Source organism: Breznakia blatticola, from assembly GCF_004365815.1.
GTDB lineage: Bacteria > Bacillota_I > Bacilli_A > Erysipelotrichales > Erysipelotrichaceae > Breznakia > Breznakia blatticola.
Genome location: NZ_SODD01000013.1, coordinates 1 through 50977 on the forward strand (window position 1 = coordinate 1; position 50977 = coordinate 50977).

Consider the following 50977-nt stretch of genomic DNA (forward strand, 5'->3'; position numbering starts at 1 on the left):
TAAACTGTCGAAACATGTTGGAAAGCCGTATACGTTAGTAGCGTACGTACGGTTTGATAAGGGGCGATTGAAGTAATTCAGTCGCCTACTTTTTATTAGTTTCCTTTTACAATATATGGATCAATAATAGATGCTAATGCTTCGATATTACGTGTTTGAACAAGTACTTTTCCTACACCGCTAAACTCGTTGACAAGCCCTTCTCCACTTTTAAATCCAAATGTTCCAGAAGCAACTTTAATTTCATAATTTAATGATGTATTCCAAGCAACAACATGTGAGTTATCTACAACAAATGGTTGTGTTCCATCAAGTTCAAATTCTAGGATATCTCCATATGAAGAAATCAACATAGATCCTTCCCCTTTTGTAGTCATAACAAAGAATCCACCAGTACGACCAAAGACTGCCTTACCAAAGCTTTGACGTTCCATATCGTAAGAAACACCTTCATCACAAGCAAAGAATGCCGAGTCATTTAGTCTCCATTGATTTTGTCCACTTACTTGAATTTCACGAATCTCACCAGGTGCATTTGGTGCAATCCCAATTTTTGCATCATCAGCAAGTCCAGTGACCGTTGTAATAAACATACTTTCCCCACTTACAACGCTACGTCCAACGGCTTTTAATAAACCACCAATACCCGTTGAACCATTCGAATTCATCTTTCCTTCTAAATTCACTTTTCCATTATGATATGCCATCGCACCTCGCTCAATGCGAACCACTTCATTTGCTTGTAGTTGAATTTCAACTAAAGGAAAAGCTGTACTACTTGTTTTTGTATATTTCATTTTGCATGTCTCCTTATAGAAATAATCATAGCATACTCACTTAGCAATTCCTATAAAAATACCCCACAGCACATGTTGTAGGGTATTCATATTATAGAAGATTTGCTAGATCATTCACTAAGCGTGAAATATCTTCTTTTGTTAGTTTTTTTACACCGCAGGCGTTGGCATGTCCACCCCCACCATAGTCATTAGCAATTTCATTAATGGCAACATTTTTACTACGTAATGAACCATTGTAGTAACCTTCACCATAACTTTTATCTTCTGTAAATAAACAATAGATTTCAAATTCTTTTACATTTGCCATCGCAAATACTTTTTCTTTTGCTAGATTATAATCCAAGCCATATTTTTCATATGTACTTGCATCCATAATCGCATATGCAACATGTCTATCAACTGTGACACTGGAACGAATCTCATTGATGTAGAAGAAGTCATTTTCTGACATTCCCATACGTTCTTGACTAATTTTATTTACATCTAAACCACAAGACACTAAATATGCTGCTGCTTGTAAAGTTCTTGCTGTTGTAGAAGTTGTTGTAAAATTGATCGAATCAGCAAGTAGACCAATATATAAAGCTCTAGCACAAGCAGTTGATACTACTTTTTTACTGTTTTCAAACATAAGTGCAAGTATTTCACATGCTGCTGCTGCTTTCGTATCAACATATGAAACATCTCCATATGCATCAACTTCGATATGGTGATCAATTTTAATCACTTTCTTTGCCATTTTATAGCGTTGGTCATCAATACGTTCCGTATTTCCTGTATCAAGGATGATTGCACAAGACTTCGCAATAGATATATCATCTAATTGATCGCGTGTTGGAAACATATCTGCTGCACTTCCTACATCATCACCTAAAGCATAAATCTTTTTATCTGGGCAATTGGATTCTAAGAAATACTTCATCCCAAACTGGCTACCTAATGCATCTGCATCAGCACCTGTATGACGATAAATCGTGATGATTTCAAAATCTTTAACTTCGTTTAATATATCTAACATTATTTTTCAGTTAATGCGTAAGTATCACGAGCAATTACAACTTCTTCGTTTGTTGGAATTAAGTACACTTTTGTTTTTGCATCTGCAGTAGTTAATAATGTTTCTTTCGCACGAACATCATTTGCTGCATCATCACAAATTGTTCCTAATGTTGGTTCAAGTGCATTCATGATTGCTTGGCGTGTGTCTTTTGAGTTTTCTCCAACTCCAGCTGTAAAGACAATTGCATCACATCCACCCATTTGCATGTAGTATGAACCTACGGTTTCCACAATACGGTTTGTGAAGATTTTTTCCGTAATGATGGCTCTTTCATCACCTTTAGCAACTGCTGCTTCAATATCACGTGAATCACTAGAAATTCCTGAAACTCCTAACATTCCTGATTTTTTATTTAAAATTGTGTCCATTTCACCAGCACTTACACCAAGTTTTTCTTGCATGTATAAAGGAATTGCTGGGTCAATATCTCCACAACGAGTTCCCATCATAACTCCTGCAAGTGGTGTGAATCCCATAGATGTATTTACTGATTTACCACCATCAACTGCAGTGATTGAACATCCACCACCTAAGTGTAATGTAATAATTTTTGTATCTTCTGCTGGTTTTTCAAGCAATTCAATACAACGTTGACTTACATATAAGTGACTTGTTCCGTGCATTCCATATTTACGTACTTTATAGTCTGTGTACCATTCGTAAGGAAGCGCATAAATAAAGTGGTCTGGACTCATTGTTTGGTGGAATGCTGTATCAAATACAAACACGTGTTTTGCGTGATCTAAACTTTTCGCAAATGCACGGTATCCAACAAGTGCTCCAGGGTTATGTAGTGGTGCTAATTCTGATAATTGATCTACTTTTTCAACAACACTGTCATCAACTAACACAGATTTGTCAAAGTATTCCCCACCATGTACTACACGGTGTCCTGCTGCTACGATTTCTTCAAAACTTCCAATGATTTTGTGGTCAATCAAAGCCGCTAACAATAAGTTTACTGCAACCGTGTGATCCTTAACTGGTTGTACTGTACTTACTTTTTCTCCGTTTACTTTGATTGTAAAAATCGCATCATCAAATCCGATACGTTCTACAATTCCGCTTGTTAGTACCTCTTCACTTGGCATTTCATAAAGTTGAAATTTTAATGAAGAACTCCCTGCGTTTACTGCAATAATCTTACTCATAATTCTCAATCTCACTTTCTTTCAATTTCTTTTGTATTTCTTTTATATTCGCATGCTCGTCAGCCAACTTTTCGTATAAGGTTTGGCGAACCTGGAATTTCTTTAATAAATGAAGTTTCTTTTCATAATCCTCAAGAATCTTCGTAACCCGTTTGATATTATCGCTTACTGCACTACGAGAAATCCCCCGATTTTCAGCAATCTCAGCTAGTGAATAATCCTCACGATAATACTCATTCATAATCTCTCTTTGTTTATCCGTTAATAAATCTTCATAAAAATCCAAATAGGTATTTATGTCATCAAATGACTTACGCATCAATATCTCCCATAATACCGTATAAGAATGTATCGATATCAAATGGGCGAAGATCATCTACACCCTCTCCAAGTCCAACATATTTCACTGGTAGTCCAAGCATATTACGTATTGCAAGCACAATACCACCTTTCGCACTTCCATCTAACTTTGTTAGAATAACTCCGGTTACATTAGTTGCTCCCATAAACTCTTTTGCTTGGCTAATTCCATTTTGACCAGTAGTTGCATCAATAACTAACCAAACAGCTGCTGGTTGTCCTGGAATTTCTTTATCAATCACCTTATGAATTTTCTTCAATTCATTCATCAAGTTTACTTTGTTTTGAAGTCGACCTGCTGTATCTGCAATCATGATATCATTGTTGTGTTCTTTGGCAAAACGCGCTCCATCAACGATAACACTTGCTGGATCTGCTTGTGCTCTACCTTCTACACAATCCACACCAATACGGTCAGCCCAACGCTTTAACTGGTCAACAGCACCAGCACGGAAGGTATCAGCTGCTGTTACCATAACTGATTTACCATCTTCTTTAAACATATTTGCCAGTTTAGCTGTTGTTGTGGTTTTTCCACTTCCATTTACTCCAACCATCAAAATTACAGTTGGACCATCAGCATTCTCAATAAATGGTGCATCTTCAAATGAATTGTATAAAGTTTGCATTTCTTCAAACAATATATCATTCACTTCTTTCATTGTCGTTGCTTTTTCTTTATCAGAGCGTTTTTCTACTTGCTTAATCAGTTTTTCAGCAGTATCGATTCCTAAATCTGCTTCAAGTAGTACAATCATCAACTCTTCTAAGAAATCACTATCTACACCTTTAAATCCTCTTGCTAAGTTTTTAAGTTTTTGTGTAAAGGATACCTTTGTTTTACTTAACCCACTAAGATAACGATTGGCATCACTGCGATCACTTTGAACAATTTCAGGAACAACTGACTCTTGTTGTTCTTCACTTTGTGTTTGAACAACTTCTTGTTCAATTACTTCTTTATCAGCTGTAGTTGTATCTTCAACAGGTTCAACTTCATTTTCAACTGTTTCAGTGCTTTCTACATCTTGTTGTTCATTTGCGAATTTCTTTCTCAGTTTATCTAAAAATCCCATTAAGCAACAACTCCTTCTTGGTTCATACTATCTTCTTGAACATATCCCATCGCATCTTTTAAGCGAACTTTCAAGAATTTACTTACTCCATCTTTTTGCATGGTTACTCCATACAGTTGATCACATTGTGCCATCGTTCCCGGACGGTGTGTAACAATAATAAATTGTGAATCGCCACGATAATTTGAAACATATCGTGCAAATCTCTCTACATTTGCTTGGTCAAGTGCCGCTTCTACCTCATCAAAGATACATAATGGTATCGTTCTTGCACGTAGAATCGCAAATAATACAGACATGGCAAGTAATGCTTTTTCTCCCCCTGAAAGTGCACGCATGTTGTCAACTTTCTTTCCTGGAGGTTGGACTTCAATTTCAATTCCACTTTCTAAAACATTATCTGGGTCAGTTAAATACAATCTTGCTTTTCCACCACCAAACATTGCTCTAAATGTTTCATGTAATTCCGAATTGATTTTTTCAAACATTTCCATAAATTGTTTACTCATGACTTCATCCATCTCATCAATTGCTTCTAGAATTTTTGCTTTTGCAAGTTCTAGTTCTTCTTTTTGTGAGACAAGAAGTTCATAACGTTCACGTACTTCTTCATATTCAGCAGGTGCATCTAAGTTTACATTTCCAAGTTTTGCAATTTCTTGACGTAAACGTAATACATCTTCTCTTGCTTTGTTTAAGTCTTCTTGGTCTTGTTTAATTGTAACTGCATGCTCATATGTCATTTGGTAAATACTTGATAAACGTTGTAATACATTTTCTAAATGCGTTTCTGTTTTTACCATATCCATTTCTGCTTCATGGTTAACTTTTTCAAGTACAGATAAGTCACGACGAATGTCACGAATTCGCGCATCACGTTTCTCAACATTTTTACCTAATGTGTAACGACGTTCACGCTTGTTATTTAAGCTCGCTTCAATTTCATCTTTCTTCGAGTGTGCTTTTGACATTTGTACAACAATGTCATTGTCATTTGTACTATCTAATTCCACATCATCAAATTCAACATCAAGTTCTTTGAATTCATCAAGTAACTTTTCATATTTACTTTTCTTTACATCAAGAACAGGTTGCAATCTTGCTAGTGACATCTGTAATTCCACTTTTTTATCTTTTAATGCTTCTAAGTGATGCTGTAGTTCATTAAGTTTTACTTTCACATCCGCACTTTTATCACTATGTTCTTGTAGTTGGTGTTCTACAGTACTCAACTCTTTTTTGATGGTTAATGGTGAATAATCATTTTTTACCTTACCACCAGTCATCGAACCACCTTTGTGGACAACTTCTCCATCCATCGTCACAATTTTGTAGCGGAATTTTAATAAACGAGCAAGTTCATTTGCTTGAACCAACTTCTCAGTGACAAGTACATTTCCTAATAATGAAGATGCTAAGATTTCAAACTTATCATCATATGCAACCAAATCACTTGCAACACCTAAATATCCAGTTGCATGATCCGCAACAATTAAATCATCTGTGTTTACCCCACGAGGTTTTAATACGCTTGTAGGTAAGAACGTAGCACGACCACTACGATTTTTCTTCAAAAAGGAAATCGCATTACGAGCACTGTCTTCATCTTCACTCACAATATGGAATAATGCACCACCTAGAGCACTAGAAACAGCTTCTTCATAGCCTTCTTGTGGTTGCAACAATTGTGATACAACTCCATGAATTCCATAGAAACTATCTTTTTGATCAATGATCGTTTTTACCCCTTGTTGGTGGTTAAATGGAGATTTCAATAAGTTGGTCAATACATCTTTACGATTTGAAAGTCGGTTAATCATCTGTGTTAGATGACTATTTTCCTCAGCTAATTTAGAGAAATTTGATTCGACTTGATCGTAGTTCTTACTTGCAAGTTCAATATCTGTTTGTAAGGAAGAAACCCGTTGATCTCTATCTTCGTATTCGTATTTTGCTTCTTCAAGCATACTTTTCAATTCGATAGCACGTGCTTTTGCATCTTGTGAATCAAGTGCATATTTACGTTTTTCATCTAATTCTGTTTTTCTTGAATCAAGTGCTGAAATCTCGTTAACTACTTCCACAAACTCTGATTGTAGTTTATGTGTTTCTCTATCTAAACTTGAAATTTCTTCACGATCACTTTGATTTTTTTGATCTTCTACTTGAATCGTTGTTTCTGCAATCGCTTTTTGACTTTCATAATCAAAAGCTTTATTTTTTAAATCCTCAATTTTCTTTGTATATTGTTGTACCTCATCCACAATAACACTAACCTCGATAGTTTCGAGTTCTTGTTTCATTTGTAAATAACGTTCTGCTTTTTTTGCTTGGCGTTTTAATGGATTTACACGCGTTTCTAGTTCACCAACAATATCTTCTACACGTAATAAGTTTTCTTGCGTACGATTTAGTTTATTTAAACTCTCGTGTTTACGTTTCTTGTATTTAGCAACTCCTGCTGCTTCTTCAAATAACGGTCTTCTTTCTTCTGGTTTTACATCCACAATTTCATGAATGTTACCTTGTGAAATTACCGATAACGAATCGCGCCCAAGCCCACTATCCATAACCATGTTTGTTACATCTTTTAAACGACATGGTGTGTTGTTAATCATATATTCAGCTTCACCACTATTTCTAAATAAACGACGTGTGATGCTTACTTCATCAAATTCAATATCAAAATGCTTTTTGCTGTTGTCAAATACCAAGGTTACTTCCGCCATATTTACAGCTTTTCTACCTTCAGAACCACTAAAAATGACATCGCTCATGCTCTGCCCTCTTAATGATTTGGCACTTTGTTCCCCAAGTACCCAACGTATGGCATCATTTACATTACTCTTACCACAACCGTTAGGACCTACGATTCCGGTTACTTCATCTTCAAAGTCTATGATGGTTTTATCTGCAAATGACTTAAAGCCTTGTAACTCAATTCTTTTAAGAAACATAGAAATCCTCCCACTTCACTGTTTATTATTATAGCATAACCCATAGTATATCCGGATATAAAAAACGGCTTTTTTTCGTGATTTCTATTGGTTATTTTATGATTTATTGCATCTTCTTTATTTTGTGAATTTCTTCACTTGATTTTCCGCTCATTTGCATACAATTTTCACATTTACTTTGAATATCAAAGAAAAATCATTGACCTTTTAAATAAAACACCTTACAATAAAAAACTATACGAAGGAGGTTATCCACTATGGCAAAAAACGGATTAAAAGATATGCTAAAACTTAGTTTTGGTGAAGAAGTATTCAATGCAACTTCACACGGTATCATGGCATTTTTGATGCTTTGTTTTATCCCATTTGGGGCAATTCATTCTTATCAACTAGGTGGTTTAACACGCGCAGTTGGTGTTAGTGTATTTATGATATGTTTGTTTTTGATGTTTCTATCTTCGACCTTGTATCATACGATGGCATTTGATAGTCCACATAAAGTGGTATTTCGTGTATTAGATCATATTTGCATATATCTAGCAATCGCTGGAAGTTATACACCAGTAGCCTTATGTGTTATTCAAGGTTGGCAAGGAATTCTAATTCTCATCATTCAATGGACGATGGTCCTTATTGGAATCTTATATAAAAGTCTTTCCCCTAAAAGCTTACCTCGTTTATCTTTAGCTATTTATTTAGTGATGGGTTGGAGTGTGATTTTATTTCTTCCTGTTCTTTTGGAAGCAGCAAATACAACATTCCTATTATGGATTGTGATTGGCGGCGTTTTGTACTCTGTTGGTGCATACTTCTATTCAAGAAAATATGCATATGCACATGCGATATGGCATGTATTTATTGGACTTGCATCGATTGCACATATCATCGCTATCGTCTTTTATATGTAAAACTAAAAAAATAACGCACAGGTCATATCATTACTGACTTGTGCGTTTTTCTATCTTATAGATTTTTTAAGAAAACTTTGTATGCTTTATATGCTTCATATACATCAACTTTAGAAACAACTTCCCAAGGTGCATGCATATTTAATACAGGGACTCCACAGTCAATTACTTCCATGTTGTAGTTTCCAAGAATGTAGGCGATTGTTCCCCCACCACCTTGGTCAACTTTTCCAAGTTCAGCTGTTTGGAAGTTTATATCATTTGCATCCATTGCTTGACGTAATTCTGCCATATATTCTGCACTTGCATCATTACATCCACTTTTTCCGCGTGCTCCTGTGTATTTGTTGAATACCACACCGTTTCCAAGGTATGCAGCGTTTTTTGGTTCATTTACAGAAGCAAATAATGGATCAAAACCGGCACTTACATCACTAGATAACATTTTTGAGTTTGTGAATGCACGACGTGTACCTAAGTTTGTGTCAATTCCTTGAAGTGCACACATTTCTGCAACGATGTTTTCAAAGAATTTTGATTGTGCTCCTGTTGCTCCAATACTACCTACTTCCTCTTTATCAACAAGTGTACAACAAGCAGTATACGTGTTAACTTCACTATCTAAAATCGCTTTTAAAGAAGTATATGCACATACACGGTCATCATGTCCATATCCCATCACCATAGAACGATCAAGACCATAGTCTCTTGCTTTACCTGCAGGAACTACTTCAAGTTCAGCTGAGATGAAGTCTTCTTCTTCCATTGCATATTTTTCGTTAAGTAATGCTAAAATGTTTTTCTTTACAGCATCTTTTTCTTCCCCTTTTACAGGAATACTTCCCACTGTAACATCTAAGTTTTCACCTTCAATTACAACGCTTGCTTGTTTTTGCAATTGCTCACCAGCCAGGTGAACAAGTAAATCACCAATACCAACAATTGGATCGTTATCATCATCACCAATACTTACATCAATGCGTGTTCCATCTTTTTTCATTACAACACCATGGATTGCTAATGGTAAAGTTACCCATTGGTATTTTTTTACTCCACCATAGTAGTGTGTATCAAGTAAAGCAAAGTCATTTGCTTCATACAATGGATTTTGTTTTAAGTCTAAACGTGGTGAATCAATATGTGCTCCTAATATACGCATTCCTGCATCTAGTGGCTTTTCACCCATAACAAATAAATAAATATTTTTATCTTTATTTGTTGCAAAAACTTTATCACCAGCTTTTAATGGTGTTTGCTTTGCAATTAAAGTCTCTAAATCTTGGTATCCTGCAGCTTTTGCCATTGCAACAGCATCTGCTACACAAAGACGTTCTGTCTTATTGTTTGAGATGAATGTTTTATATCCATCATTGAAATCGAAAATCTCTTTGAAATTTCCATCATATTTTTCCCATGCATTTTTCTTGTACATAAATATCTCCTATATCTCTTTTGTATATTCTTTTAGCCATGCAACTTCTTCATCATTTAGATATGGATGAATTTTTGCATAAACTTCTTTATGGTATTCATTTAACCAAATTCGTGTTGCTTCATCAAGTGTTTCAAAATCAATAGCATCTAAATCAATTGGTACAAATGTAATAGTTTCAAATGCTAAAAATTGTCCATATTCATTTACAACATCTTTTTTTACAATCAACTCATTTTCAATACGAATTCCATGACTTCCTTCTTCATATACACCAGGTTCATCAGTAACAACCATGCCTTCCATCAATGGTGTATCTTCCTTACGATTCATCGCTTTACGCCAACGGATTCCGTGTGGACCTTCATGAACACCTAATAAAAACCCTACTCCATGTCCAGTTCCAGAACGATAATCAATATTGCTGTTCCACAAGTATTGACGTGCAAGAATATCTAAGTTGATTCCTGTACATCCACTTAAGAATTTTTGACGAGAAAGTTGTGCCATTCCCATCAGTGTTTGTGTAAAGTGTGTTTTCCAAACAGGATGTACTTCACCTAATGCAAATGTACGTGTAATATCTGTTGTCCCATTCATATATTGACCACCAGAATCAACGAGCAATAATCCTTCAGGCTGCAAAGTAGCACATGTCTCTTTTTGTGCGTGATAGTGCATCATCGCAGCATTTGCATTATATGCTGAAATGGTATCAAAACTAACTTCGATAAACTGTTCTTGTTGCTCTCTGAAAGTTAGTAACTTATCTGCAACAGAAACCTCATCCATCTCGATTTTTCCAATATTTGTTTTTAACCAATACATGAATTTCGTCATTGCAACACCATCTTTAATGTGTGCAATTCGTAAATTTTCTATTTCTGTTTCATTTTTTAATGCTTTCATCAAAATAGATGGATTTGCCATTTCAACTGTTGTCGTACTTTTCTTAATCGCATTATACAATGTATAATTCATAATTTCTGGATCCATCATAACTGTTTGTTTTACATATGTTACATCTTTGTAAATTGCATCATATGGATGTACAGTAATATTGTTTTTAATAAAGTATGCTTTCAATTCATCACTCAGTTTAGCTTCATCAACATAATAACGACATTCTGCTTGTTCAATCATTAAGTAACTTAAAACAACTGGTGTTGCTGGAATATCAGCTCCACGGATATTTAAAATCCATGCAATATCATCTAATGAATTGACAACATGTACATTTGCTTCATGTTGTTTCATCACCTTCCGAATTCTTTCTAACTTACTTTGTGTACTTTCACCACTATAGCTTTCATTCAAGATAAATGCTTTTGCTGTTGGTAGTGCAGGACGATCTTGCCAAATTTGACCAACTAAATCATATCCACTAACTAAACTACCACTCTTGTTGTTAACAATGCGTTCCATCATTAACCCTTCAAAAGCAGCAGCGGTTTTTCCATCAAAACCGATAACTCCCTTTTCAGGTGTGTTCATACTTAAAAATTGTAAGGGTGTTTCCACGCCATCACTTCCTAAGCGTTTGAAGATTATTTCACTTCCTTTAATTTCTTGTTCAGCTTGCACGTAGTAACGTCCATCTGCCCATAAATAACTCTTTTCTTTACCGACGATCATTGTTCCCATAGACCCACTAAAACCACTCATGTAGTAACGTTCTTGAAAATGTGCACCTACATATTCACTGTTGTGGTAATCATTGGTAGGAATGTAATAATAATCGATATTATGTTCCTTCATTTTTTCACGCAATGCGCGAATTCTTTCATTAATCATTAAATTCACCGCCTCTAACTCTACTATTGTACTCCTATTTTACCTTTATTTGTAGCCCTATGACTCAATTCAGTAAAAAAAGGAATGTGGTTACGCACTTCGAATATTATCAGGAAGATATAACAGAAAATCTATAAATAGCTTTTTGACACGTTTTTCCAAAATATTCTTTTATATTATACATTACCCTCTAATACAAATTGTAACTTGTTAAATAATTAACTTTTTATTTTTCTTCTTTAATTTGATAATTAGAATTGAAATAATATGTGTAATTAATAGCACCATAAAAATATTCAAATAAGGGTAATTGCCTATATCTTTGATTAATAAAGACATAATAAAAATTACCATTGGATGTAGTAAATAATAATACTTTGATAAATTACCAAATTGAAATTTTAATTTGATCTTATTTGTAATATAAATAACTGAAATAAATAAATAATAAGTTAAGGGTACACACGATAGTAAAATATTACTATTAAGCCTATTTGTGTCATGTAATAATATAGCTTCGAAAACTAATAAGAAAAATGAAATAATTAATTTAGTAAAACAATACTTTGAATATGCTTTTTCTTTTGTTCCTACAAAATAACCTAACACTACATAGAAAAGTCCGAAAAACAAAAAGTTTCTAGTAGTAAAGAAGATATTATAATAATAAGACAATACGTCTTTTATTGATACTGGTAAAACACCATAATAAGTTTCTGTAGCTCCAAACAATAGTAATATAAAAGAAATTGCTAACAAATATTTTATATTGAATTTTTTCGTCCATTTCTTTAATACCAATAATGAAAATATGATTGCAGGGAAATACCACAAATGATAATAAATCCCTGTATAACATAAAGCAATTAGTATTACAACTGGCAATAACAACATCGATAAAATAATTAACAAGGGTAAAGCAATGTTAATCTTTGATAAATATTCACTCATAATTGGTAAATTTTGAAGAATTGTACCTATTAATATTGGTAAATATAATAAACTCCAAACCAAATATAAAGGTATTGTTCTCTTTACATAATCAGTAATATAATTTTCATTGTTATTTTGTTTCTTCGCAACAAAATAACCAGTTACTATGAAAAAAATAGGAACGCATATTCTTGTAATAATATTATTAAACGTCAAATCTAATTGATCAGAAAAATTAAGGAATGGTCGTAAATGTAGTATCATTATTAGAATTGCAGATATATATTTTAATATATCTAAATTTTGATAATAAACTTTATTTTCCTTATAATTTCTATCAATATTTTTCTGAATAAATATTGTAACAAAACTGAAACATATTATCATTGAAATAATTAGAAAAGGATTTCCTAAACCATTTTCAATTTGGAATACATTTATAAATCTTAAAAATAATACTAACATAGTTATTATTAATGTAATTACGATTTCATTTTTAAATTTCATATCAAATCACTTCTTAACCTTTAAATTACTATTTGCATCACTAATTATAACATTTTCTAACGAAATAAAAATAGCCCTATGCTAGTGACTATTCACTATATTAGATAACTACATTACTGCTCTCCGATAAAAATATCGGAATTTATCATATTCCATAAACACTCTAGTTATACCTAATCTAACACAACTCATCTGTTTTTCATGGCTTGGAACGATTTAGAAACCGCAAGTTATATGTCATTACCAAAGATAGTACATTTCGTATATATTTCACGAAAATTAAAAAGACCAACACACAAGTCGGTCCTCTTAGGTAGTTTGATGTAGAAATTACCCCAATATATTGTAATTCAATTTTTCTTGTTACCCCAAGTTACCTTGGTGTAATCACACTCCTAGAACATTCGTAAGATATCGTTGTATGTTGCAAACAACATCAATCCAACTAAAACTGCAAATCCTCCAAGGATTAAACCGTTCATTACCTTCTCATTTAACTTACGACCAAATAGTCGTTCTGCAAGAACTATAATTACACGTCCTCCATCAAGCGCAGGAATTGGTAGTGCATTCATAATTCCGATATTCACTGAGAATAAAGCAAGTAAACGTAAGAATACTAGGATTCCTGATTGTGCCGCTTGTGCACTAATTTTAAAGATACCTACAGGTCCGCTTAATTGCGTAAGGTTTTTTCCATGCAATAAGTTTGCAAGCCCATCAAATACAGCTGTACTTGCTTCTTTTAGATCTTGTGTACCATAACCAATTGCATCCATTGGTGAATTTTTAATTACCTTTCCTGGCGCAAAAGCAACACCAATGCGTTTGGAATCACTTTCTGTATCAAGAATTGGTGTAGCTGACAATTGCAATGTTTTTCCATCGCGTTCTACTGTAAACGTTAATTCACCTTCAAATGTATTTACAACACTCACCATTTCACTGGCAGTAGTAATGTCATAAACATTATTTTCTGTATCTTCAATTCTTGTGACTTTATCACCAACTTCAAAGCCAGCTTCGCTAGCAATACTATCGCTGACAACTTCGTTGATAATGGCAGGTTGTGCTTCTACACGTTGTCCGACTGCCATATTAATACCAACAAATACGACCCAAGCTAAAATTACATTCATAATAATTCCAGCTAGCATAACAATTACTTGTTGGTAGGTTTTTATCCCATTAATCGTTCTTTCAAATGGAACGTTTTCATCCGCTTTTGTATCGTCAGCTTCTCCAGCCATTGACACAAATCCACCAATTGGTAGAGCACGAATGGAATATTGTGTTTCCCCTACTTGTTTTTTAAACAGAACAGGTCCCATCCCAATCGAGAATTCCCCACAGTATACACCAAACGCTTTGGCTGTAAGAAAATGTCCTAATTCGTGAACAAAAACAATCACACTTAATAAAATTACAAAACTTAAAATGGCAATAATCGTATCCATTTAATTCCCTCCAAGTTCACTTACAAAAGCACGTGTTTGTAAATCAGTCGCTAGTAAATCCTCATATGTAGGATTTTCAATAAACTGTATTTGTTCATAGGCTTTTGTAATACATTCTTCAATTTGTAAGAATGAGATTTTTTCTTCTAAAAATAACTGTACTGCAACTTCATCTGCAGCATTTAGGATTGCACCACTATTTCCACCACGTCGTCCTGCTTTATAGGCTAGTTCGAGTAATGGGAAGCGATGGAAATCCATCGCTTGAAAGTGTAACATTCCTACTTTCACTAAATCAAGCGGTTCGCTTTGTTTTAAAGATAAACGATCTGGATAACTAAGTGCATATTGAATTGGAATTCGCATATCCGCTGTTCCTAGTTGTGCAATCACGGAGTGATCTACATACTCAACAAGTGAGTGCACAATACTTTCCTTATTGATAATGACATCAATATGATCAAAATCAACATCGAACAGGTAATATGCTTCAATCACTTCAAACCCCTTATTCATCATTGTTGCACTATCAATTGTAATGCGTTTTCCCATCGACCAATTTGGATGATTTAAAGCATCTTTGACAGTTACATTAACAAGTTCCTCTCGTGTTTTATCACGAAAACTCCCACCACTTGCACTTACAATCAAGCGCTTAATTTCGCTATGTTTATTTCCTTGTAAACATTGAAAAATTGCAGAGTGTTCACTATCAATTGGCAACATTGTTCCATTGTATTTTTTTAGTGCTGCTTTAACTAGTGGCCCACCAGTTACTAGACTTTCTTTATTGGCTAGTGCTAAAACCATGCCTTTTTCAATCGTCTTTAAACTTGGTTTTAAACCAGCAAATCCAACAAGGGCATTTACGACCACATCTGCTTGTATATCAAGTAAAGATAGTAGTCCTTCATCTTCACAAGTAAATGATAGTTCCGGATAAATTTCTTGCATTACCTTTGCATCTTCTTGTTGAAGAACACTATAGTTTCGACATTTTGGATACAGTTGAATAATCTTTTCCAGTGCATCCATATTGCGTCCAATAGACATCGCGACAATTTCATATTCTTCAGGATGTCCAAGTACTACATCAATGGTTTGCATACCAATTGATCCACTTGCCCCAAGTAAGATGATTTTTTTCATAAAACAATCACCATTACTACTGCAAATGCCACTAATGTAAAGATTAATGAATCAATACGGTCCAAAAATCCACCATGTCCTGGAAAGATATTTGAAAAATCTTTTATATTGTAGTCACGTTTAATATTCGAAAATGATAAATCACCAAGTTGACTAACTATTGGCAACCATAAAGATCCAATAATTAATAAAATCAGTGGCATATCCTTAATCACAAAAACCGCAAACAAGGCAGATAGTAATGCTCCTGTTGCCCAACCACCAACAGCACCTTCCACCGTTTTCTTTGGTGAAATCTCTGGTAACAGTTTGGTTTTTCCAAAGATACTTCCAATAAAGTAAGCACCTGTATCACAACCATAGGTCGCTAGTAAAATATACCAAATGTATAAGTGACTTGCACTATAAATATAGAAGAATACTTTTCCTAGAATAAATGTAATTGTCGAAATGGCAATCAAGAAAAAGACATCTTCTGTAAGAACACGTTTACGAAATAACGGTGTTGATAGTAATGCAAAAATTAGCACAGCAAAAACAAAGAATGAGTATTTTTCTGGAATGATAACCAAACATCCATTCAATAAAAATAGAATAGTTAGTAGTGCTGTACTTAAGGATTTACGGTTTGGTAGTAATGATACAAGTTCAAAACTTGATACCAAAACAATCAATCCAACTAATATCTTAAGTAATATTCCACCATATAGTAACGGCGGGATGACACAAGCGATAATCACTAGTGCGGTAATGATACGTTTTACCATTCTTACACACCTCCAAAACGACGATTGCGTTGATTGAATTCTTCAATGATATTTGCAAAACGTGCCTCATCTAATTCAGGCCAAGCGTAATCAACAAAAACAAATTCTGCATACGCAAGTTGCCACATCAAGAAGTTAGATAAACGTTTTTCTCCACTTGTGCGCACAAGTAAATCAATTTCAGGAAGTCCATTTGTCATCATGTAAGAGCCAAATGTATCTTCATCAATTTCTAATGGTTGTTTTCCATCAATAACATCTTTTGCATACGCTTGTGCAGCAAGTGTGATTTCACGACGTGAACCATAATTAATCGCAATGACCAACTTCAGTCCCGTATTATCTTTTGTTTGCTTTTCAGCTTCTAAGATTACTTTTACTGTATCACTAGGAAATCGTTCCAGTTCTCCAATATGCATAACCTTAATATTCTTTTCATTTAACTCTCTAATATATTTATTAAAAAACATTTTCGGTAGTTTACATAAATATTCTACTTCTTTTGGTGGACGTTTCCAGTTTTCTGTACTAAACGCATATAATGTAAGTACCTCAATACCTAAACGATTTGCTTCTAAAGCTATGGTACGAATCGTTTCAGCACCAGCTTTATGTCCTTTTGTTCGTTCAAAACCTTTTGCTTTTGCCCATCGACCATTTCCATCCATGATCATTGCTACGTGTTTTACCATAGTTAGCCTCCATAAAGTAAAACCCACTTACGTGGGTTAATTAAATTGACATAATTTCATCGACTTTTGTTTTGACAGTTTCATCAATTTTTTTCACGTATTCATCCGTAAGTTTTTGAATACGATCTTGTGCATCCTTTTTCATATCTTCTGTAAGTTCAGAAGCTTTTTTTGCAGCATCGTTCGCATCACGACGAATGTTACGGATTACAATTTTGCTTTCTTCTCCAACTTTTGCAGCATCTTTTCCTAAAGCTTTACGAGTATCTTCAGTTAATGGTGGAATGTTAATACGTAATACATCTCCATCATTTTGTACTGGATATCCAAGATCACATGCATTAATTGCTTGAAGCATATCTTTAACTAAACTTTTGTCATATGGTTTAATTAATAATTGACGACCTTCAACTACTTGAATACTTGCCATTTGGTTTACTGGTGTTGGTGATCCATAGTAATCTACTTCTACACGATCCAACATCGCAGGGTTTGCTCTACCTGTACGAATTTCTACTAAATTGTTGTGAAGTGCATCCATTGCACGTTCCATTTTTTCTTTTGCATTATCTAAAATTGCTTGCATTTTATTTATCTCCTTTACTAATTACAGTTCCAATTGTATTTCCTTTAATTGCTTTTAATATATTTCCTCTTTCGTTCATATTAAATACGATTAAGTCAATATCGTTATCCATACACATACTTGTTGCAGTTGTATCCATAACTTGCAATCCTTGATTTAATAAATCCATGTATGATAAGTGATCATATTTTTTAGCATCTGGATTCTTTTTTGGGTCACTATCGTATACACCATCTACTCCATTTTTTGCCATCAAGATTACATCTGCTTTAATTTCACTTGCACGTAAAGCTGCAGTTGTATCTGTTGAGAAATATGGTGAACCTGTTCCAGCTCCAAAGATGACAATACGTCCTTTTTCTAAGTGACGAATGGCTCTTCTTACAATAAATGGTTCTGCAATTTTTTGCATCTCAATTGCAGTTTGAACACGTGTTGGTACTCCAATTTGTTCCAAAGCATTTTGCACAGCAAGTGCATTTATAACAGTCCCTAGCATTCCCATGTAGTCACCTTGTACACGATCAATACCTAATTGTTCAACAAGTTTACCACGAATGAAGTTACCTCCACCTACAACGATTGCTAAATCAACACCTTGTTCGTGAACTTCCTTCAATTCTTCAGCAAGTTGTGCAAGGATGTTTGGGTCAAAAGCATTTCCATTACCAGATAATGCTTCTCCGCTTAGTTTTAATAGAACTCGATTATACATCTATAATACCTTCCTTTATATACAGTCTCCGTAGACTCTCATTCATTATACATGATTTACTAAACCACTTCCACAGGAAAAAACAAATAACTACCGAAAATAATCCATTCATATCCAGTAGCTCACTTTCCTAAATTCGTGTAAAAAAAGAATTATTACTTCATGTTTTTATCTATTCACATATACTTCATGATTTGCAAATAGTTTTTGACATATGCCAGAAATGAGCATATACTTTTCTTTGTAAAAAAAACAATAATGAGGAGATTTGTATGCCCAGACCAAAAAAGACACGAAACATTTGTAATAAACCTCGTTGTATGGATTTTAAACCAGATCTTCAACACGAGCAGGTCACATTATTACCTTTGGATGAATACGAAGTTATTCGACTAATTGACTACGAAGGATTAAACCAAGAAGCATGTGCAGTCCAAATGGGACTATCTCGAGCGTCTGTTCAAGCGATGTATCAACGCGCAAGAAAAACCATTGCGATTTGCCTGGTTGAATCAACTGCATTACGTATTGTTGACCATCAAGAACCATGCCCAAAAGTACACAAACGCCGTCATTGTTGTAAAAAAGGAGGAACTCATCATGAGTAATTGTAATAACGATTGTGGTTCATGCAGTGAAAACTGCAACGATAGAACACAACCACAAAGTTTTTTAGAAGAACCAAACAAAAATTCAAACATCAAAAAAGTCATTGGGATTGTTAGTGGAAAAGGTGGTGTAGGAAAATCACTTGTTACTTCCCTACTTGCTGCAAACATGCAAAAGCAAGGATATCTGAGTGCAATACTTGATGGTGATATTACGGGTCCATCCATTCCTAAAGCATTTGGAATCAAGGATAAAGCATATGGAAATGATAGTGGGATGTTTCCTGCAACATCAAGTACTGGAGTAAAACTATTCTCTACGAATATGTTGCTGCAAAACGAAAGTGATCCTGTTGTATGGAGAGGCCCTGTTATCGCTGGAATGATCAAACAATTTTGGCAAGAAGTACAATGGGGTGATGTAGATTACATGTTTGTAGATATGCCTCCAGGAACAGGAGATGTTCCACTTACGGTATTCCAATCTTTACCAGTAGATGGAATCATCATTGTAACCAGTCCGCAAGAACTTGTTTCGATGATTGTAGAAAAAGTTGTAAACATGGCAAATATGATGCAAATTCCTGTACTGGGTATCGTAGAAAATATGAGTTACTTTATATGCGATTCATGCAATAAAGAGCATCACATTTTTGGTGATAGTCACCTTGATGAGATTGCAGAGCGCTTTAATGTTGATTGTATTGCTCGTTTACCAATGGATCCAAGTATTGCTCACCAAGTAGATAAAGGATTAATCGAAGATCTTGATATTCCACAAATTCAACCAATTGTAGAAATGTTAAAAAAAGTAGAAAGTTTACATGCTACAAATACAGAAGATACAGCCAAAACAATAAACGAAGTTATTGCTATTCCATATGATAAAGGACAAGTTTTCCAACATTTTGGAAAAACAAAAGAATTTAAAATCTACACAGTAGTAGATAATGAAATTACAAACCAACGCATCATATCCGCAGGTAGTGCAGGACATCACGAACTAGTTCATGTTCTTTTAGAATATGATGTGACTACACTTTTATGTGGTGGTATGGGTAATGGTGCAAAAGATGCAAATGAAGCTGCTGGAATTACTGTATACACTGGATTTAGCGGTAGTTGTGAACAAGCAATTGCTAACTACATCGCTGGTAATGTACAACTTTCAAGTAATGCAACTTGTAATCACCACGACCATGATCATCATCATGATCATGACCACCAATGTAGTGGAAACTGCTCAAACCATTAACAAACATAATGTAAATAACTAACAAGCCTTAACTCGGCTTGTTTTTATATATTCATAAATTAGTCAATCGATACACATAAAAAGGGAAGCTGCTTACTTCCCTTCTGTTTCTCGTATTTTACTAAAGCTATATATTATTTCGCTTTTCTAGTTCTCTTTGTAATTACAAAGACACCAGTTGCTAATAGAAGTAGTGATAAGTATGCCAATGCATTTGTAGTATCACCTGTCGCAATTGACGGAAGAACTTTTACTTCTTCTTTTTTATTGTCTTGTTTTGGTTCTTCTGGCGCAACTGAAGGTGCACGTTTAACATATACTACGTTAAATACGTTATCTTCTGTTTTTTCAATACTAATTGTTAGTGATTGTTTATCAGCTGCTTGATACATATATGTTGCATCTTTACTTAAAAAGTATTTTACATTGATATCACTTAATTGAATTACATCACCATCAGCATACAGTGATTCAGAAGTATAACTTCCAATATAGTTATCTGCATCTGTACTTGAACCAACTACATCTTCCCAGAAGTGAACTGTATAATCTGTAGTTTCAGCTTCAACTTCTGATAATGCATATTTCACTTTAATTACATTTGTTTGCACATCCTCAGTAACTTTTAACACGTATTGTTTACTTGGTTGATCTGAAGCTAATTCATAAATTGAATCTAAGCTATTATCGACAAGTTTTTGTTGCGCATCACTTATCGAGTAGAAAACATCAGTTCCATGTTCCGTAATTGGGAAAACTGTTGTCCAATCATTGTTAATCACAAAGTCACCTGCTTCATTTTCAAAGTAGTACTCAACTCGATATGCTGTTTTCTTGTATACATAAACACGGTTAATTACTTGATCTGGAGCATCAACTGTAGGTGTTACAGTCGTTGAAGCATCTGATTGTAATACATATCCTTCATCTATAAACTTCTTATCTAACTCTCCGCCACTAGTTGTGTCTGTTAGTGATAAGTAAGAAACGTATCCTGTAGCAGAATCCATCAATACTTCCGTTTGGTTTCTAGGACCACCAACAAATGAAGCATTTACTTTGACAGATGCTGGTTTGTATTTGTGTGTGATTGTAACAGTATATGTTTTTCCAGCTTCTACAGTGAATCCATCTTTCAAGACACCACTAGAATCAACAATATCTGTTTGATCAGCAATATGTTTTTTGTCATCAAAAGCACGACTTAAATGACTTGCATCTACAAACTCTGAACCATGATATACCTCAACTGAATGTGAATCGATACTATTTTTATCTGTTGATCCAATTTCTTGTTCGTAATGTACGAATTGAATTGTAGCCATTCCGTTATTTGGCAATGACTTATAGTAGATTTTATAAACATTATCATCTGCATTTCTTTTTATTTCTAAGCTAAGAATCGGTGATTTCGCTGTATCCAACATATAAAGTTGGCGATCTGATGATTCACTCACCCCATTTAAAAATGCATTTTGAATATTTACATTGTTGTATGTAAGATTTTCAATCGAATAAGTTTTTCCAACTTCTACTTTTGAATTTGTTCCAAGAATCTCACTTGAAGAAAGAGTTTTCATTGGAGAACTTTGATCATCTAAATAGTATTCTACTTTAAAGTCTTGTTCTACAATTTTCTCTTGATAAATAACATCAATACCAACTGGTTCAATAGTTACATAATTACCACTAGTTGCTCTTGCATTTGTTAATGTAGCAGTATTTGCTCCAAATCTAACGAATTCATAAGTAACTCCATCAACAGTAATTTCTGCAGGAATTGAATCCTTTGTAGTTGTATTATCAATACTTACACTACGATTAGTACTATCCAAATTGATTGTCTTTGTAGGTGTTGAAGAATTTAATACTTGTGGATTTTTACCAGTTTTGTATTGGTTTAAATCCGTTGAAAGAAGTTCATCACCTTTAGTTTTTGTAGCCTCATCGATTTTAAAGAAATTAAATTGATATCCATATGTATTTTCCCAATAAAACTCTGTTGAACCAGTAATGTTTATTGTTTTATCGCCATACGTATAATTTACTCCATTGTTCTCTGTAAGGTTCGTTTTATACCAACCATCTTGTAAATAACTACCATTATTATCAATATCTTTAATTTTTACTCGTATCGTTCCTTCCGTTGTATTTTTACCATCTACATTTAATGGAAATCTAATTACATTATCTTGTACTTGAATACCTGTTACATCTGATGTTACATATTCCATCCATTCAGGAAGTGTATCAGTAATAGTTCCTTGACCACTGTAATACTCTTCTTTCATTGCTTCAGCTACAGCTTGTGCTGCATTCTTAACTGCCTGTGCATCTGCACATGTGTAGTAATACTTTTCTGTTGTACTTCCACTTTTGTAAGAAGAAACCTGTTTTAGAACATCTACATCAATACTCGCACCAACTGTAAAAATAGTCTTACCGTTTTCCTTAATTGCAGTTGCTTGATTAATTGTATTTTTATTGTTTGTACTTGATGTATCTTTTCCATTACCAACTACAGTATTCGATGAGTTATCTTTATAGGAATATGTAGGTTCTCCATCACTTAATAAAAAGATAATTTCTTTTCCTTTTTTTGATGAATCCGTTTTTGCTAAATCATCTAACTCTGTATTGGCTTTTCTTAGTGCTTTTTGAATAAAAGTTGCACTACCTACATTTCCTTTATCTGTAGTATCATCGTAACCATTGTTAATATCAGGTAAAGGCACACCATATTTATCAACTTTTTGATCACCTTTTTTATATTTTAAAGTATAGTCATATACATCCATACAACCGAATGAACTACAAATTTTTTTATAAATTTTTTGTTGTCCATCCTTTTCATAAACTTGTTTAACAATGTCCGTTTTATAAACTGGTTCATCATGGCGCCATACTTTAGCATCTACATCATCACCAAAAGTAACCACTTTAAACGAAACACCAGGATGATCAACATCATTATCACTCGTCTTACCAAACTCTTTTAGCAAGTCATCAGAAATTGTTTTGATCATTTTCTCCGATTCAACTAATAAATTCTTCTTTCCATTTGAATTGTACATACTATTACTATCATCTAATAAAAATACAATATTTAGTCTTTCTTTTGTTTTGATAGTCTTTGATTTTCCAGTAGTACCAAAAGTGATATCATATTGTCCTTCAATCTCTTTTCCATTTTCATCTACTGCTTGTTTAACTGTTTTAGTCAGTTTAACTTCATCATTACTTGCTTCCTGTTTTGCATTTTTCAATTCATATGCATCTGGCAAGTTCGTTTCCGCCTTAACTGACTGCAAGTCTCCCATAAAGATGGCACCAAGAACTAATGCAAACGTTAATATGCTTAGTGTGATTTTCCTTATGCCTAATTTTGTTTTTTTCATACTTTCCTCCTTCTAAAACACACAGTAACTATTTACATAAGAAAAACTCATGTAAATAAAAGACTTACATGAGTTGCATTATAAAAAGATTCAGTTTTATCAAAGCGAATATAGCAAAAAGATACACTTAAAAAAGCATACAAACAAACACAACACCTATACTGGCTTTGCCTATAAACGGAACAATCCTTAAATTAAAACAACACACATTTAATCTTCTTTGTTACAGTTTTATTTTAATACTATATTTATTTAATGTAAAGATTTTTGTTTTTAAATTTATAATTAATTCTTATTTATAAAATTTGTGTTTTATAGTATAGGTAGTAAACAAAAAGCTACCGAAGTAGCTTTCATTTTAAATTATTTATTGATTTGGTTCATTACTTCTTCAGCGAAGTTTTCTTCTCTTTTTTCGATTCCTTCACCTACAGCGTAACGTACGAATGTCACAACTTCAGCGTTGTTGCTCTTTAAGTATTGAGCAACTTTTTGGTTAGGATCTTTGAAGTAAATTTGGTCAATTAAACTTACATCTTGTAATGATTTAGATAAACGACCTTCAACGATTCCTTTAAGAACGTTTTCTGGTTTTGATTTTAAACTTTCATCATTGTTTAAGATTTCAGTTTGAATTTGTCTTTCTTTGTCAATAAATTCTTGTGGCATGTGGTCACGAGAAATGTATTGTGGAGACATTGATGCAACTTGCATTGCGATGTCTTTAGCAACTTCATCATTTCCACCTTTAAGCACAGTTAAAGCAGAAATTTTTCCACCCATGTGCATGTAAGCTCCAAATACGTCATCAGCAGTTTTTTCAACTACTTCAAAACGACGAAGTGAAATTCTTTCACCGATTGTTGCTGTTGCGTTAGCGATTGTAGTTTCAAGTGTATCACCTTCAGTAACTAATGCTAATGCACTATCCATATCGCTTGGTTTGTTTGATAATAAAATTCCTTGAATTTTATCTAATAATTCAGTGAATTGTTCGTTTTTCGCAACGAAGTCTGTTTCTGAGTTAACTTCGAAGATTACAGCGATGTTTCCATCAGTTGCAACACGAGTTAATCCTTCAGCAGCAATTCTTCCTGATTTTTTTGCAGCTTTAGCAATACCTTTTTCACGTAGCCATTCAGCTGCTTTATCCATATCACCGTCAGTTTCTTGAAGGGCTTTTTTACAGTCCATCATCCCTGCGCCTGTTCTTTCTCTAAGTTCTTTTACCATTGCAGCAGTAATTGTCATAGTAAGTCTCCTTTCTTTACGTTATGTAATTATGCTTCTTTGTTTTCTTCAGTTTTTGGAGCTGCAGCAGCTTCAGCTGGTTTGTTAGCTGGTCTGTTTCCACCTTGTGCTCCACGGTTGTCATCACGACGTCCTTGGTATGGTTTTCTTGGTCCACGGTTGTCACGTCCATCACGTTTGTTAGCGAAACGAGCACGACGTTCTTCGTATTTAGCACGACGACGACGTTCGTTTTCAGCGATTTGTTCTTCAACGTTAACGATAACATCTTTCATAGTTACATCTGGTTCAGTATCATTTGCACATGAGTGAGCAACTGATAATAATCCACCTTTAGCTTCAACAATTGCATCAGCCATTAATGTAACGATTAATTTAATTGCACGCATTGCATCATCATTTGATGCGATTGGGTAATCAACTTCTTCTGGGTCACAGTTTGTGTCGATCATTGCGAATACAGGAATTCCTAATTTCTTAGCTTCTGCAACTGCGTTGTGTTCTTCTTTTGGATCAACAACGAAAACTGCATCTGGAAGTTTTTTCATTTCTTTAATTCCACCTAAGAAGTTTTCTAAACGAGCTTTTTGTTTACGGAATTGCGCTTGTTCTTTTTTCGTGTATACATCGATTAATCCAGTTGATTCCATTTCTTCAATTTCGATTAAACGTTTTACACGTTTTTGGATTGTACGGTAGTTAGTTAATAATCCACCTAACCATCTTTGGTTTACATAGAAACTTCCTGAACGTAATGCTTCTTCAACGATAGTTCCTTGTGCTTGTTTTTTTGTTCCAACAAATAATACTTTTCCACCTTTTTCAGCGATTGCTTTCATTGCAGCGTAAGCAGTATCGATTTGTTTTTCAGTTTCTTCTAAGTTAATGATGTATACACCATTTCTTGATCCATAAATATATGGTTTCATTTTTGGGTTCCATCTTCTTGTTTGGTGTCCGAAGTGTACACCTGATTCTAATAGTTGTCTCATTGAAACAATTGACATAAATAAGTCCTCTCTTTCCGTTACTCCTCCATCAATTCAAAAGTTGATAACTCATTGTCGCTAGGATTCTTCCTGCTAGAGCACGGATCAACCAATTCTTGATGTGTGTAGTCGTGTCTTCACACGCTTTGGTATTGTACCACAAACAAAACCTTTATTCAATAGGGTTTAAGAAAAACGCATTTACGTTCTTGCACGTGGAAATGCGCTTTCATATGTTGATTTTAATTTATCTTGACTTATATGTGTATAAATCTGGGTTGTGCTTAGTGAACTATGCCCCAACAACTCTTGTACAATTCGTAAATCTGCACCATTATCTAGTAAATGTGTCGCAAAACTATGACGTAACATATGTGGATGAACATGCATGTTCAAACCACTTTGCAATACACATTGATTGAGTATGTATTGAATTCCCCGACTTGTAAGTTGTTTTCCTTTTTGATTGATAAACACATATCCATGCGTTTCATGAGTCCATCTTTCTCTTATTGTTTTTAAATATGTATCCACTAGTTTTCCAACTCGATCATAAAATGGAACCATGCGCTGCTTATCACCTTTACCAGTGACAATTAGTGTTTGATCTGCAAAATCAATATCACTGATTTTTAGATTCACCGCTTCACTGACCCGTAAGCCACAAGCATACATTAATTCAAACATCGCACGATTACGTAAACCGACTTCATCATGTATATCCATCGCATCTAGTAATTGATCCAATTCATCTTCAAATAAGAACTCAGGAATCTTTTTATCGATTTTTGGCATCTTTACATAATGAAATGGGTTGTTTGATATTCCAATATATTCATTTAAATAAGCGAAAAATGAACGTAAGGAACTCAGTTTTCTAGCAATGCTACTATTTTTAAGTGGCCCTTGTAAACTTGTACGATTTCGCAGCTCTACAATATAGTTACTCACAACTAAGCGATCCACTTCTTCAAAACCATTTAGACTTTCTTGATTCATAAATTGCATAAAGTCATCAATATCTCGTTTGTATGCTTCATACGTATGTTCACTACCAGAGTTTCTTTGCTTGGTGTAGTTTAAGAAACGTTCAACGTATTCATTCATAATGTTTCAACAATACGTTGTATCTCTTCAATTGCTTGCTTAGCATATGCTGCTTTACGCTCGCGTTTTTTCACTTTACTTTCCAATTGCATAATTCCAAAGTTTGCATTCATTGGTTGAAAGTAAGCTGGATTGGTGTGAGTAATATAGTATGCTTGTGCACCAATTGCAGTCGTCGGTGGTAAAATAATTGGCTCTTTTTCTTCTAATAGACGTGCCATATTAATTCCAGCAAGTGCTCCACTTGCTGTACTTTCTACATAACCTTCGACTCCACACATTTGACCTGCAAAGAATAAGTTATCTCTGATTTGACTTTGGTATGTTTGCTTTAAACACTTCGGTGCACACATAAATGTATTACGGTGCATAACTCCATAACGAACAATTTCACAGTTTTCTAAACCTGGAATCATTTGTAATATACGTTTTTGTTCAGGCCATTTTAAATGCGTTTGAAACCCTACAATGTTGTATAACGTTGCAGCTGCATCATCTTGACGTAGTTGAACAACCGCATATGGTTTATGGTTCTCATCTTTTTCTAAACCAACTGGTTTCATCGGTCCAAAAAGTAAAGTTTTTTCTCCACGTTTTGCAATTTCTTCAAATGGCATACATCCTTCAAAGTATTTCTCATCTTCAAACTCTTTTGGTACAACTACTTCTGCATGAATAAGTTCTTGATAAAACTTTGTGAATTCTTCCTCACTCATTGGACAGTTGATATAATCAGCTTCCCCTTTATCATATCTAGATTTGTAGTATGCCTTTGTAAAGTCAATACTATCCTTTTCAATAATTGGAGCTGCTGCATCATAGAAATGCAAATACTCTTGATCAAACAAATCTTTAATATGTTCAGAAAGCGCATCACTTGTTAGTGGTCCTGTTGCCACAATAACATTGCCTTCAGGAATTTCTGTGAGTTCTTCTTCAATTACTTCAACTAATGGATGTTCTTTAATAACTTTTGTGACAGAAGCACTAAAACCTGCTCGGTCTACAGCTAGTGCGCTACCGGCAGGTACTTGGTGCTCGTCAGCTTTACTAATGATTAGCGAATCTAACATACGTAGTTCTTCTTTCATAATTCCAACAGCATTTTCAAGTGCATTAGAACGTAATGAATTACTACATACGAGTTCGGCAAAATCACTTGTGTGGTGTGCAGCAGTCATTTTCTTTGGTCGCATTTCGTAAAGTTTTACTTTGATTCCTCGTTTAACGAGTTGCCAAGTAGCTTCACTTCCGGCCAAACCTGCACCGATGACGATTACTTCTTTCATATTATTCCTCAGATTCTGTACGACTAGCTTCTTTTGCTTTTGTCGTCTTTTTTGTTGTTGCTTTTTTTGTCGTTTTCTTTTTCGCCTTAGTTTCTACAACTTCTTCTGCTTCTGATTTTGCAGTTGCATCAACCTCTTCATCTTTTGGTTTTTCTTCTTTTTTAATATAACGGCATTTCGGATATCCTGAACATCCAACAAACATTTTTCCGTATCTTGATTTACGTTCAACTAATGGCTTTCCACATTCAGGACACATCTCTCCCGTTTCTTTTGGTGGTTGGCGATCACTTTTAATGTATTTACATTCTGGATAATTTGCACACGCATAGAACTCACCAAAACGTCCACGCTTTTTCACTAATGGACCACCACATTTTGGACAGGTCTCATCAATTTTATCTTCTTCATCTTGTTTTACATATTTACATTCTGGATAGTTGCTACAAGCAACAAAGTCTCCATAACGTCCTTTACGGATTACAAGTTCATGACCACATTCAGGACACATCTCACCTGTTTTCTCTGCTTCGATTTTTTCCATTTTGTCGTATGCTTCTTGCAATAATGGTTCAAAACGGTCATAGAATTTACGTAACTCTTTTACGTAATCCTTTTGTCCCTCAGCAATTTCATCAAGTTCATTCTCCATTGCTGCTGTGTATTTCACATTAATGATATCAGAGAAGAATTCTTGTAATTTCTTATCTGTTAACTCCCCTTGTTCTGTTGGGAAGAATACTTTTGTTTTTGTTGTTTCTGTTGGTTTTCGTAAGTCTGCATATCCACGTGCTTGCAATGTATCAATAATCATTGCATATGTAGAAGGACGTCCGATTCCTTGTTCTTCAAGTTCTTTAATTAAACGTGCTTCGCTATAACGTTTTGGTGGTTCAGTGAAGTGTTGTTTACCTTCAAGTTTCACATCATTTAAGATTTCACCTTCTTCAAGTACTGGTAAGACTTCATCTTTACTTGATTCATAGTCTTTATATACTTTTAAGTACCCATCAAAAGTCAACACCGAACCTGTTGCATTAAACTGTGCATCGTTATTTACGATTTGTACAACCATACTATCACTTTTTGCTGGTGCCATTAATGATGCAAGTGTACGTGCATAAATCAATTTATATAGTTTATATTGATCTGCAGTTAAGTAACTTTTGATTGACTCAGGTGTACGATTCACATCAGTAACACGACATGCTTCATGGGCATCTTGTGAATTTGCATCTTTCTTTTGACGCACACTTCCAACGTATTCTTTTCCGTACGTGCTTTCAATGTATGCAAGTGCACTACCTGTAAACACTTCACTTAAACGCGTTGAATCTGTACGCATGTAAGAGATAAGACCCTCAACACCCGTACCAATTTCAATACCTTCATATAGTTTTTGTGCAGTTGACATCGTCTTCTTTGCACTAAAATTTAACTTTGTACTTGCCTCTTGTTGTAATGATGAAGTAGTAAATGGCAGCTTAGAAGCTTTCTTCTTTACTTTCTTATCAATCGATTGCACAACATAATCACCTGTACAAGAAGCTATGATTGCATCACTTTGTTCTTGGTTTGCGATTTTTGCAGTTTTTCCTTTATATTTTTTCAATTCAGCAACAAATGAATCATTTTTCTTATTCACTAATGCATCAATTGTCCAATATTCTTCTTGTATAAACGCACGAATTTCATTTTCACGTTCTATGATTAAATGTAATGCAACTGATTGTACACGTCCAGCGGATTTACTTTTAATTTTTGAACGTAATAAAGTTGATAGACGAAACCCAATGATACGATCAAGAATACGTCTTGTTTCTTGTGACTTTACTAAATCTTGATCAATTTTTCTTGGATTTTCAAATGCTTCAATAACAGCAGGTTTTGTAATCTCATGAAAAATAATACGATTTTGTTTATCTTGATCTAAACCAAGTTCATCAGCTAAGTGCCAAGCGATCGCTTCTCCTTCACGGTCCGGATCACTTGCAAGATATACTTCATCACTTTTTTTGGCAAGTGCTTTCAATTCCTTTACAGTTGCTTTCTTTTCCTTACTTATTTTATAAGTTGGTTCGAAATTATTATCTACATCGATCCCTAACCCACCTTTTCCAGATGTGGCTAAATCACGTATATGTCCTTTACTTGATACGACTTGAAAATCGCTACCAAGGTATTTTTCTATGGTCTTTGATTTGGAAGGTGACTCCACAATTACTAATTTTTTCATTTACTACCTCCGACTTACATCAAGTATATTCACTTTTGTTCATTTGTCAACACCTACAATTCAGCGATTGTTTCATTATCTACGATAATGTTTGCCCCTTCTTGAATCAATACATTGCAACCACTTACATGATTTTCTACAAATGAATATGGAAATACATAGACTTCTTTATTTAGTTCAATTGCTTCATTTACCGTAAGCATAGTACCACTTCGTTTACTTGCTTCAATCACGATTAGTTTCTCACCAAGTGCTGCGATTAAACGATTGCGCAAAGGAAAATGAAATGAAAATGGACGCGATCCATTTGGATACTCACTTAACAATAAATGATGACTTTCAATTTCTTTATATAAAAAGCTATTGCACTTTGGATAGTGAATATCCAGTCCACAACCTACAATGGCAATGGTCTTTCTTGTGTGCAGTGATAATTGATGGATATATGCATCTACTCCCTTAGCAAGTCCACTGACACTTACATATTCTTTGTTTACATATCGCATAAGCGTTTCACAATTATATCTGCCTTGGCGAGTCATGATGCGCGAACCAACAACTGCAATTTTGCGTTTATTTAGTAATGATATATCCCCTTTATAGTACAGAACATAGGGTGGATATTTTAACAACAGAAACTCTTGCGGATACACATCATCTAGTATTGTAATATATGGATCTGGATACGTAATGGATTCGTATGCTTCATTATGTAAAATTGCTCTTTTAATTGCATGTACATCGCCATCATATTTCACACTATAATATAGTAATCTTTCTCTCATGTTATACACCTCTGTATATATATAGGAAGAAAAAAAGAAATATCCTTGATAGATACTTCTTTACTAAAAATCAAAATGCATTTGTAGTGCTCTAGCGACCGGTGCATAACTGCGTCGATGGATTGGCAGTACTCCATATGTATTAAGTGCAGCCATATGTTGTTTGGTTGGATATCCTTTATGCTTATCAAATCCATACTCTGGATACATTTTACTATATTCTTTCATTATACGATCACGGGTTACTTTCGCAAGAATGCTTGCCGCTGCAATATTAACACTTTTTTGATCACCTTTAATTATAGGTTCAACAATTTTTCCTTCAACTTGAAATTTCATCGCATCACTTAAAACAACATCAGCAATTTCACACTCAGCAGCAATTTTCATCATCGTTTGTTTTGTTGCTTCGTAGATATTTAAACGATCAATTGTCGCTTCATCGATAATTTCAATAGAAAAATATAGTGCTTCTTCTTTTATATAGTCATAAAGTGCTTCACGCTTTTTTTCACTAAGCTTTTTTGAATCATAAATCTCGGGATGACTAAATCCCATTGGAAAACATACACCTGCAACAACTAGTGGACCAGCCAAAGGACCTCGCCCAGCTTCATCGATACCGATTACTTGTTGGTAGCCTTGGTTTTCGTATTGTATTTCATACTCATTCGTGCACTGCATCAGTTCGCTCCCAAGTAATCTTTCCAAAACGATTGGCACGAATATCTTTCATAAACGTTTCAATTGTTCGATTGTAATCAACTTCATTTCCTTTTTGAAGTAAGTTTCGATTTCTTCCAATCTCTAAAAATAACTTATAGTTATTTTCAATGATAGTTACACCATATGCTTCCTGCAGACGCTCTGGAAAATACGCTTTTAGATATTTTAAGGCAGCATACGCTACTTCTTCTAGTGGTAATACTTGATCACGAATTGCTCCAGTAATCGCAAGTAAGATCCCAATTTGCTCATCTTCAAATTTTGGCCATAATACACCTGGTGTATCGAGTAATTCAATATCCTTATTTACTTTTACCCAACGTGTATTTTTTGTAACTCCTGGGCGATCACCAGTAACTAGTGTTTTCTTAGCAGCTATTTGATTAATTAGCGTACTTTTTCCAACATTTGGAATTCCACACACCATACAACGCACTGCACGTGGATTCATTCCCTTTTTTATTTGTCGTTCTCGTTTTTCTTTCATTAAAAACAGTGCATTTTCACTGATGATTTTTTTCACGTTATCATGCAGTACATCTACACCAACAACAACTGTATACTCATTCGATAGTAATTGAATCCACCGTTTTGTTTCTTCATCTTCTGCTTTATCGATTTTTGTTAAAACAATTAGTCTTGGTTTTTGTCCGACCAATTCATCTATCAACGGGTTCTTTGAAGCATTTGGTACACGTGCATCACGCAATTCGATTACCATGTCGACCATCGATAACATACTTTGCATTTCACGTTTAGCCTTGGTCATATGCCCAGGAAACCATTGTATATTTAGTTTTTGATTACTCATCATTACTCACCATCCCTATTTTATCAAATGGATATAACACGAGAACATTCTTGCTAATAATCGAACTACGCTTAAACGGTCCAATTCCAGCTGCTCTTGAATCTCTAGATACTGGACGATTATCCCCTAGTAAAAAATATTCATCTTCACCTAGGACAATAGGTTCTACATCGTGGGTAAACGTGTTTCCATAATTACGATCCCCGATTTGTGTTTCCATATACGCTTTATTTAAAAATGGTTCCTCTACCGGTTTTCCATTAATGTACAACTGATCATCAAAGTACTCGATTTCCTCTCCAGGCAAACCAATCACTCGTTTCACCCACAAGTCATCTCCAGTTTTTTCATCTTGGACAACAACGACATCGAAACGTTCAATTTCACTAGTTAATCCTGCAAAGACATTGGAAAATCCAAATTCTTGATCTTCTAATGTTGGATACATACTACTACCAGAAACGGTTATTGGGCGAAAGAAGAACTTCACACACAAAAAAACCAAAACAAAACATATAAGGACCATCTTAATAAAGTCTAATATTTCTGTTTTCGTCTCATTTACCTTTTTTGTTTCTGTATTGACATTTGTCTCGTTCATCATCGCTTATTATACCATTATTCCTTTATGTTTCACACAATGAAACATATAATTTACAACATTTCTTAACCTGATTATGGAAAAGAAAAGATGCACATTCGTGCATCTAATAGATTATCTACGGATTTCTTTAATTCTTGCAGCTTTTCCACTACGTCCTTTAAGGTAACGTAATTTATTTCTACGAACTTTACCATGACGTACAACTTCGATTTTATCGATAATTGGTGAATGTAATGGGAATGTTCTTTCAACTCCGATTTGGTTAGAGATTTTACGAACTGTGAAAGTTTCAGCAATTCCTCCACCTTTTTGTGCAACTACTACACCTTCAAATACCTGGATTCTTGATTTGTCACCCTCTTTAATGCGAACGTGAACTTTTACTGTAGCTCCACTACGGAATGCAGGGATATCAGATTTAATTTGTTTTTTTGTTACTTCATTAACTAAATTTAAATTCATTTTCTTTCTCCTTTTCTTTAGTAATACAGATTGGTTCATAATCCGTTATTACCGGATAAGCGGAACCCTGCAGCCAACAGGCTTATATATAATAGCAAATTTCAGCATTAATGTAAACCAAAAATTACTGAATTTCACCATAGTTTTATGACTTATTGATTTTCATCATTCGAAGTTTGTTTTTTATTTTCTTCATCCATCACTTCTTGTAATAACTTTTGTTCTTCGCTTGTAAATGTTCGTCCATCTAGCAAATCTGGACGACGCAAGTAAGTTTTACGTAAGGATTCTTTCAATCGCCATTTGCGAATATTTTCATGATGTCCACTCATCAATACATCGGGTACTTTTTTACCATCGTATTCTACTGGGCGTGTGTATTGTGGATATTCAAGTAAGCCATTTTCAAATGAATCATCTTCATGAGAATCACTACGAATTACTCCATCACGTAAACGAATGATGGCATCACTTAAAACAAGCGCTGCTGGCTCTCCACCAGTTAGCACAAAATCACCGATACTTACTTCTTCATCAACATAATCACGAATTCTTTCATCAAATCCTTCATAGTGTCCACACAGCAGGACAATATCATCGTGTTCAGCTAACTCGCGTACAAGTTTTTGCGTCATCTTCTTCCCTTGCGGACTCAACATAACAACTTTACTGTTTGCTTTTGTATTTGCCTTTAATGCATCTACAATTGGTTGACATGCAAGTAGCATCCCTGCTCCTCCTCCACAAATCGTATCATCTACATTATTATGTTTATCTAATGTGTAATCACGAAAGTTTATCGCTGTAAACTGTACACTTTCTTTATCAAGGGCACGTTTAATAATTGATGTTTCCTTGAAGGAATCAAAAAAATTTGGAAATAGTGTCAACACTTTGATTTCCATCATAATAATCCCTCAATTACTTCAATTACAATTTGTTTTTGATCTAAATCAACAGACTTTACAAATGCATCCACAAATGGAATTAAGATTTTTTGATTCACTCGCATAATTGGATTTGCAGCTGTATCAATCATTTCATCCACAATACCAAGCGACGTTCCATGCTGATCGATTACTTCACAACCTACAAGATCAAAGAAATAGTAACCTTTGCCATCATCTTTAATATCTTCACGGTTTACGAACACTTTTTCACCTTTGTATTTTTCGACTAAGTTGATATCTAAAAGTTCTTTGAATGCAACTAATGCCATCCCTTTATTCATACGAAAACTATGTACAACTAAAGGTAAGTCGCCAACAAATACCGTATTTCCAACTTTAAAACGTTCATTTGCGAAATCTGTATCCAGTTTAATTTTTAATTCCCCACGTAATCCGTGAGTATTTACAATTTGTCCAATTTCTATTTTTTCCATACATTCACCTTTTAAAAAAGGATGCGTCTGCATCCTAATATGATTCAAATTTAATTGTGATCATTTTATTCTCTGTACGAGATGCAATAGACATCATCTGACGAAGACTGCTTGCCATAATTCCACGACGCCCGATAAGACGAGCAACATCTTCAGAACTTGCATATACATTTAAGAGAACTTCATCATCTTCAAGTGTTGGTAAGACTTTCACTGATAGTGATTCTTTATTATCAACAATTGGAGTGATTAGATCCAACATGATTCTTTCGTAATTCATGACGATTATTTACTGTTTTTTTCGTCGTGTAATTTCTTTAGAACTCCTTGTTTAGATAAAATTGTACGTACTGTATCTGATGGTTGTGCACCATTTTTAATCCAGTTCATTGCTTTTTCTTCATCTAAAGTAATTTGTGCAGGGTCTAAGTTTGGGTTGTATGTTCCGATTGCTTCAATAATTCTTCCATCACGAGGACTTCTTGAATCTGCAGCTACGATACGGTAGTATGCATACCCTTTTTTACCCATTCTTTTTAATCTTAATTTAACAGCCATTGTGTTTCTCCTTCTAATTTTTACTCAGTAATCATACCATAAAAAATAAAGGTGTCAAGGTTTTTTACTTGACACCTCTTTCATATTGGTAATTGAGTATTTTCTTTGACTCATAATCATAGGATACAATGCTTGTTATTTGATAATTTGCACCTGTAATTTCAATACGACAGCTCTGCTCATCACAACGAATTTGAATCATACAATTTTTATATTCATGATCGCGCATAGATTCTTCCATTTTGATCATTTGCTTTGCACTAGATAGTGCATATAATTCCACAAACTCGACTTTACTTTGCATGGGTCTTTGCGCTTCTATTTTTAAAGTAAGCACACTTATAAAACTAAACATAAAACTGAGCAGCAGCAATCCATATAAGCCAATAAATCCATGTTTAGCAACCGATGATTCGTTCCTTAATCTCTTGTTTTTTGTGTTTATAGACAAGATAGATACACTCCTCTCTTTGTGTGAAGTATGCATCATCCACATCTTGTAGGAACACTTGATATCCAGGTTGCATGATCAGACGATCCTTTTGTAAGGATACTTGCATGTCTTTATCATAATATGACAAGTATAAACTTCCATCAGCATAACAAGTATCACTGAGCACATAAATCAAGCGAAGTTGTGAGATACTAATGTCATCTTCTCCATCATACAGACTAGTATCCATACGTCGTAAACCTTGTAAATACATTAAAAGTAAAGATAATAAGATACTTACAATCAGCAAGCTAAACAGTGCTTCTAACATACTAAACCCCATATGGATTGTCATCTTCTTCAGTTTCTTGTTCTGTATGTTCTCCATCTTCATTTCCCTCGATTTCTTCTGGTTCTACATAGCGAAACTCTTCATAGAATGTTTTCATTTCTAATTCTTCATCATAGGTATTTCGTTTAATATGCAAATACTTGTATATGCTTTGACTACATACACTTAAGAATAATACGAGAATCATGCACACTTGCATAAATATAATACTTTCACTCAAGAGAAACCCTTTTTTACTTCGCATAGATATTTCCACTTCCTAGATGAATGACTAATTGTTTTTGTTGGTTATTAAATGTACAAGTAATCGTTCGTGCCTGATTCACATTTCCGCGTTCATTGAAATAGATTTCATGCTCTCCACAAGTCATCCCTCTAGCAAGTTGATAGGTTTTCTTACCACTTATAATTTGAGAGTTTTGAATTTGAACATATTCAACTTGTTTTGTCAGAATTGCTTCTCTTTGTGCTAGTAAAAGGATACTTTTCACTTTATCCATCTCCAGTGATAAAGATGTGCTAGATGTTGTTGTCCTTGTAAATAGCAATAAACAAATACTTATAATCGTAAGTACTAATATCGCCTCAAGCAAAGTAAATCCTTTTTTATTTACTTGCTTTAGCTTCACCACCAACAATGGTAATTTTTTCTCCATCTGGACAACGTGCCTGACTTTCTTTTACATATCCTTTACTAATGAGTTGTTGCATACTTGAAGGTGTCTCAAGCGTCTCAATTTCATATAACAAGATTTGTGCATTTACAACTTCAACTAAAGCCTCACACCCTTTATTGTCGATAACCTCTTTTTTCTGTTGAATATTTGGAATCGTCAACAGGAAGATAAGTGCAATAATTGTTAATACAATAATCATTTCCAATATGGTAAACCCTTTTTTATGCTTCATGGTTACATCCTTTCTAATAACTGTAAAGGTAACAACATGACTTGATATACACATATGACCATAACCCCAACAAAGCTATAAGAAATCATTTGCAATAGCATCGTAAATTTCCGTATTTGCATTTGCCAACGTTTTTGTTGCTCATCGCGATATGAAATCATCATTTCTCGGAATGCTCCTGTTGATGAACCAATCGTGAAATGCAATTTAAAACGCTTGGATATCCATGGATTTCTTTGCAAGACCACAAACAACTCTTCTCCTGCATTCAGTCCATCATAAATTGATTTACTCACACTATGAAATAGTGGTTGTTTTCGTATATCTTGTAAAAACAAGAAGGCTTGTCTTGTACTTAACCCATGTGCATCAAGTTCAATTAAATAATGTGCTAAATAAAATGACATCCATTCTTTTACCGTTTTACTGTGTGCAATTGCAAACATTCCTACATGACGTAAAATTCGTTTACTTAACTGACACAAAATAAGTAATATCATCACAAAAAGTAAGCAAAGCACCATCACATTCACAATATGTTGAATGATTTCAACAAGTTCAAACATCACATTCTGCTCAAATTCAAAATGTTGAACCAGTTGTGGTATGACAAATCCCGAAAACACATACACTGTAAAAAATGATATCAATAGCACAAATAGTGGATATACACTTTTCTTGAGCATCTCTTGCTTTAGTTTCTTTTCAAACATCTCCATTGAGCATGCACAAGAAATCGCATTTGTTAAACTTGTCATCTTCAAAAAGAACTCAAGAAACACTTTCATCCTACCTTTAGAACTATCTATGACAAGTTGTTCAATACGTAAACCATCATCAATCGCTTTGCATATTTCAAAATGATCTTTCTCCATAAGTTGGAGTGCTTGTTGTAACGGATAGCCTTGTTGCAACAAACTTGCAAAATACGACCACTCATCCATACGCATATGTAGACGTACTTGTTTATTAAATTTGATTTCTTTGTTTAGCCAAGCGAATTTTGTCTTCCATGGTTTCATAGCTTTCATCAAGCGGTTCTCCTTTCAGTACACGTGCGATATCTGCTTCATCCATCATTTCATAAATGCAAATACGTTTCTCTTCATCTTTTGCTTTAAAAATTCGTTGTGATGTCAAACCACACAGTGTTTCTTTTAAATCAAGTACACTCACCCCAAAATCTAACATCCGTTTTATTACATCTACACAACTTTTCGCGTGAATAGTAGATAACACTAAGTGTCCACTCAATGCTGCTGTTATCAATTGTTTGGCAGTTGCTTCATCACGAATTTCACCAATCATAATGACATCCGGATCATGACGTAAAACTTGTTTAATTCCTTCTGCATACGTAAAATCTACTTTTTCATTGATTTGCAATTGCAAATATGATGTGGATTGAATTTCAATAGGATCTTCCAAAGTAATCACATGTTTATTTTCGTATGTAGACAGTCTTTCCAACAGTGCATGTAAAGTGGTGGTTTTTCCTGCACCAGTTGGACCTGACAATAAAATCAATCCACTTGAACGTTGTAACCAACATTTGAGTAATTCAATTTGACTTGGATCTGTACTTAAATCTTCAATAGTAAAACGTTTGTGGTTGTTTAGTATCCTAAGTACACCTGTTTGCAGTTGCATTGTTCGTAAGTATGAAAAACGAAACTGTAGTTGCTCCTTTTTAAAGGTATACGAGAAGTTTCCACTTTGCGGTAATAGCGAATTACCCAAATCAAGATTGGCAATAAACTTTAAATAATGAAATAGATTTTCATCTAGCAGTTTATGTTTGATTTCTTTAATTCCATCAATCCCGCGAATCCGCACAAATAACTGTCCATTTTGAAGTGTGAAATGAACATCACTTGCATCATACATTTCAATATACTCAAGTAGTTGTTTGATCCTTTTTTTCATATACACCTCGCTTATTTATAGGTAAACAACAAGCTCACAAAATCCTAAAAAAAAACTCGCTTCCTAAGAAACGAGTCTACATTAAAGATATGGATTATTTTGTTTTTCAAAATCTAGTGTTGTGCTTGGACCATGTCCAGGATACACTATGTAATTTTTTTCAAGCATTTTTATCTTTGCTAGTGTTTGATTCATTTTATTGCTTGAACCAGTCGCTAAATCCGTGCGACCAACTGACATTTGAAAAAGCACATCCCCACTGATGATAAAATCATCAAAGATCAGCAGCACACTTCCTTCTGAATGCCCAGGAGCTTCGAAAACTTCAAAATCGAAGTTACCAATATGTTCATGCATTTGATAACTCTTTGTATCAACATCCACTACAACATGATTTTGAAATCGATGTGATCCATTTATATTTGGATCTTTTAACATGCGTTTTTCTTGTTCACTCACATATACCGGACATTTATATAGTTTTTGGAAATGCTCAACACCTGCGATATGGTCAAAATGTCCATGTGTTAATAAAATTGCATCAACAATTCCATTCTCTGCTGCAATATGTTCAGCAATTTTACGACTTGATCCACCTGGATCAACCATCAGTACATGATTATCATTCCATATTAAATAGCAATTTGCTTGAATATCACCTAAAGGATATGTTTCTACTTTCATTGTGTTCTCCTTCTCATAAGAAAAAGCCCTTTTCGGGCTTCATAATTATTTCTTTTCTCTGTGTTCAGTCTTAGCGTTACATTTTGGACAGAATTTTTGAGCCACCATACGTTCTGGTTGCGTCTTTTTATTTCTTGTGTTGATGTAATTTTCCATCCCACATTTTGTACATTTCAAAGTAATACGATCTCTCATCTGAAAATCCTCCTAACTCTTTAGCGTTTCCTATTGTATCATATACATTTAGTAAAAGTCTACTTCTTATTTTCAAAATAGTACTTAGCGATTTTACCTACTGGAGCACCACATACATTGCTTCCTAAGTTGTTTGAGTTACTTGTGTAGTTTGGTGCAATACAACTAATCGCAATTTCTGGTTCTTCATATGGTCCATAAGCCACAATAGAGTTCGATACAGTATCGACACTTCCACTTTCTAAATACACATTGTTTTCTGCGGTTCCTGTTTTTACTGCCATCTTCACACCGACAGCTGCATCACTAACTTCTTGTGGACAAATTCCTGCTTTTCCATCAATTCCTTCAATACAACCACGCATTCCTTCTTGTGCACGCGAAATATACGTTTCAACGCTTGTTCCTTTTAAAGTAGATAGAATGTTTGCCCCCATTTTATAAATTACAGTATCCGGGTCATTAACTTCAGTGACTCTATCTAAGAAGTGGGTTTGTACACGTTTTCCACCATTTGCGATAGTTGCTACATATTGTGCAAGCTGCATTGATGTATACGTATCATATTGACCAATTGCCATTGCCATAATTTTCCCGTGTTCTTCTGTACCACCAATAGCTCCGACTCCTTCAGTAGGTACATCTAATCCAGTTGTTACCCCAAGTCCAAACATATTGTAATACGTACGCATTTTCTCAAATGTACCTTCTGCATATGGCATTGCCATTTCGGGTACATACGATTGCATCCCTGCCATACGTAAAGCGATAGTTGCCATATATACGTTACTTGATACCGCAATTGCTGAACGGTCAGTTAAAGCTCCCCACGTTTGATAACTTTTAAATGGATCCGTTCCTTGGAATTTCAACGGTTGGTCAATAACCACTTCTCCAGGCCCTACAACACCTTCTTCGAGTCCCATATATAAGGTTGCCATCTTCACTGTACTTCCAACACGTTCGGCATTTAAATACGTTCCACTTGGAATTGATTCAATTTCGCCATCTTTATTCTTTTGAATACCTGCCGTTGCAAGTACTTCACCAGTATTTACATCCAAAACGGTCATGTACATATTATTGAAGTATTCCGTATCACTTGAACGACTATTCATTGCTTCGCGTAATAAACGATCTGCTTCCTTCATCATTTCAACGTCAATAGATAACGTTAAATCATAACCACTTTTCCCTGCATTGTTTTCATCTAATTTTGCAATTCCTTCACTATCATAACTAATATCATAGTCTTTACTTGTCCCTACCAGGAACGATTCATATTCTTTTTCAATTCCTGAAATTCCAATTCGTTGATTCATTGCATAACCAAGTCCTAGGTAATATTGCATATTCTCTGAAGGTAATCCTTGTGTTTGATCGGATACACTTCCAACAATAGATTTCACAATTGGGTTATCATTATCATAATACACACGTTCCCAATCATCACGGTATTCAAATCCTGGATATGCACTACGATTTTCTAATAACTTAGCAATTTGTTCATTCGAAACACCTTCTTTGATAATTTTAAATTCATTTTCAGGTGCTTGATTCATTAACATATAGGTTAAATATAACTTCTTTGTATTCTCATCTAAACCAGAAATATCCATACGTTCAATCTTCAATGCATAAATATCATCGTTATCAAGTTTTCCTTCATTTGCTTTTGTCAGTTCTTCTTCTGTCAAAAGTGAATTAAAGTTTTCTTTATGCAATTGATATTCATGTAGATAATGCATGTCTTTTAATTGACGCTCAGTAATCGCAGCACTTTCAACGCCACGTGAATTTGTCTTTGTTAGTGACATACCAAAGTCCGTAAGAATCTTTTCAGCAAGTTCCCACTCTTCTTTTGCTGTTATGTTTTCAGGAGGATAATAAAATATCGACAATGATTTTTTCGAGGAAGCTAATAAAACTCCATTACGATCTTTAATATCACCTCTAGGTGGTGCAAATGCTTGTCGTTTCATTGTGAATGCCTCTAATTTGATGGCATATTCATCTTGTTTTACCAATTGGATATTTACCAATTTTATCGAGATAATCGCAAAAGCAGCAACAATAAGCACAATAAAAACACGTGCTCGTATATTGATTACTTTTTGTAGATCATCTTTCTTTGCAAATATATTACTAGACCGTCTACGACGATCTTGATCACTTTTTCTAAATGGATTTGTTATCATAAGCCTTGTCTCCAGTCCAAGTTATTATAGCATGATTCTTCTTTATTTCTTGCGTATACATGTGAAAAAATACTGAAAATTGATTCTTACTCACATTTACAAAAAGAGTGGTATAATGCGATTAGGTGATATTATGAAAATAAGAGAAAAAACAAGACCCATTCAAGTTGGCAATCTAACTATTGGAGGGCAAAATAAAGTCGTTATTCAATCGATGTGTTCGATTAAAACAAGCAAAGTCAAAGAAGTGGTGGAACAAATCTATCGTTTAGAAGATGTTGGCTGTCAACTAGTTCGTGTATCCGTTATGGATGATGAAGATGCAAAAGCGATTAAAGAAATTAAGAAATTTATCCACATACCTTTAGTTGCAGACATCCATTTTAACTACAAGCAAGCAATTGCTGCAATTGAAAATGGTGCAGATAAAATCCGTTTGAATCCCGGTAACATCGGTTCAAAAGAAAATGTGCAAAAAGTTGTCAATCTCTGCAAGGAAAAACATATTCCAATTCGCATTGGAATTAACTCTGGATCTCTCGAAAAAGATATTCATGAAAAATATGGAAAACCAACAGCTGAAGGTATGATTGAAAGTGCATCTCGTCATGTGAAAATATTAGAAGATATGGAATTTTACGATATTTGTCTATCATTTAAAAGCAGTGATGTACAACTTTGCATTGATGTGTATCGATTAGCCGCAAAAACTTTTGACTACCCATTGCATTTAGGAGTAACCGAAGCGGGTAACTTTGCAATTTCATCTATCAAAAGCAGTGTTGCTTTAGGAACATTACTAGAAGCAGGTATTGGAGATACAATGCGTGTTTCTGTCAATGGTGAACCTGAAGATGAAATCTTTATTTGTAAGCAAATTCTTAAAGGTTTACATTTAATTGACAATGTTGCAAATTTAGTTGCTTGTCCTACATGTGGACGTACACAATTTGATATCCGTCCAATCGTTGATGAAATGGAAGCCTATATGCGTACCGTCGATAAAGATATTACTGTTGCAATTATGGGATGTGCAGTTAATGGACCAGGAGAAGCAAAGCATGCAGATATTGCGATTGCTGGTGGAGTTGATGATGGTTTACTTATTAAAAAAGGTGAAATTATAAAACGTGTGAAACAAGAAGATATGATTCGCGTATTAAAAGAAGAAATAGATGCATTTGAAGGTTGAGTTTGCTCAGCCTTTTCTAATACAAAAAAACATCCACATAATAATGATGCAGATGTTATTTCATAATATTCACAAACGTTTTTGTTTGTAGCATTTCTATTTCTTCTTTATATGGTGCATTTCCATCAATCCATGGAGTTTCAAGAATTTTCACTACATGGTCTACACGCGGATGATTGGCAATTTTACACAGTGTATCGAAACCAAGTTTTCCATGTCCTAGATTTGCATGTCGATCTTTCTTTGCACCTTTTTCATTCTTTGTATCATTTAAATGAATACACACCAAACGTTCTAAACCAACAATGTCATCAAAGTGATCAAGTAATGCATCAAAGTCAGCTACATCATATCCAGCATCATGCATATGACATGTATCCATACAAACACGTAACATCTTTTGATGTTTACAGTGATCAATGATGTATTTCAATTGTTCAAAAGTATAACCAAGTTCACTTCCCTTACCCGACATTGTTTCAAGTGCGATATACACATCCTCATTACCAAGCAGGGCTTCATCAAGTCCTTTTACGATTTGATCTAAACCGACATCTTCACCTGCTTTTACATGACTTCCCGGATGCAATACAAGGTATTTCGCACCAATTGCACGTACACGTTCAATTTCTTTTTGTAGGAATTCAACAGCAAGTTCATATGTATCTACTTTAAGCGTGTTGGCTAAATTGATGATATATGGTGCATGGACAATCATTTGTTCCATCGGTATTTGATGTTCATCCATTAAAGCTTTTGCTTCATCAATTTTCATTTTTTCAAGTGGTTGTCTACGTGTATTTTGAGGAGCACCTGTATAAATCATACAAGCATTTGCTTGATAGGACAAAGCTTCCTCAACACTTCCCAAAACAAAGTTTGGTGCTTTCATTGAAACATGAGAACCAATCTTCATTATTCTTCACTTCTTGACGCAATTTGGCGCGCTTTCGCTTTCTCTTTTGCTTGTTTTTTTATTTCTGTTTGAATCAATGAACGCTTGTGTTTACGTTTTAATTTTGCAACCTGGATTTTTTGTTTTTTCTTATATCCTGGTTTTACTTTTTGTTTTTTGTTTTTTACAATCTTAGCAATTTCTTTTTCCAATGGATCATCGTTACGTTTACGTTTATAAAAAATCGGCTTTAATTCACTTAACTCATTTCCAACTACGCGGTAATGGTCAAAATGAATTCCTCTTTGTTGAAGGATTCGAATTGCAGCTTCGTCTTTTTCATTATAAAGGGCATAACAAATCCCTTGTTTCCCAGCACGACCTGTACGACCTGCTCTATGAATATAGAAATCAATTTCTTTTGGGAATCCAAGTGAGATGACATGACTTACCCCTTCAATATCCATACCACGTGCTGCAATATCACTAGCAACGATGTAATTGTGTTTACCTAATTCAATATCCTTCATCGCAGAACGACGCTCACGACTTGTTAAATCACCATGTAGTTCAATAACACCATACCCTGCACTACGCATCGTTTCTGTTGCTTCACTTGCCTCTTGTCTTGTATTGGCAAAAATCAAACATAAGTATGGATGGAATGTTGGTAATAGTTTTAACAGCATCGCACTATAACTATGATGCTTACAAGGAATCAAAATATGATCGATTCTTGGTTTGAACTTCTTATCCACTTTGATATCAATTGTTTCTGGTTGATGCATGTATTTCTTTAAAAACAAACGAAGTTGTTCAGGTACTGTTGCACTAAATGACATCATTTGTACTTTACGCATACGCGAACAAATTTGATCAATGTCTTCTAAGAATCCATATTCCAATGTCATATCTGCTTCATCGACTACAAACATTTTAGCAGTTTGTAATAATAAACTTTGTTCATTCAAAAACAAGTCTTTTAAACGTCCCGGCGTACCAATAACAACATGAGGTTGATTACGCAATTGCGCACTCATTTTACTTTTTTCAGTTCCCCCTGTAATTAATTTAATACGAATACGTTTGTTGACTTTTTGCATGTCCAACGCTTTTGTATAAATTTGTAAAGCTAGTTCTCGTGTTGGTGCACTTACAACTGCTTGCACTTCATTTTTCTCAACATTGATTTGATTGAAAATAGGAATTAAAAATGCATGGGTTTTCCCAGTTCCCGTTTGTGAGACACCAATTATATCTTTTCCTTTTAATGCTAAAGGAATTACTTTTTCTTGTATCATGGTTGGTTCTTGAAAATGATTGTTTTCAATAAAACTAAGAACATCTCCTTGTAACTTTAAATCTGCAAATTTCATTAATTTACACCTCGTTTCTACTCTTGCTAATTCATTATAACACATGTGTTCATGCGAAAAAAAAGCAATAGGGTTACATTTTAACACAAAGTCGTTATAATGTAGACATGGAAATTATAAAAGTTAGCCCTAGAGGGTATTGTAAAGGCGTTGTACGCGCAATTCAAATCGCTAAAGATACTGCAAAAGCATATCCAGATACACCAATTTATATCTTAGGTATGCTCGTACACAACACATATGTGAAAGACGCTTTGAAAAACTTAGACATTATCACACTTGAAGGTGATAATCGAGAAGAACTGCTTAATCAAATTGACACAGGTATTGTGATTTTTACAGCACATGGTATTAGTGATACCATTCGAAATAAAGCAATAGAAAAAGGCCTTCATGTAATTGATGCTACTTGTCCAGATGTCAAACGTACGCAAGATCTTGTTGATAAGCATGTGGCAGATGGATATGAAGTCTTATACATTGGAAAAGCAAATCACCCTGAAGCAATGGCCGTAGTAGATGGAAATCCAAAAATACATTTGATCACAAGTATAGAAGATATCAAACAAGTACACATTACTTCAAAAGTATTTGTGACCAATCAAACAACTATGTCAATTTTCGAAGTCGCTGACATTTTTAAACAAATCAAAAGTAACTATCCACAAGCGGTATTTGCTGAGGAAATTTGTAATGCAACAAGAGTGCGACAAGAAGCAATCGCAAATTTAAAAGATGTAGACACCTTATTGATTGTTGGAGATCGTTCAAGTAACAACTCAAAACGTTTAGCAGATATTGGTAGACAAAATCACATTGACCGTGTATATCTTGTCAATGATGTCTTAGATGTGCAAGCACTTGATTTATCAAGTAGCAAGGTTGTTGCAGTATCTTCTGGTGCAAGTACTCCAACCTATCTAACCAATCAAGTAATTCAGTATCTTGAAAACCCAGAAATAAAAGTAGACGCTATCGATATATCTTGTATCTTAGGATAAAGAAAGCTGTATGTATTTGAATATCAAATACGTACAGCTTTTTTACATGATATCTAATGTAGCATCAACTTGTGCCTTGCGCATAAAATACTGATATAAAATGATTCCAATCAAAAACAGCATACATGTATACACAAATTCTTGTATAAGTAATGGTACAATCATCTGAAATTGCGCACCCTGAACAAGTAAGTCAATAGCTTGTAATCCTCGCGTTACTGGTAAGGCATATGCTACATATTGAAGTACTGTTGGTAGCTTTGCTACATCTATATTTGCACCACATAAAAAAAGCATACTCATCGATATTACATTTAGTAGCATGTTGATATCACTTACAACCAAACAAATACTACTTAGTACATAACCAAGTGCAACACATGCAATCATAGAGACAAAAATACATAATAAAATCTCCATTAATGGATACTCAATGATTTGCACTTGAAATAAAAGTTGTCCAACCACTAAACCAAATAGTGCAGTTAGTACTGCTTCAAACACATAGCATATTCCTTTTTCTAAAAAGATCGATAATGGATGTTTTGTTGAAGCAACAATGAGTCGTAGTACTCCTTGATAACGATCTCGAATGTACATAATCCCCAAATCACCAAAGGTACCAAATGTACAGATAAGCATTGCATTACCAACCACCGTAATTGGTAATCGCTGTATTCCTCCAGTATACGTGGCAAGTAATGTAAAAAACAACATTTGCATCACTGGAGAGATAATTTTAATGAGTAAAAATGTTTCTATATCTAAATAAGAGTAGTTACTTTTGAAAGATAGCCAGGTAATTTTACATATACGTTTCATTAAAACACCTCCAAAGATGCATGTTTTCGTACATGCTTATCCATTTGTATGAATAGAATATAACCAATGATAAAATATACTAGACTAAGTCCAACAAGGATCATAATCTTATAGATAAATTGCTGCATATCTGGTATAGATAATACACTTTCTCGTAAAATATCAACTGCATATGTAGGAAGTAATAATTTAGAGATTGGCTGTATCCAGTCTGGTAATACAGAAATTGGAAATGCCATGCCACATAAAATAAAAATTGGATACTCTAAACAATTCATAAGCGTCCCACCCTTTTTGGAGATTGTAAAGACTGCTGCAAAAATAAAAGCAACAGCCACAAAGGCTAAAATCACAAGTGGAACGATAGCTAAAAATAATAATGGATGTGCAATGGTAAATGGACTTTGAAAAATAAATGTTGCCACTATATATGAAATCACAAATGGAAATAAGCCAATGCACGTATTCCCTAGGATTTTTGCTATCACAATTTTTGTAAAGTTTGTTGGCGATGCAAATAGATATGGGAGTGTACTCATCCAACGCTCTCTATCGATATCTCCTGCACTAGAAAAAACAATACAACTCCAAAACGATAACAAACCTGAACCCAAAACTACATAAGCACCAAAATTCGTTTCCTTAGTTTGCTTAAACAAAAAGTATGTAATGCATGTGTAGATAATTGGTTGTACAAGCATCGTAAACTGAAACATCTTTCGTGCAAAAGAGTTTTTCATTTGCACAATCATTGTTTGTGTAATACTTCTCATATGTTTTCCTCAATTATACGAATGTATACATCTTCAAGTGAATCCTCTTTTTGTTGGAAACCAAGCAAACCATAATTTGTTAACTGTTTTATAAAATTATCTCGTACAACCATATTTTGTAACTTTACATGCAGTTGAATGACTCCTTGTTTTTGAATACACGATTGGATTTCTATGTCATGTGCTTGTTGCCATGTTATAAGTTGTGTTTCTGGTAGTTCTTTTATAGTGGCTTCAATTTCAATTACATCGCGAATCTGCTTTTTTAAATTCACTGGAGTATCTAATGCTATAATTTTACCTTCTTTAATAATCGCAATTCGATCACTTAATATGTCTGCTTCATTCATATCATGTGTTGTTAGTAAAATTGTTGTACCTGCTTGCTTTAACTTTTGAATGATATTTCTTAAATCTCTAGCGCCGATTGGATCTAATCCTAAAGTTGGTTCATCTAAAAATAATACTTTTGGATTATTGATTAAGCCTCTTGCAATTTGTAATCGTTGAATCATCCCTTTCGAATAGGTTTCAACTTTTTGATCTTTTGCCTCCATCAAGCCAACGAGTTCAAGTAACTGGTTTACTCGTTTTGTATCACTTGTACAATCGATATGATATAGCGAAGCAAAGTAGATAAGATTTTCCTTACCTGTAAGTCTTCGATACACACCTGATTCCCCACCAAAAATAAAATTGATATGTTCTCTAATTTGCTTTGCTTCTAAGTAACAATCCTTACCTAATACAGTTGCTTTTCCACTTGTAGGCGCTAGCAGCGTTGATAATATTTTAATTGTTGTAGTTTTCCCTGCTCCATTTGGTCCCAGCAAAGCAAACACTTCCCCCTTATTCACTTCAAAACTTATGCCATCAACAGCAACTTTATCTGTTTTTGTTTTGTGTATAATACCTTTTTTACGTGTAAATACTCTTGTTAGTTTTTCTACTTGTATTTGCATATAATTCCCCCTTTGTCATTGATCGTATCATCATTCAAAAAGGTTAAACAAAAACTGATGATTATACTAAATTCATCAGTTCTTTTACTTATTTATTAAAATTCGTCAATTTTACTTAGAAATTGTTCGAGTTTTACATAATGTTTTGTCATACGCACATTTTTTCGTAATTCTTTTAATACCAAGTCATGCATATATTCCATCTTCATGATTTTGGGACATGAAAGTTCTTTTAAAATATAGTCTTCACGTTTTCCATAATCTTTTGGATCCAAAGTAAAATATGTATAGATTGCACGCTGTTGCTCACTTAGTTTATCATAAACCATAGGGTCCACTTGGATTAATGAGTCTGTTTTATGTAAACAATAAAAATAATAACTCAATATGTATGTCATCATATTCGGATCAAGTCGTAAACATTCTTCAAATATCGTCTTTGCTTTTTCATATGAAGCTGTACGATTGTACATTTTCCCCAAGAAATACAGATAACTTTTCCTTGCATGATTAGGCAATTCATAAGTTGTAAACATGTACTCAATTTCATCTATAAGTGCTTCATTTGCAATCCCTAATACGTTGTTATATTTTAGTCGATATTCTTTTAGTTCTAGTAAGCGATAATAATTCTTTTGTTTAGTAAATACATCCATCAGTTTTTGATACATTGCATCCACCTTATCAAGGTGTACTTGATTATCAATATAATAATACATACGAGAGACTTGCTCCAAAGGATGATCCTGTAATGTATCTATAAAATCTTCAGTCTTGTGTGTTTGATGCGTAATAATCAAATAATTATAAATTGCAGTTAGCAACATTTTTTGTATCCACTGTGGATATATATCATAAAGTGTATACACACATTCCATTTGTGTTGCATCTACAATTGAATGTTTTACACGCATCATTTCATGAATCATACGAAGTACATATGCAAGTTCTTTTTCATATGCATCATTTGTATTAAAGGTAGCTAATAGATGCGTAATCATACTTGCTACTGCATCATAATCTCCATACATATACGTTTCAAGTATTTGCATGCCACTTTTCGTAAATTCTTTTTTATACACAATAGATGTAGATTGATATGTAAGATTCAACTTTCGTAATAGTTCAAGATAAATATCTTCATTTTTAACAGGAATGTCATTTGTCAGTTTACGATACGTCGTCGGTGAACATATCGTAATCAATTCTCCTTGCACAAGGCGTGATGAAAAGTATTCTTTTGCATATTGTTTATCTTTCGTTCCAGCAAAAAGTACATTTCGATGATATTCAATAATTTTACCCAAATATAACTTTGTTTGATGATTCATGTGTATAGTGTAGCATAAACCAACATTAAAAAGTAGGCGACTGAATTACTTCAATCGCCCCTTATCAAACCGTACGTACGCTACTAACGTATACGGCTTTCCAACATGTTTCGACAGTTTA

At 34.3% G+C, this 50977-nt stretch carries 51 protein-coding genes; 5 read left to right on the plus strand and 46 right to left on the minus strand.

The annotated features are described in order from the left end of the window. Positions 1-95: 95 nt before the first annotated feature. The 6 genes from EDD63_RS05135 to EDD63_RS05160 form a co-directional block, all read right to left on the minus strand. A complete protein-coding gene (locus EDD63_RS05135; RefSeq protein WP_134169160.1) occupies positions 96-797 on the minus strand; it encodes a TIGR00266 family protein in 702 nt (233 codons plus the stop codon). A gap of 91 nt (positions 798-888) precedes the next feature. Then, on the minus strand, positions 889-1818 hold the full coding sequence (locus tag EDD63_RS05140) for a DHH family phosphoesterase (RefSeq protein ID WP_134169162.1): 930 nt from the start codon (positions 1816-1818) through the stop codon (positions 889-891). Next, on the minus strand, positions 1818-3011 hold the full coding sequence (locus EDD63_RS05145) for an acetate/propionate family kinase (RefSeq protein ID WP_134169164.1): 1194 nt from the start codon (positions 3009-3011) through the stop codon (positions 1818-1820). Before EDD63_RS05145 ends, EDD63_RS05140 begins: the two co-directional genes overlap by 1 nt. Then, positions 3004-3330: a YlxM family DNA-binding protein gene (gene ylxM, locus EDD63_RS05150; RefSeq protein WP_134169166.1), complete on the minus strand. Its 327-nt coding sequence runs from the start codon at positions 3328-3330 to the stop codon at positions 3004-3006. Before ylxM ends, EDD63_RS05145 begins: the two co-directional genes overlap by 8 nt. Next, positions 3323-4447 (minus strand): signal recognition particle-docking protein FtsY, encoded by a 1125-nt coding sequence (gene ftsY, locus EDD63_RS05155; protein ID WP_134169168.1) that lies wholly within the window; start codon positions 4445-4447, stop codon positions 3323-3325. Before ftsY ends, ylxM begins: the two co-directional genes overlap by 8 nt. Continuing rightward, a complete protein-coding gene (locus EDD63_RS05160) occupies positions 4447-7404 on the minus strand; it encodes a chromosome segregation protein SMC (RefSeq protein WP_134169170.1) in 2958 nt (985 codons plus the stop codon). Before EDD63_RS05160 ends, ftsY begins: the two co-directional genes overlap by 1 nt. Before the next feature lie 257 nt (positions 7405-7661). Here EDD63_RS05160 and trhA point away from each other — a divergent pair, with 257 nt between their 5' ends. Beyond that, on the plus strand, positions 7662-8312 hold the full coding sequence (trhA, locus tag EDD63_RS05165; RefSeq protein WP_134169172.1) for a PAQR family membrane homeostasis protein TrhA: 651 nt from the start codon (positions 7662-7664) through the stop codon (positions 8310-8312). 55 nt (positions 8313-8367) lie between these two features. Here trhA and EDD63_RS05170 read toward each other — a convergent pair whose 3' ends face one another. The 9 genes from EDD63_RS05170 to pyrH form a co-directional block, all read right to left on the minus strand. Beyond that, positions 8368-9744: an aminopeptidase gene (locus EDD63_RS05170; protein WP_134169174.1), complete on the minus strand. Its 1377-nt coding sequence runs from the start codon at positions 9742-9744 to the stop codon at positions 8368-8370. Between the two features lie 9 nt (positions 9745-9753). Then, positions 9754-11538: an aminopeptidase P family protein gene (locus EDD63_RS05175; RefSeq protein WP_134169176.1), complete on the minus strand. Its 1785-nt coding sequence runs from the start codon at positions 11536-11538 to the stop codon at positions 9754-9756. Between the two features lie 210 nt (positions 11539-11748). Beyond that, the gene (locus EDD63_RS05180) at positions 11749-12978 is read right to left on the minus strand and encodes an acyltransferase family protein (RefSeq protein WP_134169178.1); all 1230 of its coding nucleotides are present in this window, start codon (positions 12976-12978) and stop codon (positions 11749-11751) included. A gap of 395 nt (positions 12979-13373) precedes the next feature. Continuing rightward, complete coding sequence (gene rseP, locus EDD63_RS05185) at positions 13374-14435, minus strand: RIP metalloprotease RseP (RefSeq protein WP_134169180.1); 1062 nt, start codon at positions 14433-14435, stop codon at positions 13374-13376. Then, entirely contained in the window at positions 14436-15584 is a 1149-nt protein-coding gene (gene dxr / locus EDD63_RS05190) for a 1-deoxy-D-xylulose-5-phosphate reductoisomerase (protein WP_134169182.1), read from the minus strand. Continuing rightward, positions 15581-16351: a phosphatidate cytidylyltransferase gene (locus tag EDD63_RS05195; protein ID WP_134169184.1), complete on the minus strand. Its 771-nt coding sequence runs from the start codon at positions 16349-16351 to the stop codon at positions 15581-15583. Before EDD63_RS05195 ends, dxr begins: the two co-directional genes overlap by 4 nt. 2 nt (positions 16352-16353) lie before the next feature. Beyond that, a complete protein-coding gene (locus EDD63_RS05200; RefSeq protein ID WP_134169186.1) occupies positions 16354-17043 on the minus strand; it encodes an isoprenyl transferase in 690 nt (229 codons plus the stop codon). Between the two features lie 40 nt (positions 17044-17083). After that, positions 17084-17629, minus strand: coding sequence for a ribosome recycling factor (frr, locus tag EDD63_RS05205; RefSeq protein WP_134169188.1), 546 nt, complete (start codon positions 17627-17629; stop codon positions 17084-17086). A 1-nt stretch (position 17630) separates the two neighbouring features. Continuing rightward, a complete protein-coding gene (gene pyrH / locus EDD63_RS05210; RefSeq protein WP_134169190.1) occupies positions 17631-18344 on the minus strand; it encodes a UMP kinase in 714 nt (237 codons plus the stop codon). Between the two features lie 272 nt (positions 18345-18616). On the opposite strand from pyrH, the gene EDD63_RS05215 reads away from it, so the two are divergent. Continuing rightward, positions 18617-18952 carry a DUF134 domain-containing protein gene (locus tag EDD63_RS05215; RefSeq protein WP_134169192.1) on the plus strand — a complete coding sequence of 112 codons (336 nt, stop codon included), beginning with the start codon at positions 18617-18619 and terminating at the stop codon, positions 18950-18952. Next, positions 18945-20207 (plus strand): P-loop NTPase, encoded by a 1263-nt coding sequence (locus tag EDD63_RS05220; RefSeq protein ID WP_134169194.1) that lies wholly within the window; start codon positions 18945-18947, stop codon positions 20205-20207. The genes EDD63_RS05215 and EDD63_RS05220 overlap by 8 nt, the downstream gene beginning before the upstream one ends. A gap of 134 nt (positions 20208-20341) precedes the next feature. Here the strand turns inward: EDD63_RS05220 and EDD63_RS05225 are convergent, their stop codons facing one another. From EDD63_RS05225 to EDD63_RS05345, 25 genes are all read right to left on the minus strand, one after another. Continuing rightward, on the minus strand, positions 20342-23605 hold the full coding sequence (locus EDD63_RS05225) for a hypothetical protein (protein WP_134169196.1): 3264 nt from the start codon (positions 23603-23605) through the stop codon (positions 20342-20344). Positions 23606-23968: 363 nt separating this feature from the next. Then, on the minus strand, positions 23969-24856 hold the full coding sequence (tsf, locus tag EDD63_RS05230) for a translation elongation factor Ts (protein ID WP_134169198.1): 888 nt from the start codon (positions 24854-24856) through the stop codon (positions 23969-23971). A 29-nt stretch (positions 24857-24885) separates the two neighbouring features. Next, positions 24886-25863, minus strand: a complete 978-nt coding sequence (gene rpsB, locus EDD63_RS05235; protein ID WP_134169200.1) for a 30S ribosomal protein S2 — start codon at positions 25861-25863, stop codon at positions 24886-24888. Between the two features lie 183 nt (positions 25864-26046). Continuing rightward, the gene (xerC, locus tag EDD63_RS05240) at positions 26047-26952 is read right to left on the minus strand and encodes a tyrosine recombinase XerC (protein ID WP_134169202.1); all 906 of its coding nucleotides are present in this window, start codon (positions 26950-26952) and stop codon (positions 26047-26049) included. Further along, entirely contained in the window at positions 26949-28241 is a 1293-nt protein-coding gene (gene trmFO, locus EDD63_RS05245) for a methylenetetrahydrofolate--tRNA-(uracil(54)-C(5))-methyltransferase (FADH(2)-oxidizing) TrmFO (protein ID WP_134169204.1), read from the minus strand. Before trmFO ends, xerC begins: the two co-directional genes overlap by 4 nt. A 1-nt stretch (position 28242) precedes the next feature. Then, positions 28243-30477, minus strand: coding sequence for a type I DNA topoisomerase (gene topA, locus EDD63_RS05250; protein ID WP_134169206.1), 2235 nt, complete (start codon positions 30475-30477; stop codon positions 28243-28245). Positions 30478-30530: 53 nt separating this feature from the next. After that, positions 30531-31262: a DNA-processing protein DprA gene (dprA, locus tag EDD63_RS05255; protein ID WP_134169208.1), complete on the minus strand. Its 732-nt coding sequence runs from the start codon at positions 31260-31262 to the stop codon at positions 30531-30533. Positions 31263-31325: 63 nt separating this feature from the next. Beyond that, on the minus strand, positions 31326-31946 hold the full coding sequence (locus EDD63_RS05260; RefSeq protein WP_134169210.1) for a ribonuclease HII: 621 nt from the start codon (positions 31944-31946) through the stop codon (positions 31326-31328). Continuing rightward, positions 31930-32799 (minus strand): ribosome biogenesis GTPase YlqF, encoded by an 870-nt coding sequence (gene ylqF / locus EDD63_RS05265; protein WP_134169255.1) that lies wholly within the window; start codon positions 32797-32799, stop codon positions 31930-31932. The genes EDD63_RS05260 and ylqF overlap by 17 nt, the downstream gene beginning before the upstream one ends. Then, positions 32792-33403 (minus strand): signal peptidase I, encoded by a 612-nt coding sequence (gene lepB, locus EDD63_RS05270; protein ID WP_243833738.1) that lies wholly within the window; start codon positions 33401-33403, stop codon positions 32792-32794. Before lepB ends, ylqF begins: the two co-directional genes overlap by 8 nt. Positions 33404-33514: 111 nt before the next feature. Next, positions 33515-33865 (minus strand): 50S ribosomal protein L19, encoded by a 351-nt coding sequence (gene rplS, locus EDD63_RS05275; protein WP_134169212.1) that lies wholly within the window; start codon positions 33863-33865, stop codon positions 33515-33517. 152 nt (positions 33866-34017) lie between these two features. After that, the gene (gene trmD, locus EDD63_RS05280; RefSeq protein ID WP_134169259.1) at positions 34018-34770 is read right to left on the minus strand and encodes a tRNA (guanosine(37)-N1)-methyltransferase TrmD; all 753 of its coding nucleotides are present in this window, start codon (positions 34768-34770) and stop codon (positions 34018-34020) included. Beyond that, positions 34770-35249 carry a ribosome maturation factor RimM gene (rimM, locus tag EDD63_RS05285; RefSeq protein ID WP_166667553.1) on the minus strand — a complete coding sequence of 160 codons (480 nt, stop codon included), beginning with the start codon at positions 35247-35249 and terminating at the stop codon, positions 34770-34772. The genes trmD and rimM overlap by 1 nt, the downstream gene beginning before the upstream one ends. A 34-nt stretch (positions 35250-35283) precedes the next feature. Beyond that, on the minus strand, positions 35284-35529 hold the full coding sequence (locus tag EDD63_RS05290; RefSeq protein ID WP_134169216.1) for a KH domain-containing protein: 246 nt from the start codon (positions 35527-35529) through the stop codon (positions 35284-35286). 5 nt (positions 35530-35534) lie between these two features. Beyond that, a complete protein-coding gene (gene rpsP / locus EDD63_RS05295; RefSeq protein ID WP_134169218.1) occupies positions 35535-35807 on the minus strand; it encodes a 30S ribosomal protein S16 in 273 nt (90 codons plus the stop codon). 64 nt (positions 35808-35871) lie between these two features. Continuing rightward, on the minus strand, positions 35872-36111 hold the full coding sequence (locus tag EDD63_RS05300) for a hypothetical protein (protein ID WP_134169220.1): 240 nt from the start codon (positions 36109-36111) through the stop codon (positions 35872-35874). A 94-nt stretch (positions 36112-36205) separates the two neighbouring features. Continuing rightward, a complete protein-coding gene (locus EDD63_RS05305; RefSeq protein ID WP_134169222.1) occupies positions 36206-36571 on the minus strand; it encodes a hypothetical protein in 366 nt (121 codons plus the stop codon). A 1-nt stretch (position 36572) separates the two neighbouring features. Next, the gene (locus EDD63_RS05310; protein ID WP_134169224.1) at positions 36573-36836 is read right to left on the minus strand and encodes a hypothetical protein; all 264 of its coding nucleotides are present in this window, start codon (positions 36834-36836) and stop codon (positions 36573-36575) included. After that, positions 36826-37248, minus strand: coding sequence for a competence type IV pilus minor pilin ComGD (gene comGD / locus EDD63_RS05315; protein WP_134169226.1), 423 nt, complete (start codon positions 37246-37248; stop codon positions 36826-36828). Before comGD ends, EDD63_RS05310 begins: the two co-directional genes overlap by 11 nt. Further along, a complete protein-coding gene (gene comGC / locus EDD63_RS05320; RefSeq protein WP_134169228.1) occupies positions 37199-37501 on the minus strand; it encodes a competence type IV pilus major pilin ComGC in 303 nt (100 codons plus the stop codon). Before comGC ends, comGD begins: the two co-directional genes overlap by 50 nt. A 2-nt stretch (positions 37502-37503) precedes the next feature. Then, the gene (locus EDD63_RS05325) at positions 37504-38532 is read right to left on the minus strand and encodes a type II secretion system F family protein (protein ID WP_134169230.1); all 1029 of its coding nucleotides are present in this window, start codon (positions 38530-38532) and stop codon (positions 37504-37506) included. Beyond that, the gene (locus EDD63_RS05330; protein ID WP_134169232.1) at positions 38471-39427 is read right to left on the minus strand and encodes an ATPase, T2SS/T4P/T4SS family; all 957 of its coding nucleotides are present in this window, start codon (positions 39425-39427) and stop codon (positions 38471-38473) included. The genes EDD63_RS05325 and EDD63_RS05330 overlap by 62 nt, the downstream gene beginning before the upstream one ends. An 81-nt stretch (positions 39428-39508) precedes the next feature. Continuing rightward, positions 39509-40111 carry an MBL fold metallo-hydrolase gene (locus EDD63_RS05335; protein WP_134169234.1) on the minus strand — a complete coding sequence of 201 codons (603 nt, stop codon included), beginning with the start codon at positions 40109-40111 and terminating at the stop codon, positions 39509-39511. A gap of 45 nt (positions 40112-40156) precedes the next feature. Then, positions 40157-40306, minus strand: a complete 150-nt coding sequence (gene rpmG, locus EDD63_RS05340; RefSeq protein ID WP_134169236.1) for a 50S ribosomal protein L33 — start codon at positions 40304-40306, stop codon at positions 40157-40159. A gap of 59 nt (positions 40307-40365) precedes the next feature. Then, positions 40366-42504, minus strand: a complete 2139-nt coding sequence (locus EDD63_RS05345; protein WP_134169238.1) for a peptidoglycan D,D-transpeptidase FtsI family protein — start codon at positions 42502-42504, stop codon at positions 40366-40368. A 133-nt stretch (positions 42505-42637) separates the two neighbouring features. On the opposite strand from EDD63_RS05345, the gene ispG reads away from it, so the two are divergent. Continuing rightward, a complete protein-coding gene (gene ispG, locus EDD63_RS05350; protein WP_134169240.1) occupies positions 42638-43696 on the plus strand; it encodes a flavodoxin-dependent (E)-4-hydroxy-3-methylbut-2-enyl-diphosphate synthase in 1059 nt (352 codons plus the stop codon). A 55-nt stretch (positions 43697-43751) separates the two neighbouring features. Here the strand turns inward: ispG and EDD63_RS05355 are convergent, their stop codons facing one another. Next, positions 43752-44612, minus strand: coding sequence for a deoxyribonuclease IV (locus EDD63_RS05355; protein WP_134169242.1), 861 nt, complete (start codon positions 44610-44612; stop codon positions 43752-43754). Beyond that, complete coding sequence (locus EDD63_RS05360) at positions 44612-45967, minus strand: DEAD/DEAH box helicase (protein WP_134169244.1); 1356 nt, start codon at positions 45965-45967, stop codon at positions 44612-44614. Before EDD63_RS05360 ends, EDD63_RS05355 begins: the two co-directional genes overlap by 1 nt. A gap of 107 nt (positions 45968-46074) precedes the next feature. Here EDD63_RS05360 and ispH point away from each other — a divergent pair, with 107 nt between their 5' ends. After that, positions 46075-46968, plus strand: a complete 894-nt coding sequence (ispH, locus tag EDD63_RS05365; RefSeq protein WP_134169246.1) for a 4-hydroxy-3-methylbut-2-enyl diphosphate reductase — start codon at positions 46075-46077, stop codon at positions 46966-46968. 42 nt (positions 46969-47010) lie between these two features. Here the strand turns inward: ispH and EDD63_RS05370 are convergent, their stop codons facing one another. The 4 genes from EDD63_RS05370 to EDD63_RS05385 all read right to left on the minus strand — a co-directional run bounded on the left by EDD63_RS05370 (position 47011) and on the right by EDD63_RS05385 (position 50832). Beyond that, positions 47011-47790 (minus strand): ABC transporter permease, encoded by a 780-nt coding sequence (locus tag EDD63_RS05370; protein WP_134169248.1) that lies wholly within the window; start codon positions 47788-47790, stop codon positions 47011-47013. After that, a complete protein-coding gene (locus EDD63_RS05375; RefSeq protein WP_134169250.1) occupies positions 47790-48563 on the minus strand; it encodes an ABC transporter permease in 774 nt (257 codons plus the stop codon). Before EDD63_RS05375 ends, EDD63_RS05370 begins: the two co-directional genes overlap by 1 nt. Beyond that, a complete protein-coding gene (locus EDD63_RS05380; RefSeq protein WP_134169252.1) occupies positions 48560-49525 on the minus strand; it encodes an ABC transporter ATP-binding protein in 966 nt (321 codons plus the stop codon). Before EDD63_RS05380 ends, EDD63_RS05375 begins: the two co-directional genes overlap by 4 nt. 95 nt (positions 49526-49620) lie before the next feature. Continuing rightward, the gene (locus tag EDD63_RS05385) at positions 49621-50832 is read right to left on the minus strand and encodes a hypothetical protein (protein ID WP_134169254.1); all 1212 of its coding nucleotides are present in this window, start codon (positions 50830-50832) and stop codon (positions 49621-49623) included. Positions 50833-50977 lie beyond the last annotated feature (145 nt).

Coding starts and splice junctions, on each gene's coding strand:
- EDD63_RS05215 (WP_134169192.1), top strand. CDS start 18,617: ATGCCCAGACCAAAAAAGACACGAAACATTTGTAATAAACCTCGTTGT.
- pyrH (WP_134169190.1), bottom strand. CDS start 18,344: ATGTATAATCGAGTTCTATTAAAACTAAGCGGAGAAGCATTATCTGGT.
- EDD63_RS05330 (WP_134169232.1), bottom strand. CDS start 39,427: ATGAAAAAAAGGATCAAACAACTACTTGAGTATATTGAAATGTATGAT.
- EDD63_RS05200 (WP_134169186.1), bottom strand. CDS start 17,043: ATGGTAAAACACGTAGCAATGATCATGGATGGAAATGGTCGATGGGCA.
- rimM (WP_166667553.1), bottom strand. CDS start 35,249: ATGGAAAAAATAGAAATTGGACAAATTGTAAATACTCACGGATTACGT.
- EDD63_RS05135 (WP_134169160.1), bottom strand. CDS start 797: ATGAAATATACAAAAACAAGTAGTACAGCTTTTCCTTTAGTTGAAATT.
- EDD63_RS05345 (WP_134169238.1), bottom strand. CDS start 42,504: ATGATAACAAATCCATTTAGAAAAAGTGATCAAGATCGTCGTAGACGG.
- EDD63_RS05160 (WP_134169170.1), bottom strand. CDS start 7,404: ATGTTTCTTAAAAGAATTGAGTTACAAGGCTTTAAGTCATTTGCAGAT.
- rpsB (WP_134169200.1), bottom strand. CDS start 25,863: ATGTCAATTGTTTCAATGAGACAACTATTAGAATCAGGTGTACACTTC.
- dprA (WP_134169208.1), bottom strand. CDS start 31,262: ATGAGAGAAAGATTACTATATTATAGTGTGAAATATGATGGCGATGTA.
- dxr (WP_134169182.1), bottom strand. CDS start 15,584: ATGAAAAAAATCATCTTACTTGGGGCAAGTGGATCAATTGGTATGCAA.
- rseP (WP_134169180.1), bottom strand. CDS start 14,435: ATGGATACGATTATTGCCATTTTAAGTTTTGTAATTTTATTAAGTGTG.
- EDD63_RS05355 (WP_134169242.1), bottom strand. CDS start 44,612: ATGAAGATTGGTTCTCATGTTTCAATGAAAGCACCAAACTTTGTTTTG.
- EDD63_RS05145 (WP_134169164.1), bottom strand. CDS start 3,011: ATGAGTAAGATTATTGCAGTAAACGCAGGGAGTTCTTCATTAAAATTT.
- lepB (WP_243833738.1), bottom strand. CDS start 33,403: ATGATGAACGAGACAAATGTCAATACAGAAACAAAAAAGGTAAATGAG.
- EDD63_RS05375 (WP_134169250.1), bottom strand. CDS start 48,563: ATGAGAAGTATTACACAAACAATGATTGTGCAAATGAAAAACTCTTTT.
- xerC (WP_134169202.1), bottom strand. CDS start 26,952: ATGAATGAATACGTTGAACGTTTCTTAAACTACACCAAGCAAAGAAAC.
- trhA (WP_134169172.1), top strand. CDS start 7,662: ATGGCAAAAAACGGATTAAAAGATATGCTAAAACTTAGTTTTGGTGAA.
- trmFO (WP_134169204.1), bottom strand. CDS start 28,241: ATGAAAGAAGTAATCGTCATCGGTGCAGGTTTGGCCGGAAGTGAAGCT.
- EDD63_RS05305 (WP_134169222.1), bottom strand. CDS start 36,571: ATGTTAGAAGCACTGTTTAGCTTGCTGATTGTAAGTATCTTATTATCT.
- EDD63_RS05290 (WP_134169216.1), bottom strand. CDS start 35,529: ATGAATTACGAAAGAATCATGTTGGATCTAATCACTCCAATTGTTGAT.
- trmD (WP_134169259.1), bottom strand. CDS start 34,770: ATGGAAATCAAAGTGTTGACACTATTTCCAAATTTTTTTGATTCCTTC.
- EDD63_RS05170 (WP_134169174.1), bottom strand. CDS start 9,744: ATGTACAAGAAAAATGCATGGGAAAAATATGATGGAAATTTCAAAGAG.
- ylqF (WP_134169255.1), bottom strand. CDS start 32,799: ATGAGTAATCAAAAACTAAATATACAATGGTTTCCTGGGCATATGACC.
- ylxM (WP_134169166.1), bottom strand. CDS start 3,330: ATGCGTAAGTCATTTGATGACATAAATACCTATTTGGATTTTTATGAA.
- EDD63_RS05220 (WP_134169194.1), top strand. CDS start 18,945: ATGAGTAATTGTAATAACGATTGTGGTTCATGCAGTGAAAACTGCAAC.
- EDD63_RS05325 (WP_134169230.1), bottom strand. CDS start 38,532: ATGAAAGCTATGAAACCATGGAAGACAAAATTCGCTTGGCTAAACAAA.
- EDD63_RS05360 (WP_134169244.1), bottom strand. CDS start 45,967: ATGAAATTTGCAGATTTAAAGTTACAAGGAGATGTTCTTAGTTTTATT.
- ftsY (WP_134169168.1), bottom strand. CDS start 4,447: ATGGGATTTTTAGATAAACTGAGAAAGAAATTCGCAAATGAACAACAA.
- EDD63_RS05180 (WP_134169178.1), bottom strand. CDS start 12,978: ATGAAATTTAAAAATGAAATCGTAATTACATTAATAATAACTATGTTA.
- comGD (WP_134169226.1), bottom strand. CDS start 37,248: ATGGAGAAAAAATTACCATTGTTGGTGGTGAAGCTAAAGCAAGTAAAT.
- EDD63_RS05300 (WP_134169220.1), bottom strand. CDS start 36,111: ATGCAAAGTAAAGTCGAGTTTGTGGAATTATATGCACTATCTAGTGCA.
- rplS (WP_134169212.1), bottom strand. CDS start 33,865: ATGAATTTAAATTTAGTTAATGAAGTAACAAAAAAACAAATTAAATCT.
- EDD63_RS05225 (WP_134169196.1), bottom strand. CDS start 23,605: ATGAAAAAAACAAAATTAGGCATAAGGAAAATCACACTAAGCATATTA.
- EDD63_RS05310 (WP_134169224.1), bottom strand. CDS start 36,836: ATGCGAAGTAAAAAAGGGTTTCTCTTGAGTGAAAGTATTATATTTATG.
- EDD63_RS05370 (WP_134169248.1), bottom strand. CDS start 47,790: ATGAAACGTATATGTAAAATTACCTGGCTATCTTTCAAAAGTAACTAC.
- ispH (WP_134169246.1), top strand. CDS start 46,075: ATGGAAATTATAAAAGTTAGCCCTAGAGGGTATTGTAAAGGCGTTGTA.
- EDD63_RS05380 (WP_134169252.1), bottom strand. CDS start 49,525: ATGCAAATACAAGTAGAAAAACTAACAAGAGTATTTACACGTAAAAAA.
- tsf (WP_134169198.1), bottom strand. CDS start 24,856: ATGACAATTACTGCTGCAATGGTAAAAGAACTTAGAGAAAGAACAGGC.
- EDD63_RS05195 (WP_134169184.1), bottom strand. CDS start 16,351: ATGGTAAAACGTATCATTACCGCACTAGTGATTATCGCTTGTGTCATC.
- frr (WP_134169188.1), bottom strand. CDS start 17,629: ATGCAAGCAATTTTAGATAATGCAAAAGAAAAAATGGAACGTGCAATG.
- EDD63_RS05175 (WP_134169176.1), bottom strand. CDS start 11,538: ATGATTAATGAAAGAATTCGCGCATTGCGTGAAAAAATGAAGGAACAT.
- EDD63_RS05140 (WP_134169162.1), bottom strand. CDS start 1,818: ATGTTAGATATATTAAACGAAGTTAAAGATTTTGAAATCATCACGATT.
- ispG (WP_134169240.1), top strand. CDS start 42,638: ATGAAAATAAGAGAAAAAACAAGACCCATTCAAGTTGGCAATCTAACT.
- topA (WP_134169206.1), bottom strand. CDS start 30,477: ATGAAAAAATTAGTAATTGTGGAGTCACCTTCCAAATCAAAGACCATA.
- EDD63_RS05335 (WP_134169234.1), bottom strand. CDS start 40,111: ATGAAAGTAGAAACATATCCTTTAGGTGATATTCAAGCAAATTGCTAT.
- EDD63_RS05260 (WP_134169210.1), bottom strand. CDS start 31,946: ATGCAGTGCACGAATGAGTATGAAATACAATACGAAAACCAAGGCTAC.
- rpsP (WP_134169218.1), bottom strand. CDS start 35,807: ATGGCTGTTAAATTAAGATTAAAAAGAATGGGTAAAAAAGGGTATGCA.
- comGC (WP_134169228.1), bottom strand. CDS start 37,501: ATGAAGCATAAAAAAGGGTTTACCATATTGGAAATGATTATTGTATTA.
- rpmG (WP_134169236.1), bottom strand. CDS start 40,306: ATGAGAGATCGTATTACTTTGAAATGTACAAAATGTGGGATGGAAAAT.